Raw genomic sequence first — 55010 nt, 5'->3', positions numbered from 1 at the left:
CCATAACCCGGCCCATCGTTTAAAGTGTGGGTTAAAGTCTTTAATGGCTTTCCCTGTATTTGGATTCTTTTTTTCGGTGGATTCTTCTTTGCCAAACTCAAGTCGAAATCTCATCCTAGCTGTACTCAATCCTTTAGCCATACTTTCACCTCCAACTTGTTTTTACGCAGAGTGACGCTGATTTGTAAAATTACTTATTCGTTAATGGTTTTCGTCGTCTATACGTAAGAGTCAAGTTTTATTCAGTAGTATTGTTTTGTTTCTCTAACTGATATCGGTAGTCATCTTTCATGGAATTAATTAAAGAATATAAAGCCATCGGCACTTCATATGTCTGTTGCTCAGATACAGCGTCCCGATGGTTATATAGGTGTGTTACTTCCAAGATAACGGCAGCATCAAATACATCGTTATTATCAAAGAACCCCTTTATTTGTTCTCCAACCTGGCTCTTAATATCCTTTTGAGCCGCACGAATAAGTGATGTTACCAAATTATCATCTTCGTCATCATCTAACCGAAGTGACAATTTTACTTTTTCTAATAAGGGATAAGTAGGATCCTTTTCATCCATTAACTATCCCTCCTTGCTATTTAATCAGTGCTAATAAATCGTCTTTCTTAGCATTAGCATTGTATGTAATACCGTGTTTATCTAAGTAAGACTTGATTTCATCAATTGTATTAGCACTGGTTGGCTTTGTGTCACTAGCTACTGAGTTTGCGCTACCAGCTGAACTTGCTTGATTTGCTGGTGCTGATGGTGTTGCCGAAGCAGGCGTCGTTGCTTGTGAAGCGCTAGACGCTGGTGTTGACGGCTTATCAGCAGCAGAAGTTGGCTTGTTACCAGCTGATGAGCTAGGCTTTACGCCCGCTCCGCTGTCGGGCGGTGTTATTTTGACGCTGCAACGTCAGCGATCCGAAAGGCATTAGCCAACTTGATTTGGTGATCCATCCATGCAGTAACAACAAAGTAGTTAATACCAGTCTTAACGTCCTTATCTTGGTCGTAAAGAGTGTTGATATCGTAGTTGTATTGACTGTATGAGAAGTCACCAACGATTGGCTTTACAGCAGCATCAGTAAATACTACTGGTTTACCAAGAACTTCTGATGGTTGTGCACCGTAAAGGGTAGCAGAACCATTAGCAAGGGTCCGAATAATCTTCAAGTAATCCTTGTAGCTCATAACAACAGTGGCGTTTTCACGGTAGGCTTCATGTAGGTCAGCAATAGCGTTGGTAATTGCTTCGTAAAGGTCAGCGCCAGTAACAGTCTTAATGTTGTTAGAAGGATCGTAGAATGACATGTGCTTTTCAGCTTCCTTAGTTGGAGCTGGGTTAAAGGCAACAGAACGTTCCTTAACAGTTACACCGTTTTGCAATCCTTGATTTACGTAAGAAGTTAAACTTGCGTCAGAGCCAAGTAAAACGGTTTCGGACATACCAACCATGACCTTGAACTTATTCCGTGAGAAAGCAACAGTGTCACCCTTAGCTTCAATTTCCTTAGCAGTATCCTTGTCTTGGATAAAGCCATCATCGTCTAAAGTAAATGAAAGGCGAGGAATTTCAAGGTTAGGAATTTGAGTAACAGTGGAAATATCCCGAAGCGGATTGCTTTCTGCTGGTGCAGTAATGATGTTAGTTGAAACAGTCTTTGGTAAGAACTTGTTGCCACCTGTAGTATCATCGTCACCTAAAGCTTGGTAAATGTCGTTGCTTACTGCTTCCTTAGCCATAGTCTTACGTACTAATTCAGCAAAAGCCTTGTCCTTCTTTTGTTCAGGCGTCATTTGTACAGCGTTCTTATCTGGCTTTAAGTTAGCCTTTTCTTCGGCTTCAGCCTTATCCATTTGCTTCTTAGCAACGTTGTAACGTTCTTGAGCAGAGTCTACTACCTTTTGTTGAGCGGTAATGTCTGCTGTTTCAACTTGTGGATTGGCAAGCATTTCATTAAGCTTTTCGTTTGCCTGTCGTAATTCATCGCCCATATCCATGGCGTTCTTCTTAATTTGATAGAAATTCATCTCGGATATCCTCCTTCATATTTGTTAAATCGAGATTGATTGCTTTAAGGTTTGTCTTTGTGCGTTCCAAAAGTTTTTGACGTTGGTCGTCTGTTAGTTTGTTAGCACTTTCGTCATGACTTTTGACTTGTTCAATGAGTTGTTCAGGCACATGACGGTACCGTTGAGCAAACTGTTTACTAATAGAAGCAGCGGATTTATTAGCGCTAATAACTTCATCGGCAAGCCCGTAATCAACAGCTTCTTGTGCTGTTAGCCAGGTTTCATCGTCCATCAGTTGCTTCAAGGTGTCCTTATCCAGCTTGTCGCCAGCCTTAGCTAAGTAAGTCTGAACACTCGACTCTGTAATTCGATCTAAATCGTCAGCTTGCTTACGCAGTTCACTCGCATTACCGACAGCCATCGTCCAAGGATTGTGAATCATCATCATGGCGTTTGAAGGCATAAAAATAGCGTCACCGCTCATTGCGATAACGCTCGAAATAGATGCCGCTAAGCCATCGACATATACATTAATGTGGGCTGAATTTTGCTTCAGCATGTTATAAATAGCAATTCCTTCAAAAACTGAACCGCCTGGTGAATTAATATGAAGATTAATCGTTTTAATGTCACCTAGTGATTTCAGCGCATCACGAAAGCCTGCTGCTGAAGTATCCGAGTCTTCCCATTCGTCAGTAACAATTTCCCCATCAATATACAGTGAAGCCTTGCTTTGGTTTGCTTCTTGCTTAATTGTTAGATACTTTGGCATTGTTTGGGTCGTCTGAGCCACTATTTCCACCCCCTTTCGTTGTGTTGTCACCATCTGAATTGTCAGACGCTAAATTGGATAACGCTTTTTTCTGGCGGTCTTGAATATCTAAATCCATAGGGTAAAGATCACCAGTAATCCATAATTGATCAGCGTTCTTGTTGTCTGTTGGCGGTAGTTCTTCTAATTTCCGTAAGTCATTAGAAGTTGCGATACCATTCCGAATCATCATTTGATAGAACTCGGTTCGCGCTGCGGTATCACCACGAAGCAGACCGTTAACGTTGAATTTAAAGTAAAAGCCCCTAGCACGTTGAGAACGTGTTAAGAGCTTACGATTAAATTCAGATTCATACTGTTTTACGATTGGTAACAACGTCATTTCAACAAACTGTGCCATTATCTGCTCATTTGACTTACCATTTCCTTGTTCTACCGTTTCACTTAAGAAAGATAGCGGCACATTAAACGCTGTTGCTACTCGTGACCGTGTAATTGAATTGGTTGTTGATAAATCGCCCGGTTGGAATCGACTTTCAAAGCGGTCAAATTGGAAACCTTTTTCTTGGACGACCGCCCCACCGTTTTCACTAACCATTCGTCGGAAGTCATTAATCATTGCTTCACGATTTTCTGGACTTACGGAACGGTCATATTGAATGATGTAGGAATCTTTTTTATCCATTTCATTGAGTGAAAAATCCTCAACCGCTTTTTGAAACTTAAGTGGATCTCGTAATACATCTAATGGTGAAATTCCAAGAATACCAGTTAGCGGTGTAATGTGCTTAACGTGAATAATCTCGGTATTAAATACTAAAAAGTGGTATTCATCGCTATTTACCTCATACCAGATAGAATTATCGTCAATATTACGCTTTACGATAACTGTTCCTGGATCAATTGGCCATAAATGAATTGGCAAACCGTTATTGTCGCGTTCAATCCATGCGTAGGCATTACCATCAACATTACGTGACACTTCTAATTGATTAATTAGTTGGAATGCTGACATTGATGGATTTGATTCACCAGTCAATAACTCAGATACTTCATCGCTGGTTTCTGAATAATTTTGATATTCATGGATTGGCAAACTAGACAGCGTATTAGCTAACCGACTAATGACACCAAAGATTTCTTCATTGGTACGCAACACTTGAGAATGATTACCCCAGAAGTTGTTATCAGCCCAATTAGAGAAATGAAAACCATGCCCGTCCCACGAATTAGCGTTAGTATTGGCTTCTTGCTTCACATCACCGGTAAAAACCGACTTAATGTTTTGCCATAGTCCCATTTCTTCACCCCCTTTCCGTTAGTTAAATGAAATAAAGGTTGAAGTTGGCCCTTTCTGTTCCGGTTCAACCAGTTGGTCGATCACAGACACATGAGCATCAAGAGCAGCTGCAAAGCCATCAATTTTACGGTTACGCGAAGTCTTAGTTGGTAGCCAATTATCATTGCGATCCTTTCGCAAATGAACGTTGCTAAGGTACCATTTGAACATCGACTGATTGTTGAAGACAACTTTGCCGTCTAATAACAGTTCTTTGAAATTCTGTAATGGACCTCCAAGCGTGAAAAATCCTTGTCGTACCATTTCAGTGCTAAATCCGGCATTCTCCATTTCCTTATTAAGACGAATAGCCTTAGCTGGGTCATATCGAACCTCTAAGATGTTATATTTCTTTGCTTGCTCCTGGAACCAATCAAGTACATATGAGTAATCAACATAGTCACCAGGAATGACTTCAAGTTCGCCTTGACGTTCCCAGTCAGCCATTCTTTCTTGGTTCTTATCAATCTCAACCCGGTGCCTTGGTACCCACGATTTTTCCAAAATAAAAACTCCACCATCATCAAGTGGAAATTCTAAACATGCTGACGTGAAGTCCTCTGTATCAGATAAATCATAGCCACCAACACAATCACGGCCTTCTAGCTCTGAAATATCAATAGTTTTACTGTTCTTTAGGATAGTTTCTGGTGTAACGAAGCTCATTTCATCAACTTCAGAGAAAATGTTGAACTGCTTCGTTAACCAGTCGGCAAGTTCCTTAGGGCTTCGTCGGTCAGACTTAAAGTCATTAATCATATCTGACAATGACATCAAGCCAATATTAGGATTTGCCTTAACCCACATTGAAGGATCATTTATTTCCTTTTTGTTATCAAGCGAAGCCAAATAATAGAAAGTTCGTTCGTTGATTCCGTCATCATAGTTTTCAAGCGTGTCGTGTCCTTGATCGATAAAATCCATCAAGGGACCATCCAAAACGTAACCAGCAGTTGTAATATAGACGATTAACGGCTGTTTTCGTGTCCCACGAGACCGTTTCATAACGTTAATAAGGGTGTAGTCTTCATATTCGTGGATTTCATCAAACACCCCGAAGTGAAGGTTCTCTCCATCCTTGTTATTTTTTTCAGCAGACATTGCGACAATCTTGCCATTATCCTTAGGAAAACGAATTTCGTTTCGGTTAGGAACATAACGTTCTCTTAACCAAGGCGAAGCGGTGATCATGTTACGTGCTTCTTCATAAAGAATACTTGCCTGTTTTTGTGAGTTAGCGAGAAAGTAAACGTTTGGTCCATTTTCCCCGTCATAGCCAACCATATAATCGGCTAAACCTGACTCAAGGGTAGTCTTACCATTTTTCCGACCTAAGAAAATAAGACTTTCACGAAACCTGCGTTTACCACTTGCCTTGCTTACCCAGCCAAACATACAGCCAACAATAAAGTGTTGCCATGGTTGCATAACTAACTTGTTGAAGTCACCTTTGGATGGCTTACATTTCGACTCGACAAAGCGAATTGGTCGCCACGCCTTGTATTCATCGAACTTCCAAGGATAGTTTGAGTCTTCTTCAGACCGCTTTAAGTCTTTTAAGTGTCGTTCGCATGCTAATTTAACGTACTTGCCAGCAACGATAGACCCTTCAACAACCATCTGAGCATACATTGTAGTCAAAAGAACTGGAGATGGCTTCTTTAGTACGTGCCCCAGCTTTTCTTCGTTTTTAATATAGTTCTGTGCCCATTCAACGGTTCCGGCATAGTCCATATCTAGTGGGTTCTGCTTATTCAAAGTCGTCATCACCTGCCTTAGATTCTTCCTTATTGATTGCTAAGGAAGCCCGAGCAGTTGGTGTTAAGCCTAAACTTCGAGCATATTTATCAATCTTTTCGCCTAATTGCATCTTTAATCGCAAATCTGGGTTAGGTTTGCCATCAAGTGAACGACCATTCTTCTTCAAACGGGTATTACATGCTTTATATTCTGAAATCGTATCGGCATACAATGCAAGTTCAGCAATATCCGCTTCGTTCAAAACAGTTGTACCTTTGAATAGATCAACTATGCGCTTAAATTCTTTTTTCGCACCTATGCTTAACCAAGCTGGAGCATCCATATTTTTAGCAGAAACAGCCATTTCTTGCTCGTTTTTAAGCCGTTTGTGAAGCTCTTTTTTTGTTTTATTGTTAGGATTACCTTCTATGAGGTGCAACATTGCACTTTGCGCAGTTCTCGGCATTTTTAACACCTCCCTTTCGCTAAAAAATGACTTGCTTTTAGTCTCAAAACATGAGATTATGATGTTGAAAATTAAACACACATACAAATGCTTTAATGACAGTCTTTGAGGGCTGTCTTTTTTTATACTAAAAATTTTGAAAAGCGATTTTTTTGTACACGAAGGCTCATGCACCGCTCCCGGGGAATTTTAATTTTTATTTTTAACCCCAGGGGGGCTAGTTGATTCGGTGGTGTGCTTACGTTTCAGGCACTTTTTGAAGCTTTTTGCACCTTGCAAGTGTGTTTTATATCGCTTCACCTAAAACAGTTCAGGATTACGATCAAAGTAATATACATCATTACTTCTTTTCGCTTTTACCTTTTTGAATTTGTTTTTAGCGTTCCGCTCGTGCTTCTTGTTATGACAGCTTGAACATATTGTCTCAAGATTGCTCATGTCTAACCGTTTAGACCAGTCAACTCGCAATGGCACAATGTGATCTACTGTGTTCCCTGTCTTAATTAGTCCGTTACGCTTACACGTTTGGCAGAGGTAGTGGTCACGTTCTAATACTGTACGCCGTACCGCTTTCCATTCCCTACTGTGGTAAAAGTCATAATAGTTATGTTTGAATCTAGCCATGTATCAGCACCTGTGTTGGGTTTATGTATACTTATTTACCCTTTAAACGTCAAAACGGCTTACACGTTCGCTTATAACGCATAAACCGCTTAACTCTATTTGTTTTCATTTTATATATTATCATCATTCGCCACTTGATTTGTTCGCGATTTGTTCGCAATTTAAAACGAAAAAAAGCAGTCAACCTTTTCAAAGTCAACTGCTTGTAGTTCAATCGCTTTCTATTTGTGTTCGCCGTTCATCAATCAGCTTTTGCAATTTCTTTAAGTCGTCATATGACATTACAGTTAACCCCTCTTTATCTTTCACTGTAACAACATAATAGCAATTAAACCGCCCGACACTTCTAATCATTAGAAAGTTCTTTCAGTCGTTCATCAATCAACCCGCGCAATTCTTCCAGTTCCTCCCGTGTAGCGTCCTTCTTAATAAAGCCCCGCGCCCGGCTTTTCTTTTGGTTGCGGTAGGCTTCTTTTTTATGTGTGCGGTTGTATTCTTTATTGCGTTCTAGCTGTCGCTTGTAGGCTTCTTCTTCAGTTAGTTTTTTAGTTCTTGGCATTTTCTTGCTTCCTATTTTCTATTTATTTGCTTTCTTATTTTGTTAGCTTCTTTCAAGTCGTGGCAACCGGCTTTAATTAGTCGATAACTTACATACAAAGCAAGCATTAAAATTACTACATTAAATAGAATTTTTAGCATTTCTAAAACCTTTCTATTTTATTAGTTCCATAGTATAATTATATACGTAAAAGGGAACCGCGCCACGATTCCCTATAATGTAAAACTATTGTTTGTTATTAGCCTTGTTCAAGCGTTTCGCCCGCTTTTTTAAGGCTTTTTCTTTTAGGTGTTGTCCTTGCCAATAATCCTTATAGCCTTTACAGGCTAACCGATAGGCGCTGGCAATTCCTAAAAGGGCGCTTACTGCTGTAAACATAGCCCCGAAACTCCTTTCAACTAGTATTTGAAATTTAGGACTGCTTAAGCTAGTAATTAGCTTACAACTATATAATACCACTCATTTATATATTGTCAACGTATTTAATGAATGAATTTAATTTTTTCTTTCTATTATATGGTTAAACCGAAGAACGACAATAGGAAGAAGGTTGTTAGACTATTTTTTTAATAAATCACGATGGTATACAGGCGGAAAATCGTATATTTAAAAAACATGCTTTTTAAATAATAAACATTTTATGTCTCCATTATACTTAAAGCATGTTTTTTGTATACTTTTTGCTTATTTTAAACGCATTTACTTGATTAAAGATTCTGCTTATTCCATTTTATCCATAGTTAATTGAATCATCTCCATCATAAAGTCTTGCATTTGATCCATTGTTTTCATAAAGTCTTGTAACTTTTTCTTAGAGTATAATTTAAGCATTTCATTCATTTGATCGCGTGAAACAGCCGAAGCTATATCATGAGCCATTGTTTCAACTTCATGGCTTAGAGAATGATCTAGCAAATTTACATAATCTAAAAACTCTTGTTCTTTATGTTGTTCAACATTTCTCACTAATACGCTGGTAGTAGCAAAGTGAGCCACTATTAGATGAATTTCATCTATCAACACATTACACGAAGAAATTATCTCCCGAGAAGATGCAGATCCATTTTCATACTTTGTAATGGTATTAATAATCACATTGCAATCACTTGCCGCTTTAGTATATGGAATACTTCTTCTCTCAAACTCTCTTAATAAAAATTGTAGCTTATAGGCCCGCCCTTGAACCTTATAATTATTATCTTTTGTGAGTTCTAACTCCCGCAAGGTGTTGTCCCAAGCTTTCTTGGCTTTCCTCTTACTGGATACATTCGCTAATAGCCATGCAATAATGGCTGTTAGATACGGAGCTAAGTAGCTATATATTGTTACAAATTGCATGTTTTATTCCTCCAAGCATATTTTGATTAAACAAACTATAACACCTGTAATCGTTTGTAATTCACTTTGACCATGAACATGGATTTAATTGAAGTGCCCTACAATTGTTAGACAAGAAATCTAATGATTGTAGGGCATTTTTAGTCGTAGCTTATTTATTACATACGTTTTTGAGTGATTGATAGAATTGTATTAAGTATAGTAGAATATTAAAACCGGATAAGAGAATAAATAAGGCGATTTTTGAGGTAAAAAATTGTTTTTACACGTGGAAAAGTTGATATTTAAAAACATGCTTTTTAAACTACATAGAAATTTCATTAAAAAAGAAGATCTGAATTACTTTTTTCAGTTTCTTAATCTTCTTTTTCAGTGACTTTTCTTTAATTTAAAAAGCATGTTTATTGTTTATTCTACTAAAATTTACATATTTCTAAACTAATACATCTTTGGATTACCCTTTCAAGTTTTATTAACTTTTTGAGTTACTTATTTAATAAAACTGTATTTGAATAGATTTGGCATAATATGGGTATGATAATAAGTCTTAATCAGACCACGCATCGTAGTTAAATCGCTATGCAATTGCAAATAATCCCATACTTTTCTATCTTTGCCATTTTTTGTAGGTACTTTATGATATGTGTCCAATTCATCCTTTATTTGATAAATTCCATAATTTAATCTAGAATCATATTTTTCTGTATTTTTAGCTTCATTTAATATTCTAAGCCAAAGCTCATACATCTTAGTTTCTTCTTGATCTAATTTTTGGAAAAATTTTGATAGACGTTCACTTGCTAGAGTAGTTGGCTCTGATTTGTCATATGGATCATAAACTTTACCTTTGTTATTATCAAGGCAAAGCTCATTATAGTACCATCGACCATCCGATCCGTGCAATGATCTAATTTTATTATAGTTTTCTAAGCATGTATAAAATAGAACCTCGTTTAACCAACGTTCAAGCTCTCCATTTTTTACATCACTTTCAAATTTGACTTTGCCATCCCCGGATCGGTAATATACACCTATTTCCCACCAATCAGGACGATATGCTTTCCACCAATTAGCAGCAAACATTGGTAGTTTAATCAAGTAATTAGAGTCACGCAAATGGAATCCGTGGGCATTATGTTCGGTATTACGTGTTAAATGAGCATTAGAGCTGTCATTTTCAAAAGTAGAGCCACCAGCTTTTAAATATCCTATAATGTTCTCATTATACTTTGCATTTGAAGATATAGTCTTATCACGAGCCTCAGTGCCGTCAAACGCAGACCAAATTGCTTTGGGATGTAAAGGGTAATGTTTTTCCCTTTTCTGGATAATATCATTTGGATCATCAATCTCATCGTAGTAAGCACTTGAAAAACTATTATGGATGCGCCGAGCTGTAACAGTTTGATTTATCGGTTCAATAGTCCCTGTATCATAATTAGGAGCATCAGCGTTTTTAATCTCATACGGGACGAGAATTAAAGTTTCTTTACCATTTTCACCGGATTTTGCCGGTTCATTGAGCCATAACACGCAACTATTAACCATCTGTCTAACTGCATGAAAATATTTACGATTAAACGCAAAGGCCTTATCGGCTCTAAAATTAAACCAATCTTCACCTAATTTCCAATATTTTAAGGGTGAAAAAATAATCGCTGAATCGGTTGATTGACGTAAATAATAATGAAAAGCAGACCAAATAAATACATTAGACATGTCATTGGAACGAGCACCAGTTAATTCTTGCTTCGCTTGAACAGTAACATAATTATTTTTCCATATTGAAGAATTTTTTCCACTACGTCGCTTTTGATGTTCAATAGAATTTGTTTCAGCAAACGGTGGATTTTCATAAACAATAATAGTGCAATTAGGATCATCTACATATCTTGCAATAATTGGATTGTTGACAAATCCATAACTCAAAGCATCAGATCCTTGGACTGTCCCATCAGTAAATTCAGCAGCTGGTGGAATCAAGTAACGAACTTTAGATCCTAATCGTTGCTTCAGTACTTTATATTCAAAATATTCATATGTACTAATAATACAATGGCTTAAAATGTCTTTATCATATATATCACTAGGGACATTATCATTCAAGCTGTTTTCAAGATTACCCGTTCCAGCACAACGATCAATAATTATATAATCCTTATTACCTGATTTTTGAAATCTTCTAATAGCTTCATAAACTAGTTCATTGGATTTTTCAGCATATGGTAATGGAGTGTAAAACGCTCCTAAATCAGCTCTTTCAACGTAATCATTAAGCTTGTCCATAATATACTTAAACGCTGCGTTATCAGTACCTGTATATGGTAAAATTCGCCCTTTTAATTTTCGAGGTTGCCGAATCTCACCAATAATTGTATCGTCACCGATAAAATCAGCTTTTCGAGCATATTTATTTTCACGATAATATGTCGACGCCCAGCCAATTACATCATCAGAATCAATATGAACTGGAAGCCATTCTTGATTACCATCCTGCTGACGATTATACGCTTCCTTCATTAATTTTAGCATATTAGCCTCATCCAATTGACTATCATTAAAATGCCAAACGTTAACTGGTGCGCCCGCAACAAATTTACCGCTTACTAGCTTACTAGCTGACCGTGTATAAACTTTTTCAATAGAGTCTAAGTAAGGTTTCGATTTGTAATAATAAGCAGTTTTATTATTATAAGAAATCAGAAGAAGATTATTAGGGACGGCTTGCCCGTTAATACGAAATCTGGATAAATACTTAATAGCTTGAAAAAGTACAGCATTTAGATCAGAAATTATAGGTTTAAATTCTAAAAGCAAATCACCGATTAAGCCATCTGTTGATCTGACACGTACATCATCCGCTGTCAATGACGAGTTGATGAGGGGCAAGTACTTATCGTAGAACTCTACTTGTTCAGGAAGTTCGTAATCATAGTTATTCATTTAGGCCACCACCTTCTTCAGAGGCAGGAGCCACGTTAATTTTTTAACAATCAGGGACGGGCTTTTACCCCCCCCATTAATTTATTTATATTTTCATGGTACTTCATATTATGTGCCTCATTTCTCGTAAATTTTCTTTTCAACATTCTATATTTTATTAGATTTTGTAACTTGTTCAAGTTCTATTTTACTCAAAATTATTTCTAAACAAAAAGCTCACACTCCCTTCTTAATGTAGCCTATCACCACAAGTTGCGATTTACGACTACTAAAAGGTGGTGAGCTTCATGTCATCATTCACACTTTTATTATTTAAAGCATCAAGTCTAATGAGTATTGTACGATGTTGTATCCAATTTTTCTCATTAAATTAACTACTTTAAGCTGTCGTTATGGAATTCTTTAACATTTCCAACGGCTTGATTATTTACTACACTAGCTTTGAAACTCAATTTATCTCCAGGTCGTAATAAATTAGCGCTGTTGTAATCGTTAGTATCAACTGTATAAACAATATTACTTCCTTGTAGCGTGAACATTACTTTGTTCTTGCTTGATATAACTGCAACACGATCAACCATCCCACTAACTTGCTTGTTCTTAGCTCCTGGAGTGTTATTTGCAGTCTCACCATCACTTACTAACGCTTGGCGGAACGAATCTAACGCACTAGTTGGGTTATTACCACTACCAAAAATCGATTGGTCTTGAGCATCTAAGTAATAGTAGCCACGAATTGCGTGAGAACTATCTAAGATTGTCATTACCCACGTTGGACTACCATTGATGTTATAAAGAACTGGCATCTTAGCTTTCCATTGTTGAGCTTTGTAATTTTGGTTAGCATTTTCTTTTGCTCCCGTGCTATCCATAATTCCGTTCGCCCTGTAGTAAGTAAGTTTACCTGTACGAGCATTAATCATTGAATAGCCCATAGCTGAATCTGCCTTACTATTTGGATTAGTAAAGTCGGTAAAGTAACTGATTGAACCATCTCGATTAAAGATTGATGTTACACCATCTTCTGGCCCATTATTAGTTGGCTTAATTACTCCCGTTCGACTAAAGTTCCAGAAACCATTCTTGTATTTTCCAAATACTTTGTTCATAGATGACGCAGCATCACTCGTAATCCCCTCATCAACGAATTTAGGTAAGTTGTTTAAAGAATAAGTGTTTTGCTTACCAGTTTGAGCGTTCATCACTACCACGTGTAACTTCTTGTAGTTAGGACGATGGCTCATGAGTTCGGATTTATAAACTGTCTGTACCCAATATGGAGTTCCATTGTCGTCAATTTCTAATTGTGGATTACTCATAGTCAACCATTCCGGATTGTGACGATAAATGTTTCGATCAACATCATGGTTGAAATAAGCACTTTGCGCGTACTTATATGGCTTATGAACAAACTTGGGTTCTGCATTCTGATTAGTAGCACTTACAATGAAATATCCCGGAATTTCTTTTGCCCGATTCATTGCAAAGAAGCCATCATACTGTAACGGAATAATATATACCGGTTTTCCTTTATAGTACTGTGCTTGTACTGTATCAGGAGTATCAAAATACTGACTGTTGGGGATGTCAGACATTGCTTTACGTACTCGATTTAATACTGTGTTTGGCGCCAATGCTACTGGAGTTTCATTACGTTTAAAGGTTGGTGCTTCTGTAGATTTACTATACTTTTTCGAAATAGAATTCCAGACTGGTTTAACTGACATTGTTGAATGGATTTCTCCAGCCCAACCAATTAGTAACATTATCAAAAATGCACCTGTGAGCATCTTAGCTACCCGCCCTGCTTTTTCATCGCTATTTATAAACAAGCCAAGCGCAATTACTTCATATACCAATCCCCAAAATCCAAATCCGCACATAACACTTAATAGATTTCGTGAAGGCAACATGAAGTAAGTTTTTACATAAGTAAGAACTGCAAACACAGCAAATAAACAAAGGTTTGTTAGCAAGGCCTTCTTATTACCTATAGTAATAAGAATATTTATTAAGAAACAAATGAACGGTCCAAGCAAATAGATAAATGTCATCGCAAGCATGTTTTAATCCTCCTCAGGTTCTTTAAGTAAATCAATAAAGGTTGATGCAGTTACTTCATCGGGACTCAAATTAAAAATCTCTGGTGCACTATAATCAAGATGAATGTATGTATACATATTGCCTTTTGTTGAGATTTCTGTGTTATAACGATCCTTACCAGTCAGCAATTTACACAATTCGTTTGTATTACTAATAACGTGACCTCCTAGTAAATTAATTAATTGCCGTAGCATTAATGTGTTTTCTGCCTGGTTCTTCATTACTTTAATCAGCTGTTTGGTAGTATTATTTACCCCTGGAACATGTACGTTGCCGAAGCTAACAGCCGTATAAACGACATCGCACCCACCGTCATTAGCTGGAATGACAATAGCTAGCGTCTTACTACGATCCTTGTGGCTATCAAGCTTATCGTGTAATAAGACTGAGTCAGCATCAATTTGCGTGGCAACACCTTGCTTTAGTTCAGCATCAATCGGTACTCCTGTTGAAAAGATGTCAAACTTAATAGCATCATCCATAGAGAAATAATGATTAGCAGTGATGATTAACGGCTCACTTAACATTGCTGGATTGATTTCAAAAAACTCGGCAGCATATCCATAGCGGTTTAGATTCGTCATATCTCCGGAGAACATAATTCCACTATCTAAGAAAGACCCATTCCAGCCAACGTGACGACCATCAAGTGTCATTGCATGCAAATCTAAATCACCTTGTTGTTCCCACGCAATTCCAATTGATAGCTTCTTTCCTTTAAAATGATACTTACTCATATAAGGCAAAGAACCTACAAAGTCTTTAGCAGAGGTTGGCACAGCATAATCAATACCTTCAGGAATATAGAAGACTTTGTTACTCCACGAGCCCAAGCGTTCTTTGATTTCTTTTAGAATAATTTCTGCAACCACATTACCTTTAGTGAGTCGAACATCATTATTGCTCTTGTTTTCAATTTTCAAAAAGCTTTTACCGTTACGGATCTTAAAGTAGCGAGCACCTACATTCTTGCTACAAACGGATGCATTAAACACCTTTACTAGCTTATAGATTGGAGCATGTTTAACAGCTTGTTCGATATCTTCAATGTTTGCATCCATAACATGTTCTAGCGGTGATTGCTTACGCGGTACGTATAGCTTCTTGGATAACTTAAGAGCCTTATTAAGGTCTTTTTTATTGATTAAATGCTTACGAATTAGCAGATATAGTTTTCGATAGCGAGTAATATTCTTAGCTACTTGTTCGATTCCAAAGGTATTAACGTACTGGTTAAAAGCATGTTGAAGTTCAACAGAATTAAGGCCATCCATTGCTAATTGGTTGTACGTTGTCTTTGACTTAATTAACAAAGTGCTACCAGTAACAAGGTAAATCATGTATCGGGTAAATTCATCAAAGTCTTGTGGCAATAATCCCAACTTCTTACATAGTCGACACATAAATTCTCGGTTGCTAATCCGATCCACGTAGTCGATTTTCAATTTCAAATCTTCAATCATCATCAGTAAACGAACTTGCGTCAACTCACTTAAGGCAATCCCACTAGTAAGCATGTTTTTAACTTTTTCAACTAATTGTTCCTTAGTAATGGCATCAATATAAGTAAGCTGATGTTTAACATCTAAGTCAATATCACGTAAGAACTCTGGCTCGTAGATTTGACCATTTGTTCCCTCATAGCCATTGTCGTAGGTACTAATGTAATGCAGTAATTGTTCTGTCCGTAGTTGTAATTCACTTCGATTCTCAACATCAGAGAAGCGCTTATAGAAGGTTGAGTTTAACTTGTTTGCGTTAATGCCACATTTACCAATAATGTAATCAACAAGTTTTTTAAGATTGTGGTCATCCTGACCGATAAAACATTCTGGATTAATCAAGACACCGTGTTGTAATGCTTTTTGTAAGATATCAAGGTTGGTTTCAGAACTACGCTTCTTATCATCACTAATTAAAACGGCTTTAAATTCATCAACAATTGCTTCTTGTAGTTGTAGATTCATTTTCTGTTCTCCTTTGCAAAATAAAAAAGCGCCCTAGCTAAAGGCGCTCTTATAAAATAGACAGAATGTAAATTAACAAATTTAGGGTTTGTGCATCAAATAGGAACATTCTTTTGTCTATACAGATTATGGCGAGACGTAAATTGCTCATTATTATTGTCCACTGTAATAGGAACGCCCTTTTGCCATTAACTGCATTTAATTTTACGTTACTATTTGTCCAATTTGTGTCCACTATTTGTCCAATTACAAAAAAGACGATAGCTATTGCTATCACCTTAGTTAGTCATTTAATCTTTCATCAATCATTTTGCGCAGTTCTTTGAGGTCGTCCTCATTGGCAACCTCTCTTACAAATTTTCGCGCATATGACCGATAACGATAAATACGGTTCTTATCCTTATTCTTATCGTCCCATTTCTTCTTAGCTCTTTGCTGTGCTTCACTAACCATAATATCGACCTTCTAACATTAATATGGTATACTGTATATGCAAAGAGCCAAGAGGTACCAGCTCTTGACTCCTTGCGTTCCGGAAATTGAGTTTACCAGCTAGTCGCTACTTGCGATTAGCTTTTTTTATTATCGCGTAAGCCTGAGCGAAGTTAATCGCAGCTACCGACAATAACCAGATTGCCAGTGCGATAACAGGGTTCCCTCGCTTTCCGGGATTTCTTTGTTTCCATCGGTATCATCCCCTTTCCGGATTCAGGGAATCACTTCCGGAACGCTGTAGCTTATTGATAAGGTCGCGACTCCTTATCTCATCTACACTTATTATTATACCTTATTAACATAGAGAAAACAATATAATCTTGAATAAATTCTATTTATTTTTACGTAAATTAAAAGCTGGCAAGCGTTGACCTGTCAGCTTTTTCTTTTGCTTCATATGTCTATCGGCTCGGCATAGCATCATGTACTCTTGTTTGCTCGAATCGTTTAGTCTGGAACATTACAACGACCTCACAAACTTATGAAAATCATCACGCGCTTTTTTTCTTTTATCGATTGAGCTTTGAAGAGCTTCTTTAACTTCTTGTTCTTCTCTTTTTTGGCTTGCTTGTACCGCTAAGTCGTGAAACGCCTTGGCTAGTGCTATAACACCTTTATTGAATTCTTCTTGGTTCATGTGTGTTCCTCCAAATAAAAAAGCCAGCCGTTAAGCTGACTTGTTTTTTAGCTCTTCCATTTGTTGATTAAAATATTTTCTTGTAGTCTCAATAAGCTTTTGCAGTAATTCAATATCAACGCCATCTTTTTCGTTTGTATTCTTTGCTAACTCACTAACTACATCAAGGATTCTTTTTTCATAAATATTATCTTCGTGAAAAAGATAAAGGCGAATCATTGTAGCTTCTTCAGTTAATTCAGAAAGAAGTTCGTTTAATTTTTGTACGTTATCGTTTATCTTTTCTGACAATTCACCTAATTTACTATTATCTAAGTCCGACTTTGAAAGCTCACTACGTATGCTTCCTATATTTTTAACAATAATATTAAACCGAAAATTACCGCTAATGAATTTAGCAATTAATCTTCTCGTTTCATTAGCCCATTGCAGTTGACTTTCATAGAAAAGTTTTTGGTTCTTTTGCATTTCAGCAATTTCCTTTTGCATTTTAATTGCCTCCTCGCCGTTCTTTGATTGAACAACCGATGTTATAACATATCCTATTATCGCAACTATCCCTGAAATAACAGCCGCGATTAAGCCACTAAACACAGGACTGCTTGTATAGTTACTTGCTAAAAGTATCATTTTATTTTCACCTCATGATACATATTACAAGCAAAATAAAAGCCCGGTCAATCAGACTAGGCTGAGGTAAAAATAAAATATTCGTAGTTTAACGTCATTGCGGACGAAGCTATATAACACATACAGGATTTGAACCTGTGACCTCTTAGCATTTTGCTAAGCGCTCTACCAAACTGAGCTAATGTGTTTACCTTTGTCGAGGGAGACTCATTTCAAGACCCCGACATCGGTCGGTTGAACGACTACTTACTAGCTGAGGGGTGTATACTACCCTTTCATCGTCTTCCGTACCTGGTTGCTAACCCCACTTATGTACTTACCGCATAAGTGAATATTGTACCTGTCTTTTATTATCTGGAGAAGACCGCGATTGAGACTCCAAACATTCTTATTATTTAAATCCGCTATTTAAGGCTAGTTGGGACTACAAATAAGTGATAGGTAGCCATCCTATCCAAGGAGCTGTCTTTTTTATATCCTGGGTGAGGTGGTCGTGCCAGGAACCATACAAAGTCGTACACTTTTGCCCGCGATGAACTAGGCCACCTTTTCCCCGAATCTCACTCCACTACTATTAATTCGTGCATTCAAAATCCGAGGTGTTTAGTTTGTTCGCTCACCCCTACAGTTATCAACTGCCTAGGTCACGCCATTATAAAATCCTGATTTTATTGAGCTGTTCAGTTCAGCTGTAGCCTATAATTAGGCACGTCTCAGAATATTCACCCAGAAACGCAGACGGTGAACCGATAAGTTAAAGGTTTGTTCCCTTTGCTAAGTTAAGAGATATTGCCCTTAGAGCTTACGTCTTTTGATGGAGAGTTCTTAGCACTTTCTCCTCGATTACCAATTACAACACTCATCAATAAATAGTGAAGCGCCGTGGATTTTGGCATATATTAATGGGTTGAATCCCATTAAAGCCAAGAGGCGGAATCAAACCTCACTTCATGCGTGAATAGTGCGTGGTTAATTTAGCTAAATTATGGTAAAGACACCATCCATGCCCTCATCAGAGGACGTTGGCTTACAGAGAAAATATTCCCTGAATGCTAAGAGCCGGAATCGAACCAGCTTCATGCGCAGGATTCATTGAATCGTAGTGGAATTCCACCTGTGCTCTCACCAGAGAACGTTAGCTTAGAATAGAAGCGCTGTTAATATCAAGAAAAGGGGTCAGGTCCATCTCCTTGTAATTTGTTTACGCTTCTATTTGGAAGACATAAGACGAATGAGGTGCTAGATTCACCTCCATATAAGTTTTGTCTTCCAATGTGAACGTTGGGACTCGAACCCGACCAGGTGGTGCTTCGACGTTAAGCCACACTCTTTTACAACGTCACCTGTTGCTTCACCATGAACATTCACATAATTCAGAATAAATTAATCTCCGCACCCGGTCGTAGTTTTCCGCCTACTCCTGTAACGGTATTAATGTTCTGAAAATTTACAACTTCTAAGCCGCTGAAGTTAGTTGTAAACTTCTTCAGTTGATTACAACTCGGTGTGCCTAAGATTAGCAGAATGACACTTTTTATATGTAATGGAAAACTCGTAGTAATTAACGCTAATCTTTTATGTGGATTATGGGATTTGAACCCATCTACAGCCTACGATTACTCGCCTTCTGTTCCACGCCAATCTATGTGTTTATTAGAATTGGTAAAGTAGTTATACGCTTGCTTAGGCGTGAATCTTATCATGGTGGAACCATGAAATCTTCTTATCAAAGAATGCAATCATATCATTACTTAGATATAAAATATATGTCACAAAGAGGACCCAATTCGTGTCTCCTTGAGCAGCTGTAATACCCCAAAGAATTACACTCATAATTCCTTGAATGGTCCAGCAATAGTAACTTTCGCTAAAACGAAGTGTGGTTAACAGTGAACCAGTAATTCCAATTGTTGCGGCAATACTATCTGTCCATGGACGTGGACTAATAAACCAATGAGTATCGGAATAATAAAGAATTGCTAACACAACGCAGAAGAAAACGATGGTTAATAGCCAATTGCGAAGTCCTTTTCCGTGTTCATGTAAGAAACGAACCTTCTTATCAACATCCTTGGCCCAACTTGGCATTAACAGTACCGGCAAATCCAGCGTCAGGATGTATACCGTTTGTAGTAGAACGTCATTAAAGTTCTTAGCGTGGATAGCAACCGCAATGTAAATCAGGGCTGAAACTAATCCAAGCACTCCATTTAACGGTTTAGCGTTAGTGATTGAAATCGTACACGTAAAGCCAAGCATTCCTGCCAGTAATGTAAGAATAGAAATACCGTTAATTGGTCCAGCTACTGTCATTCCAAAAATGATTCCTAATCCAGTTAGCAATAACATGTAACTTCGTGTAGACCAGCCTTTCATCTGATCTACGTACCACTTAGGCTCAAAGATGCTATACCATGCAATATCACTATTTTGTTTTCCCATCATCATTCTCCTTTATTTTGTTAGGTTCGCGTTTCCGCGCCTTGTCCGTCTTTATAAGACATCAATGTTTAACTTCTTTGCTAACTTAAATAAAAAGTCGTTCAACAATTGGTAACCCTTGGTGTAAGATACCGGAACATCACCTTCATTAACTAACGTACGAATAGTTGCGTTGTTATAGTTATGAAAGTAAAGCTTGTTAATAATTTCTGTAGTGATTTCTCCCGATTCATCCAAGCAGTCATCAATTGCCATCTGTTCTTGTTTCAACCAATTTAATCGTCGATCGTCATCAATTGTCAAAACCAGTCGTTCAACTGGATTTGAAATCTTGTTAAGTGCTCGTCCGCCACCAATGTTGTCGTCTTTATCAGGTGTTGGGTGATGTAATTCCTCTTCGCGTAATTTTATGTATTTTGGTAGTTCAGGGTAATCGCGAAGAATATCTTCAAGCATTCGCTTAGTTGAGGTGCGCATTTGTTTCTTATCAGACATCTACACGCCTCCCTATTTACGGTACAATCCTGTAATGTACCAAAATAGGACTACCAGAAAAGCTACTACTTCAATTACCAAATATATCAACATTGGAGTAAAAGCTAATAACCAACTAATATGAATAAATCCAAGCATCTTAGCAACGATCAGGGCAACAGATAGCCCTGCTAAAAAAGCACTCATATGCCCTCCTAACAAAAAGACCGATTCAAGAACGAATCGACTTTTATAAAATTGAATTGAAAAGCCTAGTAACGAATGATTCATAACGTCACTAGGCTTATTTTATTACTACCGTTGTCCAATTTGTGTCCACTATTTGTCCAATTATAAGAACCTTTCGGCCAATTCTAGAAGTGATTCATTTTCCATATTGTAATAATGACTATGGCTAATCATCATTTTACGCATCATTGTTTTAACTGATTGTTGTTTCAAATAGCGCTCTTCAATGACTTTACGATGAGCATCAGTACACTTACTAAGATTCTTTGACAGGCTCAATAATTTTGTAAACACTCGTCGTTGTTCTGCTGACACAACTATTGCATCGCTAAAATTATCTTTAATCAAATCACGATAACTGATATTGACCTCTAGCAACCACTCAGGAACCTCTTCTTTAAGAATCTTACGCATTTCGGTTACTCGTTTCTCAACCATGCTATTCCCTCCGTGATTTAATTTTTAAATATTCTTCCGTCGATAAATGCCCCAGTTCAACTAACCGTTCTTCAATGTCATCTAACACAATATTCCTATCGTCTCGATTACCGATGAAGTCGTACTTATCCCCGTTAACGACCAACAAATCTGACTGATCGTAGTTATCACGCCAATCTGCATAATATCGAAGAAGTTTCTTGTAGTACTGTTCCAACGAAGGGTCAACCTCAACTTGTTCAAACTTTCTACCCCGCTTCTTGATACGATTAATCATCGTTTGATAACTAACATCAATCATTACCATCAAATCTGGTCGCTTCTTGTGCGCTGCATATGGTAATTCTTCCATCATATTATCTAATAGTGATTCGTAAACGTTCCATTCAATTGGTGTTGCATTACCCTCATCCGCATTCATCTTCATAAAGATTGCATCCTCATAAATTGAACGGTCAAGAACATTGTTATCGTCCTGCATTGCCTTCTTTATCATTGCGAATCGCTTATTCAAAAAGTAAATCTGGAGTAAGAAAGCATATGGGTTAGTGGCATCCTTATTACCTTCCTTACGTTTTCGTGCTGCAATTTCGTTTCCTTTGTAGAATAACGGCAATACTGGGTTATCCTTTACAGGCTCAAAGTATGGTGTTGAGCCTAGTTCTTTGGCTAATATCTCGGTCAGGCTAGATTTCCCCGCCCCAATTATTCCGGCCATTGTAATTAAGATTTCAATCATTCCTTCCTACCAGTGGCAACTAAATAACCGTTGATGTTATCTAAAACATTGCCAAGGGTATAATGTGTTTTACTGCTGTTATACGCTTTAAGTACCGGTACAAATCGCCCATAGAACTCTTTTGAACTTAATCTATATAAGTATCTAAGGTGCTCGTAACTTACACCACTACTTTTCAAAATAATCATTTGTTTCTCTGTTGGTTCTTCGCTTAAATACAGTTCAATATACTGTTTAACCTTACCGAGATAATCACTCTCACTAATGTTGTGACGAGTTAACAATCCCCGTTTCTCAAAGAAATAATGTTGTTGCCCTGTCACCCGCATAATCCGATCCAAACTAATATTTTGCATTCTCATTAGTCGACAGATGTTAATTGATCTGGTGGTTTTATTACCCTTCATTTGTGAGAAACGTTTCTTCCAATAACGAATTGCACTATCTTCTGGATTGGGGCTAAGAACCTCCCGATCTTCTTCTCTTAATGAGTTTCGGAATTCTCTATAAATTGCATCGGTATCTGGTGGCCCAAATTTCCGTAAATACTCATCTAAAAATTTAGAGTGTGGGGCAGTTGGTCGTTCTCGATATCGTTCATATTCAGTTGCCAGCAATATTGCTTGTGGAATTTCCACAGTATCACCTCACATTCCTATATAGTCTGTAATGTCATAATCAATGTTTGTCATTCGGTAAACGTCGAAACTTGTAGTTAATCCGATAACTGTCATCTTAAAACAGTGGGTCAGGTTAGTTACTATTTCCACGGGTACGTGGTATCGCTTCTCAAAGAGCTTAAACCGCAGTTTTGCTGGTCCTTGTATATAGTTAGAGTTGATTGAAGTTTTATAGTCATAAACGTGTTTAATTGAACCGTCATGATTAAGAACTACAAAATCTGGTTTATAGCCAATTGAGCGAACGTTATACCCACCAAGCGCAAAGGTGTCAATGACCCGATAGTTTGGATGTAGCTTAATCTGGTAGCTAGAATTTTCTAAATAGCGTTTGTAGAACTCTAACTCACCATCACTGTCGAATTTTTCACCTTTGTAGACGTGCTTACGATTAAAATAAGTGCTTTTTCCTCGTCTTTGCATTACAAAATATCAACTCCACAGTACAACAAACATTCCGGCTATTAACGTTGCACCAATAATATCACCGCTTGATTTTGTTACTATTTCTGCTATTAAAATGGCTGTAAGACACATCAAAGGAATGTAATTAGCTATCTTCTTCATATTCATCCTCATAAAACTCATAAACTTTTTTCAGATTTATAACGATCTGATCATCAAACACTATCCAGTTGTCTTTTTCGCTATCGTTTGCTTTCTTAATTATTTCTTTTACGGATACACCAGAAACAAATTGATTCATTCCACCGTCAAAATAAAACCTAACGCCTTTCATTCACTCTCACACTTTCTAACTAAGTTTTCTTCCACATTTCGGACAAAAGCTTATCTGAGTTGGGAAATTGGCAATTGTATTGCAGTCAGGCGGATAGCCTGTCCCAATTAGTTCAAAATGCAATCCGTTATCATCACGGTATTTAGTTATCTGCCAATCTGCTTCATCCCAATAACCGGCTGCCCAATGCTTAAATGGGGAATGGCAGTATGGGCACTCTTTTTGATTTAGTTTTGTACTTCTATCCTTCATCAATTTTTCGTTGCGCCTCCTCAATTACTGTCATTCCTGATTCAAGCGTCCGTTTTACTTCCTTAAACGCTTTTACTAGTTCATCCCAAGCGTTATCAGTAAACCGATAGTTAGCATATGGGCTAGTCATCTTCTGACAAGCCACGTTCATCTTTTCTATGCTCTTCAAAGCTTTATTAGCCGTCTTAACCTTTCGTTGCTTAATCATTAGTCGAAGAGCGCTATTAATCGCAGATTTAACTTCTGGATTTGTCGGATTACTGATGTTTATATCGTCATGTTCATTCTCAGAGTAAACAGTAACTATAACCCGTTGCTTAGTATCGACAATCAGGACAACGTCATTTAAGCGGTACTTTTCACGATGGTTTTCTTGTGTCTCAATATACGTGCTTTGAGATAATAACCGTGTCATCCAAGTGTCTAACTCGCTTTTAGTGATGTTAAAACGGCTTTGTATTCTTTCCTTTGCATGCTCTGTTACCTTATACAAAGCATAGTTCTTCACTCCCAACAATCATTCCTCCTTATCCCTCTCATGCGTATCGTCGACCTTAATCGTTGTTACTACTCCCAGCACAAAGCCAACCACTCCAGCCCCGATTGCCGCGATTGCTAGTAGGTCATATATGCTCATTTGTCATACCTCATTAACAAAACTGTAAGAATAGCAATTGTGATAAACGGCAGTGACTTAAATAGCGCTCGCCACTTTTTATCCTTAAATTTAATTTCAACGCCAGCCCAATACATCGCATAACCGTCACCTACTAGAGCAAATATTCCCGTTAGTAGAACTGACATTAATAAACTGTTTAGCAATACTTTCATCAGTCGCACCTCTCGTAAGTACGGTGGAATATATCATCTGGAATAGTCCAATACTTGCCGTCATTGCCAATAATCCAGTCGCCTTTATCTATCTCCATAGTTCCCTTAACGGTAAAAAGGTCAAACCAAGTAAGACCGTCCATTCTGTGATCACGAATGTCATATTTTCTTATCATTTCATCAGACCCATCGAACTGTTCAGCTTGAATGGTTGCTGTCTTTCTATATGTGTGTAGCATTAGATAATCACCGTTTCCTCTGGATAATTATTAGGATCAATTGGCCCGTTGACTACAAAATCGCTAGATTTATATAAAATAGCGGTCTGAGTCGTATTGAGCATATTTGCAACTAATCTTTTTGCATTTTCTTCATTCTTAGCAACTACTAAATGACTGCCAAAATGTAATCCTTCACTTCTCGTTACTTCGTAAATGTTCATTTATTCCACCTCAAAGCACTTATTTTCTTTCTTGTCATAAACATCTAAGTAAAGTTGTTTCTTATCACCGTTATACGTAACTTCGTAATAATGCTGATCATCCTTAATTGGAGTAGCTAACAAAGCCTTATAGTTCTGTAGTACTTTCGTATACCACACAATGAACACTTCATTATCACTAATTAATCCTTGCTCAGGCTTAAGAACATTTTCGTTAGTGTGTTTAGCTACAACATGCTTTGCTTTATTAATAAATTCTCCGTTTGTCATTACTCCTCCTCGTTTAGTGGACGACCGCATTCAGGACAATAGTTGATTGGCTTTAAAGAGGCAACATAAGTAAGCCTTAGAGAAGTCCATATATGCCAACCATCATTACGAAGCATTAGCCCCAATCCGGAGCCTGGAATGTCCTGAATCATCTTGATGTGATGTTCGGCACCTTTTTCATGGCAATACGGGCAATTCTTTTGCTTTTCAGTTAGTTTCATTTTTTATAAACACGCTCCATTTCGTTTTGCTTCTCATATCACCTAAAATTGGCTGCTGACCAAAGGCTTCAAAAACTTTCTTAACTGGTATTTGATCTTCATTCCACTTAAAAAGCATAGTTCCGGTTGGCTTTAACACTCGCATGATTTCCTGAAAGGCCTCATGGAATTCATGTGGCCACCCCATTAAATCAAGGGTTCCGTATTTTTTAGCAAGCCACGAGGTCTTACCTGCACGAATTAAGTGCGGCGGGTCAAAGACCACCAAGTCGAAAGTACAATCATCAAAGGGAATATGTTTCCAGTCAGCCTGAATATCAGGTGTAATTTCAATTTTTCGTTCTTTTCCTCTATCCGTTGCTGTATATGCCACCTTGCGAATATCCATGTAGGTTGTATGTTCTTCATGCTTGTCGTACCAGAACATACGGGAGCCACAACATACATCAAGGATTTTCATCGTTATCCACCCTTTCATATCCCCAATCAATATGGTCAAATGCTACTTGTCGTGCTTGTTTTTCTAATTCATCATCAGAAATATTATCAGGAACTTCCATGATGTCAGATTCATTAAAAGATGCATTATCTGGTGATTGAATCCAAACTTTAATTTTCATTTACATACTTCTCCAATCGTGGTGCTAACCATTCGTAGGCTTCCATAGGTGAATCAAAACTAGCATTTAATTCCTCAATCCAATCCTCCGTTTTAGGTGGATAAACATACGTTGACCAGGTTACTAAAGGGATATCACCAAACCTATTATTACGCTGACTAGGAATTGGCAATCCTGTTTCCTCATCAGTCCACCATGTTCCATTACCTATTTGATCAATTCGTTCTAATTCAATTCGCCAACCATGTTTGGCTAATTCTTGAAACAAATTAAAATGTTTTTCCAATGATCTATTTGACCAATTAAAATTATTCATTAGTTGTCCTCCACCGGTTCCTTCATCGCATCAATCAGATCTACTTTCTCTGGGTAGCACTTTTTGAGTTCTTCGATGTCTGATTCAGTAAAGAACGAGTCATTATACTTTTGCGTTGAAAGTCTCCAGAGACCATTGCTAACACATAAATAGTTCTTGTAACCACTATCATCTGGTAATAACGCAAGGCGGTACTTCTTTTCCAGAAAACGCTCCTTGATTGGAGTTCTAAGAAATTCATCTACCAGCTCTAAGACTTTGCCTAATGTGTTAGGCCTTACGCCATCCAAGCAGCACCAATCAAAAACAACCTCATCCCATGAGCCAGCACCAAAATCAAGTTCTAGAAAATAGCCATACTTATTACGTGTTGATGGATAAATATATATAATATCTTTTGTTATTCCTTTACTAGCTTTCAAGCCTTTTAGGCCATTAATCGAGCTTACCAATTCATCAATCTTCATCTTCGCTGACCTCCCGTGCGTAAAGTTCAATAACCTTACCGTTCTCATACCTCACTTAAATCTTTAATGTTTACGTCTATCTCATTGATTTTTGTGCCAACATACCCAACCATGTGATCGCTCAACATACAAGTGTTGTTTAAGCTATTGACGTACCAGATATACCATTTCTTGTTGTTGTGCATCACTTGGTTATCGTTCTCCATTGCTTTCTTTGCTTCTTCTAAGGTCATTTGAGTTACACCATCGCTAATAAATCAATATCTCCGGTTGAAAGCATTTCTTTCTTCGCTTTCTCACACATTTGGCGTTCAACCTCAAAGCCATAAGCGTTACGGTTCAATTCGGCTGCTGCTCGTAATGTCGAACCACTACCGACACACGGATCAATTACCACATCACCCGGATCAGTGAAGATCTCAATCAGGCGCTTCAAAACTGGAATTGGTTTTTGAGTTGGGTGAATCTTTGGATAAGCATTATCCACTTCCCAAGGAAACCAGTTTTTAATCATCTGACCGTCATTATTAAACTTTGGTAACTTGTCCCGGTAAAACACTGTTGCATACTCGCAAGCACCAACAATTCGCATATTAGCTTTCAATACCTGTGAACTTGTCTTCTTCACAAAAACTAATGGGTACGAATGCTTGAAGCCAACCTTCTTGGCTGTTTCTTCAAGGGCGTGTGCTTGCTCATAAGCATGAAAGACAATCATCGCTGGTGACTGTGACTTACCACGACCAGTATTGCCTTTGGGTTCCTTTTTCAGCATCCGATGACCAAACTTCATGAAGTTAACCACGTTGAACCCTTCGTCACGGTTAAAAAACGTTGAATTAGCTTTATTGCTTTCACCGTTCTTAATATCACCATTCCTATACCATTCCACGCTCGAACCATATGCATCCTTTCCTACGTTATACGGTATGTCCGCAATGATTAACTGACCTTTGGGGATGTCGTAGCGTTTGAAGTTTTCAAAATTATCACAATATAATTCACACTTTAAATTTCGTTCACGCCACTGTCGAATTTGTTCTTTAGTAGGCTTTGCCATTCACATCACCACCTCTAATTTCCTGAAAGCTAACCGAAAGGTGTAATCATCAAACACCTCTGGTTCGCTCTTATCTACAAATTTCCTTGTTACAATCCAACTACCAAGTGGAACACGTTCGCCATTCAGGTAAAAGCCAATTCCGTTTTGATCTTTCTTAGTTGCAAGATTGTATTTCTTTACCAGTTCTTTTTGGCCTTCAAACCTATCTGCTTCATATGGAGCATAGTAATACATCACATCGCTCCTTTGACTTTGATATCACCATTACGAATCATTGCTAGCACAACAGCTTCGTTCACTTTATGAACGCCTGTTCCGCCACAAACGATGCATGGCATATCGTTATATATTTTTGTACCGTCACAAGCCGGACATGTTATTTGCATTTTTCACCTCAAATATTGCTTTGTTGACGCATATCTTCCATGTTGTTGAACGCAAGTCGATGCTCCGGTTTAAGAGTAATTAATCGGCTAATTGTTCTTGAACCGTAAATTGCATCTAGTTCATCCTGAACGTTGTTAGTTGTTACAATCGTGCTTCTTACCGGGTGTGGTAGTTTTCGTCCTTCTTTTAACGCTCTCTTTTGGTCTTCCCTAGTTCCTTCAAAACGAGAACGAGCAATGCTATAAATCAACCGTTGAAAACTAGGACTAATCCGGTTGCCATTCTCGAAGTTTCCGGCTTCAGCTCCCAAGTCATCAAGAATCAGCACGTCCGCATCGTTGATAAAGTTAAGCCGATCCTTCAGTTTCAACTTCAGTTCTGGGTAATCATACTGGTCAGTACTTAAGTCTCTTAATTCATTTGCCGAAACAAACATTACAGTCTTATCGTGCTTCTGGAGAATACCCGCCATCATCATTGCTAATGATGTTTTGCCAACCCCAGCATCCCCAGTCATTAACACGTTGAACGGTTTATTAATCATTTGGCGAGCTAGTAACACTGCTTTGTTCCCTAACGATTTTGCTTGCTCTACATCTTTTCGCTTATCTGGTTGCCAATCGCTAATTGCAAATTCCAGTGGTGCACCTTCCCAGAGTGATTTATCTCGGTACAGCTTGATGCGATTCTTAACAGCATCTCGGTTATACTTAGCCTCCATATCTTTATTACGTTGAACGTATTTATCGGCTAGGCTAGGGTCGTTGACATTAATATGCTCTTTGAAGATGCTTAACGGTAAATGAAAGTCTGCTTTCTCAAGTGACATAGCAATCGCTCCTTACCAGTAATGTCGTTCCTTTTTAGCGGGAATCCTTCCCGATTTCTCGTTCAAATAGCCATCAAACTTAGAGCCAAACAAGGTCTCTGGGCGTAAATACTTAACCATCTTGGCATCATTAGCCCAATCGCTATACTTGTTATCAATCACTCGCTTAAAGTCATCTAACTTGTATCCTTCATTCAAGCGAGCGTTAATGACCGTCTTATTCTTGGAAGCATTAGGCTTGTACTTAGTACCAAGTTTCTGGTTAAGGTAATCAACAATTTCTCTGCGAAGTTGGGAGTGGTCGTCAGGCCTTGCCTGACTATTACTTCTCTTGATGTGATCTTCTTTTGATGTGATCTTATATTGATGTGATCTTTGTGTGCCGATATCCTGCATAGAATTATCCTGTGTACGGTTTTTCCACATAGGTTTTTCATGCAAAACCCATTTAGAAGAACCAACTCTACCTTTGCTATCACGTTCACGCTTTCTATCAAGATATCCGGCATCTTCAAGCTCCTTAAGACCGCTTCTTAGAGCATCGCGGCCATCAGTCGAATGCTTTGCCACTTCAACTTCATTGAAATCCCAGTTTTCCGATTGAGACCAGAGATAGGCAAATATTCCTCTAGCTTTCCACGATAGCTGACTATCACGAACCAACTCTTGGTCAAGAATTGTTATATGATTTGAACGATCGCGTTTAATTCTCACCATATGTTTTGTGCTCCTAATCTTCTACCATTTATATTTAGCATCCGCTGATTTACTACCGCTATAAGCTTTTAAAACGCTGGACAAAGGAATCCATAAATCTTTTTCTCGGTCCAATACTAAAAACGTTTTACCCGCTACATTAACGGTAAGTAGCTGATTAAGTGTTGATACACCATTAACTTTGTATTTCATGTAATGAGGCTCATCGTAAGAGAATAAGCTCGTGTCGCGCGAAACGTTCTTTACTTGGTTAGTTACGATTGTTAAATAAGTATCATTTTCCATAAATTTCTTGTACCCCTCATTTTTTACATTTCAACTCTTACCTTTGCCTTAACTTTCTTTAATTGACGGTTAACGGATTTCTCCAGTTTATCTTGGAGCGCTTCATCGTCAATCGGAAAATCCATTTTAGCAACGGCTAATTTAATTTGTTTTTCTGCTTTTTCACGGATTATTTTTCTTGCATAGCCTTCTTTACGGTCGTAATAAGGATCTTCTGTTCGGAAAGCAGAAGTAAGTTCTTGTTTAATCACTGTCTTGGCTTTCTTTTCAATGTAGTCTTTTATTTCTTCTTTATGTGTTTCTACATAGTTAGTCAGTTCTTTGTCGTTAATCAGACTTTCCATAATGTCCTTGTACTCCTATTCTTTTAAGTGTTTCTGCATCAACTTTGATTCCAATATTCGTTAAATGGTGGATTTGGCAGAACTTTTGCGTACCGATTTTATGACGTTCGGAATGGTGAACACGACACAGAGCCGCTAGTCTAAATTTTGTATGATCCATATGAGTTCGATTGCGACCAGCTCCTAATTCATCAATATGATCTATATCCGCATGTTGACCGCACACTAAACATTGCCGATGTTTAATGCATTCATATTGAAAGTAGTTTTCGTTTCGAGGGAGTAATACGTATCCTTCTTTGACTGGAACGCCAAACTCGAACACAAAATCGACCACATCGTCAATGAGCTTTACTGCATCAGAGACGGTGTTTTTCGTATCATCAGCTAGGCTTATTTCATTACCTGCCGTTTTAATGGTGTATCTCGTGTAGAAATACTCCTTCAGCCATTCGGTTGGTTCACCAGACCAGTTATGAATATCACCAAGCAAGGCGAAGAAAAGAGCACGTTGACGAGGGCGTGCTTTTCTTCTGTCCTCCATGTCATAAACAACTGGTACACCATCAATCTGTCCACCGTTTAATGTTTCAATATGTTCTAAATTTGGTTGTCTATCAGGAATGATTATCCAACGATCATTCCGCCAATAAGCTTTACCTGATTCCATTGATTAGAACGGTAATTCGCTATCATCAATATTGACTGATTGTCCATTATCATATTGTTGTTGGTTGTTCTGATAGCCATTGTTATTTTGGCTCTGGTAGCCCTGTGAGCCGTTATTTCCTTGTTGCTGATAATTGCCTTGATTACCATTAAATTTGCCCTGAGCTTGGTTGTTTTGACTTTGAGGAGCATATCCTTGCTGACTGTCTTGACGGGAATCTAATAGAGCAAAGCTATCAACAATAATTTCTGTGACAAACACCCGGTTGCCTTGCTGATTTTCGTAACTCCGAGTTTGAATCCGCCCGTCTACACCAATCTTGGAACCCTTGTGAGTGAAGTTGGCGAAGTTTTCTGCTGACTTACGCCAAATAACACAGTCGATAAAATCCGCTTCTCGTTCACCGTTTTGATTCTTAAATTGACGGTCTACTGCTAAAGTAAATTGCACAACAGCTGTACCGCTTTGGGTGTAGCGTAATTCGGGGTCTTTAGTAATTCGTCCTGTTAATACTGCGCGATTAATCATTTGTTTGTCCTCCTAACATGCTTTTAGCCACGCTAATTGCTTTTTTCTGCTTATCTGTTGCGTTCATGTTTTGATACTCTTTATTAGCGTTCAATGTTTTACCGATTGCTTCTCTTACATTTGCTACTGGTGAGCCACTGTTAACTGCAATCTTATTAACTAATTTTTCAAATTCGCTTGATGCTGTTGATTTAGTTTGTTGACGTGGTGGCATTGGTTGTTGAGGTTGATTTCTGTAATTTTGTTGTCTCTGGTTAATGTTTCGTCGGTTAGCGTTTGACGCTTCATTCCCGTCATCATCTAATTCAGAACTAATTCCAAACATAGCTGCTAACTGATAACGCTTTTCATAAGTCAAAGCTGAGCCATATCCTTGGGGATCTTTTTTCTGTGGCGTTAAAGTTAACGGACCACTCTTTAACGATTCCCCACTGTCATGCAGGATGATTGTTTGTACCGCCTTATCGTTAGAATTGCCATAATCAAACACCTGTTGGACGTATGTAAGTCCCGTTCCTTTACAGGCCTCATCGATTGCCTTTTGTACCCCTTCAAGAGTTACATAATTATTCTTTAGAAAAGGGTTCTTACCATTTTTCGTTGGTTGCTTAAGGTGCTCATGAAACTTAGCAAGTGCAGCAAATATCTTTTGCTTGTCTTTACCTTTATTAGATGTTTCTTTAATTTTTTCTTCGTTCATTCACATTCTCCTAATCAGTTTTCGTCAGTAGTTTTAACGATTACTTTTAGATTTTGCTTAGCAGTGACGCCATCGACAATTTCACCGTTCTCGTCAACAACAGTTCCGTTGCCAGTGGTTTGAAGCGTCTTCTTGTAGTCTCCCCATTTAAGTGACTTCTTAATGAACTTTTCAGGGACGGTAGAAAGCAACTTCTTATCATCGTGCACATAAGAGGTGCTTTCTCGTTTTGACACGCTACCGTTACGAGACTTAAATCGATAATATGGATTCTTTTCGTACTGGCGCATGTAGAAGTCATCAATTAACGCTTCTACTTCATCAATTCGGTTTTTGCGCGCTTGCTTGGATGGCTGATACCAAGCTTCTGATTCATCAATTTCCTTTTGGTAACGTTCATCCTCACGAGTTTGTTCCTCATTAAGTTTCCGCAACCGGTATAGTTGCTTACTTAATTCTTCTTCGTTTTGAATTGGTGTTGGTTCGTTACTCATCCTCAGTCTTCCTCCATATCTGCTTTAACCATTGCATCATAGGCATCCTTACTGTAATAGTTGCCGTCTTCAACGACTACTTCATCTAAATGAAGTGTGCTGTCATCGGGGGCAAGGTGTTTCTTTTCTGCTTTTTCTAATTCTTTTTTGTTATTCGTCAAGCCCATTCCATTTCCTTTTGGTATTCATCTTCAAATCGTTCTACATCATGCTTATAGAAGCGATACATTAAAACTTGGTCATCAATTGAGCCAACATAAAGCAAATCCGCAAGATGTTTGGCTACTTCCACACGTTTAAACGCTTCTTGCTGTTCTTTAGTTGCTGTTACTTTTCCAATCATTTAAGCCACCCCGCTTCCTTAAAAAGGTCATAAACATTATGAGTAATTCGTTTCTCGCTCTTATCGGACTGGTCTTTAATAGTAGAGTTCAGCGATTCGCTTAACCGATTGGTTCGCGTACTAATGGTTGAAGCCAACTTAAACCCAACTGTTTCAGCAACTCGATTCATAAACTTATCCGAACGAGTGAGTTGTTGAGTAATGGCGCTAGCCAACTGGTACGAGAACTTATCGTTCAACTCACTAACAATTTGCTTTGATAAAGATTTATTATCAATAGGATTTACCGATGATCGATTAACTGTGGGGGTCGATCCATTACCACCATCTACATCCAAATCAACAATCAGCCTATCTTTCTCTAGCTTTATGTTCTTTTCTGGTATAGCGGTTGACTTTTGAAATGCTTTGGGAGGTTTTAAATTACTTCTCATTGCATAAGTGAAAATGATTTGATCTCTACCGCTTGCTTTTGTTACCTGAGCTTTAGAATACGTACCATTACCAAAACCAAAGTTAATGATGAACTTGTTGTCTTTAAGTGAGGGCTGGTAGAAAATTAGACCAGATGGAATCCGATACTTCAAAAGTTCTTTGAAGCACGCAGCGTCTGAAAAAATTACTAACGGCAATCGTTTGGTCGTCTTCGACTGACTTACCCATTTTCGGGTAGTAATCAATTTTTTCTCTTTCATGTGTTATAATTCTCCTGTGATATATTTATTTACTCTGTGCATCAGTATTTGCGGTACTGGTGCCTTTTTTTATTGCCCATCTATGGAATGTGTTAGCTAACGTGTAGAAAATGTACATGAACGAAATAAACATTCCTAATTCATCACCCCAGCTATAGCAGTAGCTAAAGAATCCGGTTGCTAACACTAAAACCAGTTGTTTCATTCTTTTACCCTCCCTTCAGTGTTTCTTTCTGTACTTCTTCAAAATTGGTCGTCCAGTAACCAAGTGCCTTATTAGTGCAGTCAACATGATTACTGAAATAATCAATGGTGGTGTTGCAATTTCAATAGTCAACATGCTATTAACTCCTAGGGCATTGGTTTGTTCCAGTCAATTTGACTTATATGTTCTTCGATCCATTTTCTAGCAGCTGGCAAATTAACTTTAATGGGTCGTCCCTTACCGGGATATGGATTTGTTGACCACTTTCTTGTTTCTGGGTAAGCTTTAAGAATATATAACTGAATCCATGCTTTAGCCTTCTTATCCGGAGTATATGGTCGTAGTTCTTCAATGCCTACCCACTGTTCGATTATTGGTTCTTTTTCTTCTACCATTAAGTATGGTTTCAGATATTCTGCAACTGCCTTTCTGTCTTCCGGTGGGGTCTCTTTAACAAGTTCAAGTAATGCGCTCATCAGATCAGCTCCTTCCTAACTAAATGTCTTTTGCAACATTTGATACAGCTCTTCAGCAATATTACGATAACGTTCTTGAGCTTCTCGACGACGATTAATTGGAATGCCTGTGTTTGACTTAGCATTAAATCCAATCAGGACTAGATCTCGAACATGATCCAATAACCGCCATGCTCCAAAGTTAAGTGTTTCGCCCTTTGGCCCGCGGATTTCATAGCCACTTTGGGTGAATAAGCTTAGAATCTTACTCTTATATTCACTACGTACTTGTGAAAATAAACGGTTGGTGTTATATGCCGGCGAATCAATATCGGCTGTATCAACAATCTGGTTAACTGAGTTCTCTAACCGTTCGTGACGATCTTTTTCGATCGCTTCTTTAATCATTTGGGCTACTTCTTCTTTAGTTAGTTCCAACTTCTTCACTTCCTCTGAGAAATTTATTGATAAAGTATTGCTGACCTTTGCCAGTAACTTTCGTAGTAATGGTTACCCGAATCGAACCATCAGGATTATTGACAGTCCGTTCTTTTACCTCAAACAGTCCAAGATTCATTGCTTTCTGCGTTGGCTTGTTATAGCTATCGCCACGCTTACCCAAGAAGCCATGTGTACGCATCCACTTGAATAACCGATTTTGTCCCATATCAACACCATTCTGCTTCATGATTTTGGCAAGCTGACCAATCAAGATAGATGTGTCACTTGTTGCCACAGCATCGGCAAACAGTGCTTTAGGTTTCATAACTTCGTTCTCAGCTTGTAGTTGTTTGCGATGTTGTTGTTCTTCCTTTAATTGAGTGGCTAAGCTGATGATAGTATCTGGATTAAGCAAAGCTTTCTCAATCGTTTGTGGCGTCATGTAGGCACCGTGCTTACGGATTGATGGAAGGACTTCGCCGGTGACCCAGTGCCGAAATTTTCGAGCGTTATCACGGACTGCTTCGCTCTTACTCTGCCGGCTTGCGTCAAAAATCAAATCGTACAATCCAGATTCATTAATAACTGTCATACTCTGCTTTCCACCAGGGGTCGATAACCTGTAGACCCCTTTGTCTTCTGGTTGAATATGATTACGAATTGCATCGGCAGGTTGACGATATTTCAAAGTAGTAGCAGCATCCTTGCCAACGAAATATAGTTCGCCATTAATAGTTACTGTTCGGACTGGTTGTCCTTCAAAGTTAAATAATTGTGGTTCCGTTGTTCTCACTTCTTTCTGGTAAAATTAAATTGATAAATTGCTAAGTAGGTGGATGTTATGGAACTAGATAAAATTGTGTTAAATAGAAAAGAACGAAAATTGTTGAATAAAATCAACTTTTTAACTGATTATGGAAAAAAGAGACTTATAAAGGCTGAAGACATTACCAGTCAGCCAGAGTTTGATCTACCAACTACGAAATTACGGATTAGTTGAAACACACCATTATCCGGAGCCAGAGGATAGCTATCGTTACCGCCCTGATAACGGAATTGCATCTACAGAAAAAGGTCTCCATTACAATGATTGGCATTGTGAACATCTGAGGCAGTTTTTATATAGAAGTGTCACCGTTCCAATAATCGTTTCCATAATCGCCAATTTAGCAATTCTAGTGGTAAAACATTTTTATAAATAGCAATGTAGTTAAAGCACTGACGAGCGCTGGAACTAAGATAGATTTGGTTAAACACCAAATTACTTTCTTCTTTTGGCTCAAATTGGTCATCTCCTTTTGAGGTGGCTTTTTTCGTTTGGAACAAACGACTTACCAATAAACACAATCGATGTGCAGTTAAGATAAATCTTTTTTAATTTATTTTTCGTCTCATTATTTCTTTTCATACTTACTTCCAACTTTCTGGTAAAATTTATCTAGTTCAAAATAAAGGTGGTGAAGATATCGTGGAAGAATTAAAATTTGCTAAGTACTTTGATTACTCACTTCATTTGTCTCATGAACTGGTAAAGGAGAAGATAGATAATCCAAAAGAATATCAAGTTGTTTGGAAAATTAATAATAATTTTGTAACAGCTAGTGCTTTTCGTTATCGCAAAGATATGCCATTTGAAACAGTTATTGATAAAGAATGGCAGGTTGATGAACAACCTATTTACAGCGATAAGAATTCATTTCCTTTGAATGTTCGTGAGAAGTTCTTCAAGTACTTTGGGATTGGTAAAACATTCAACAGCTTTGGTTCTCTATATTCCAACGATGCCGAGCTATTTAATCAACTCTTAAAATTCGTAAAGTCGTCTAGGCTTATTGGTGCTATCAATGATGACCAGCTCTTATACAACGTTAAAATTATGAATAGTAACATTGAGTTGCCGTTCATCGAGATTTCAGACAAAGACAAAATTAGACCTGTTTCACTTATTGAAGTTTCAGAAAATTAGATTCAAATCTGATTTTGTTATAAGCGTATTGAAGGCTTGCATATGCTTGGTCATATGTAATACCTTCTTTTTTCATTACTTGGACTAATTGTTCTCCAACAATTTTCGATTTTTCTCCAAATATCCCTATAACTGGATTTTGTCGTTCAAATTGTTTAAGGTATTCATTTTTGTTCAAATCAATCTATCTCCTTTCATACTTGATTCCAAAATTCTTAATCAAAGTGATGATGAACTTGTTCGCAGCAGGATTTGTTTTCCGTCCAGATAAATAATCAGATACATCCTGCTTGTTCATACCGTACATAGTTGCAAGTTGAGCCTGAGAAATATTGTTCTCAGCCAAGTAATTAAGAATGCGTTGTCGACCTTTTAATGTTTCTGGCATTGCGTTGCCTCCTTTCTGATAAAATTAAAAACAGGTCAATATAAAGGTGGTGAAAATATTATGGTAAAAATCACGCTTATAAATGGCGACATTATATATCAAATCAACAACTGAAGTTCATGCTTACAAAGCACTTGATGCAAAATTAGGTAGTCAACCATATTACTTAAAACAAGTTTTCAATGGCACTATTACCGATGGTAAAGAGCTAGATGTTACAAATCCCGCAATTTCAATTAGTGGATTAGTAGCATCGACTGACTTCATCGAAATAAATGATAGTGGTTATAAGTTTATTAAGACTTCGGCAGTAGCTAATGTTCAACTTACTGATTAAGTGCAAGCTGTTCTAAATTTCGTATCAAATTATCAATAAGTTCGTGTGTTTGAGAATTGCTGTAAAAAGCAAGTTGTTCTCGCAAAAACATACGAGCTTTTTTATTACTGCCAAACGTAAGCAGGAGACTATCGGTGTAATCGTTAATCATTTTCGAGTAATCATTGGTGAGCTTTTTAAACTGTTCCTTAGCGTCCATATAATTAACCTTCCTTTCTTATTTATTCCTCCGACCCGCCCAGCGTAAGTGAAAATGTAAGTATTTATTATAGAAATCAATTGACTGCCTCTATAATAAAGTGTAGACTTTGAGTATAGTTAAATAAGCGAGCAACACCATATGACACGTGCAAAATAGCGGCTTTACATAGCACGGGCCTCATATTTGCTGCTTGCGCTTTTGCTTACAAAATAACTTACAAGGATAGTGTATTAAACTTTAATATAGATGTCAACATTATTCTATCATAAAGTTTAAATTCATTTTCCATTTAATTAGGAGAACGTAGATATGACAGTGTTTGATAGAGTTAAAAAACTTGCGGAAAAGCAAGGAATATCCATTGTTGAATTAGAAGAAAAACTCGATTTCGGTAGAAATTCTCTATATTCGTGGAAAAAGAAAACTCCAAATGGTGATCGTTTGAAGAAGGTTGCTGATTTTTTTAACGTTACAACCGATTATTTATTAGGGAGAACACCCACCCCCACCTTCACTCGCAGAGATGAACGTGATGTCCAAAAAACATTAGAAGGCATGATTGAAGGACTTAGTGATAAAAATGCCCTCTCATACATGAAGAACGGTGATGAAGAGATAACTGAGGAAGATGCTGAACTCCTTCGTGCTTCATTAGAAAATGCAGTTCGCACTTCTAAGATTCTTGCTAAGAAGAAGTTCACTCCAAAGAAGTACCGCAAGAATAATGATTAGTGAGGTGGTATGAATGCGTACTGCTGATTGGATAAAGAAAAAGGCCCACGAAGTTGTATACAACGCAGGCACAAATAATCCAATGAAGATTTGCGAAGAAAATGGTATTTATGTTTGTCACCAGAATCTTGGCCGTGCCTTCCTTGGACACTATACGAACATCAAACGTATTCCTTTAATTACCCTCTCTGCGCAAAACAACGAATTTGAGGACAATTATGCTTGTGGTCACGAACTCGGTCACCACTACTGCCATCACGGGAATAATACTGAATGGCTTTCTCGAAATAACTTGAAGTTTAATACCATAGGTTCTGAATACGAAGCGAATCTATTCATGGTAAATATAATGCTTGAAGGAGTTGATGTATCTGAATTTGAAACCAAAGAGCAATTATTCAAAGCTTGCGGTATTCCACTGTGGGCAGAGAGATACGTAAAGTTATAACACCACGTCCAATATACTGATCGACGTTAAAAGCTGACTGGGAGGAAATTTTATTATGCCACACTGGTTATGGATACTTTGTTTTTGGTTAGCAATTGTTCTCATTGTTATGTTCCTTGCATTGCCTTTTACTGTAGAAGGAAGAGAAAGAATAAAATACAACAAAACTAAGTATGCATTTGCTCTATTGGTATGGTTTGGTATAGCTTGCTATATTTATCAAGATCAATTTCATCACACGAATTCAGAACCGCAAACTGAGCAAGTCACTAATTCAATAGGAAGCAAAATTGATAAGTCCGAAGCAAAGGAAGAAGCTGATGGTGCTTATTACGTAGATAAAGATGACGATAACCTTAGATACTTTATCAATAACGATAACAAGATTACTGCCATTAAATACGTTTATGGTGCTAACCCCAATAATGTTACAGATGTTATGAATAAGCTGTCTACTGATATATTCCAAGACTCTGATTTGAAATATACAAAGGACAAAACCGATAGCAATGACTTCTTGCCAGAAGGAAACTCGTTCAACGTTTACTCACCTAAGAGCAAGAAATGGTATCACGTTTCTATGCAACGAGTTTCTAATGATAAAGATGCTAAAGTATCATCATTTAGTGTATGGTCTGGCAAAGACGATAACGTTGACGATTATTAATTACGAATTAAATTAGAATATTTTGGAGATGAAATAATTGAAAAAAATAGGTTTAATTTGTGCTGTTGCACTAGTGGGGATGAGCTTAGCAGCATGTAGCAACCAGTCATATAACTTAAAAAGGCTTAGAGCCGAACATGCTCGTCTTCTTAAACAGTCAAAAACACACAAAAACCATCGCAAAACACATAAATATAAAAAGCAAACTGCTAGTTTAAAAAAGGAAAATAATTCTAAGAGTGCCAAAGGTTCTAACAAGGGTAACACTGATAATAATCGCAACCCTTCTAATCAAAATAAAAAAACTAGCCAAAACGGCAATCAAACGGCTTCAAATAATAGTCAACAACAAAATTACTCTGGTTCACATTTAGATGCTGCACAACAAGCAAATGTTAATAAAGGTCTTTATCCAGACGGAACAAGAAAGCCTGATTCATTTTCTAACAGTGCTGACTATCAACGATACAATGCTTGGTATCAAGGTTATAATTACGATCCCTCAACTGGTAGCCTAACCAGAATGAACGATCAACAATTAAACGATATGAGACAACAAATGAACGCCAACGGTGGTCAGAATTTCCAATAGGAGCTAATAAAACATGAAAAAAGGATTAATAAGTACGCTTGCTGTTGTTGCCTGCCTAGGTCTTGCTGGATGCGGAATAACCAACAGCAAGCAATCTAAAGAAAACAGTGAGGCTTCTAGCTTAAAGAAAGATAATGCTAGACTAAAATCAAGCATCAATAAGAGAAAACAAAAAGAAAAGGAACAGAGCTCTTCAAGTAATTCTGCCTCTCAAAAAAACACTAATAACCAACAAAAGAATCAATCTCAACAGCAAAATAGCCAGTCAAATACAAGTCATGCTTCACAACAAGCAAATGGTATTAATAACGCACAAGACGCGTTAAATGCTGCTAAAGCAAAATATGGTGACGGTAACGGTAACTATCATTGGACGATTATGTATGACGCTGGCACTGGTCAACCTATCAGAAATGCTGATGGCTCATACTTTGTAAAAGCAATTGACCCTACACAAGGAACTATGACAGGAACAGCTCAAAGCGTCAATGTTTATCCTGATGGTTCTATGACTAATAACTAAAACATCCCACCCGAAGGGGTGGGACGAAAGGATGTGTATAGATATGAACCAAGGGCCAAATTATGATTGGATGACTATTTGGTCGTCATTACCTCAACAAGCTCAACAAAATTTAATAAATCCTCCGACCAAAGCCATCGGTGATGGATTGGGTGGAATTTTTACGTGGGTGTTCCATAAGCCTATTGAATATTTAGCTGTTGAACAAGCAAAAGTCGAAAGCTTAAAACACATGACTGCTGAAAAGCTTTCTAAAATTTCAAAAGATAAAATGAGCCTAGATAAACGAGGCTTAATGATCAAAGAGTTAGAAGATTCTAAATACTCATTGGATAGCGATTTGATGAGAGAATATTTTTCAACGTTAATTGCTAAGACAGCAAACACGGATACTTCAAATAATATTTTACCTTATTTTTCAACTTTACTTAGTAATCTATCACCTAAAGAAGCAAAATTTCTTCTTCTTTTCAAAGGAAAGAATAGCTTAATTGGAGATTATATCAAAGACAGCATTGCCTTAGCTAACATAAAATTCTACGATTCGACTATGAGCAATCATACCACTTTTAGTGTCGATAACATTTTATTGAAATATGATGATCAAAATAAAATTAAATCCTTCTCACAAGAAATTGATATTTTAAATTCCTTGGGTGTAGTGCAAAGAAACATTGGGAGCTTCCATGAAGAACTAAGGAACGACCTAGAAGAAATAAAAAGGCTATCAAATCTCCCAAAACTTAAGAAGGGATTAGATAGAAGATTTGATGTCAACATCGATCACCCTGGAGAAACCCCTATTTTCATTAGTAAACATCCATATAACAAAGTCGTTTTTGAATATGGTGAATTAAGATTAACTAATCTTGGGAATTCATTTGTTAGCACTATTCTGCTTTAATTTTTTGTAAATGCCTAGCTTTTGATCAAAACGATTTTCAGTTTGTGCTAAGAAACGAGTAAAGAAATTACTCATGATGTGCATAGCAAATATAGTTGTTAGTGAGCTAAGCGCAACACTGATAAGAACCGAAATAATAATAGTTTTTAACATGTTTTCACACCTCGAACATTAGTTTTCTTGATTATAACAAGAATTGTCGTTTTAAAAAAGCCCTGCTAGTGCTGGCACACTAACGAGACAGAGAAAAATGAATATGACTTCACCTAACTAAAAAAGCCCACCCGAAGCGGTGGGACGAAAGGATGTGTAAAGATATGAATAACAACCCCAATTCAAAAGGGAAAATACCCGAAAGAACTCGGGTTATTAAAGGCATCAAAAGATCGTTTCAAGCTAAGACGACAAAACATAAACTGCCATCAACGGATAAAATAAATCAACCACCAAAAAAGTAATTACTTTTCTTGGATGATCAAAGCAATAAACTGCTGCTTAAAATCCACAAACTGTCTAGTGCTATATTTTTGGCAAAACTCATTGTCCTGGACTTTTTTCATCATTTCATTATACGTATCCTGTAATTCTGGGTTTTGATAATTAAACGGTTGTAGCGAAGCCGAATAGTTTGAACTGTCGTCATTGGAAGATTTATCAACATAGCCGAATCCAAGGGGCTGATGGTCAAATGAATAGAAGTAAGCCATGATAGGCTCATTGTTATCACTCATGATATGATGCCAAACAGTCCCTGAATCAATTCCAGGTTTATTAGATACGTGTAGGACTGAATTATATAAAAAATATACAAGTTTCTTTAACAACGGAGAGATTATAATTGCTACTAAGAAAGAAACTACTATGGTTAATATCATAGTTGCAACTAAAAGCCAATCACCTTTTAAATACTTGCCTACACAGTTAAGAATTATCAAATAGATTGCAAAATCAACAATAGACCACATTGCAGAATAGGCAATAGCAGTAGTCTTATCTTCTTTATGAATATCAACTGTGCCTAATTGAGTTGCAACTATAAGGTTAATATAGCCCATGCCACCAACAGTCAATAAGGTGGCGATTATTTTATTAATCATTATCTCAATCTCACCTCGAACATTAGTTTTCTTAATTATAACAAGGATTATCGTTTTAAAAAAGCCCTGCTAGTGCGGCAACACTAACAGGACCAGGGTTGAATTATATGGATAACACATTCAACCCTTCTATTTTAACATATAGGAGGAATTATTATGGCTTCATATAGCAAGAAAAATGGTAAATGGCAAGTGCGAATCTCCTGGATGGATAGCTCAGGAGTAAGACATCGTAAAACAAAAAATTCCTTTTCAACTAAAGCTGAGGCTAGAAAATGGGCAGTCGATGCATCTGCAAATGTTACTAAAGGCATTAAGGTAGACGAAAGTATTACATTCTTTGACTACTACAAGGACTGGTTTAAAAAATATAAAGAGCCAAAGTTGACTCCAGGACCTAGTACAGCCTGGTATGCAAACGTTCAGGATCGAATTGAAACAAATTTTAAGAATGAAAAATTGAATAAAATTAATCGTTCCCAATACCAAGGTTTTATTAATAAATATTCAAAGGATCATTCTCCAGCGAGCGTTCGCAAAACTAACAATATTATTCGTCAATGTGTAAGGTCAGCAATTCTTGATGGAATTATAATTCGTGATTTTACACAAAATATAACCCTTACTGGTAATAAAGATAAAGAATTACATGTTGACTACCTTAACATGAAAGAAATTAAGAAACTTCTACATGAAGCTAAGAAAACATCGGGTCATCAATTATATACATCACGTTATATGATTGTTACAGCAATTTACACAGGCATGCGACTCGGCGAAATTCAAGCCCTTACTTGGAAAGACGTTGATTTCTTGCATAAGACTATCGACATTAATAAATCTTGGGACTCTAGAAGAAAGTGCTTCAAGCAAACAAAAACAAAAAGTTCAAATCGTAAAATAAAAATAAACGATGATTTAGCAAACGTTCTTATGGAACTAAGACAAAGAAGTAAAAGCTCAAAAATGGTATTTTTGAATTTCTTAGGAACAGTACCCACTACAGACGCTGTTAACAATTGTTTACATAGTATGATGAAAAAATTGAATATCAATAGACATAACTTTCACTTTCACAGTTTACGACATAGCCAGGTTGCTATTCTTTTAGCGAATGGGGTAGACATATATGCTATAAGTAAACGATTAGGGCATAGTAACATTTCTACCACCACCAAGATATATGCCTACTTAATTGATGAATATAAGAAGAAAAACGATAAGAAAATTGTTGAAGCTCTGGAAAAATTAAACGTTTCTTGAGTAATAAAATTAGTGCCCATAGCAGTGCCCATTCTTTAAAATTTATCGTTATTTATCACAGTTTTTAAAAATAGTAAAAAGGCTAGAAATCCTATTATATTAATAGTTCTAGCCTTTTTGCTATTCTTAAAGATTATTAAAATTCGCTTTTACGGGGCAAAAGACCCTGTATGTGACACCGCATAAGCTCGATGATTAGAGGACATTTCCGTTATTTTTTCTACTATTAGTAAAACCCGACACCTCAAATGAAGTGCCGGGTATTTTGTACACATATATTACGTTGCTGTGTAATCAGTATAACCATATTATTATCACAGCTTAGCACTGATACCTTTATTGCAAGAACACACAAGCAAATAAGCGAGTTAATTCTTATTATATGGCTTCCCTGAGGACTGGTATAAATTTTCAACATTACCACAATGATTACCCATATATAAAAGGATGAGGCCGGAAAAACATTTTGTTTTTTCCCGGCCTCATCCTTTTATATTATTAATTTTCTAATCCATAAACTGAATTTCTGCTCCAATTACTTTATCTGGACCAGGAGTTTCCTTGGTCTTCATGTAAAGAGATTCAAACGGGAAAGATGCCCGATAAATTGCGGTTCCTCGTGGTTGTGGAATTTCCACACTAGCAAGATTAAAGTTTTCATCACTAACAACTTGACCCAATAATGCTGGTAAGTTAATTCCGAGTGACTTTGAAAGAAAAGCAACTTCTGGAAGACTAACTGATTGGACAGTGAGTGCCTTATATTCCATCCCCTGTTTTTCAAAGACTACTTGGTAAAATCCTGGATTAACTTGTTGCTCAATAACATCCTGGGCCTTATTTTGCAACTGCGTTAATTCATCATTTGATATTTCAGCTGGCAACCGTAAATTAACCATTTCGTAATCAAGGTTAATAGCAGACTGCAAAGCAGCTGTTGAAGTGAGGAACTTAGCAGTGTTACCGTCCCAAAGATAGTCAAGAGTTAATAACTGGTTTGACTTTGGCTTAAGGTTACCTAACCGATCATCGGGTAAAGTAATAACTTTACTTTGCAAATCATACTTCTTCAGTGTCTCTAACAAGTTTGTATAACTAGCAGGAATAAAAACTAACTGTGGTTGGTCAATTTCCACGACCGAGAGCACGTTTTCTGCCGAAGCAGGTTCAATATACCGCTTATCAGCAATTAGAGTATTGAGGGTGACCGAACTTGGATTACAATTCATGATAATCGTGTGATAATTTTGCCGGTGAAGTTGCATCATCATGGACGCAACGAAGAAATCTCCAGCATTACTCAAGCCAAGTCGTAAGCCTCCAGTCCCAATAAATAAAGCACTCGGCTGTGGCAGGGTCAAGGCTTCATTTTCATCCTCATATGCTGAATAGAAGGTCTGAGTATGTTGATCAAACTCGCCAGCAGATGGCTCAACTTCCTTATACTTTACGGTAAGGTTATGATCCTGCATCATTTGGTAAACCTGTTTGGGGGTTGTTTCCCAGAGTTTCGCGATTAATTGGTTACTGAGGCCGTTATGCTTGGCATTAACCAGTACCGGTTCTTTTCCAGGATGCTCAATTAATTCTCCAATCAATTCCTTCATCTTTGAAAGTTGATCAAAGTAAAATGGGTCAATCTTGGTCATTTCGACTAACTCGTAGGCAGTGTATCCCCGACGCATTGCTTCTAGAAGGGAAAATAGCCGGCCGGCATGTGGATGAACTAAACGATCAATTAACTCGTCTTCGGAAAGTTTTGCCTGTGTTTTAAGATGGAAATCTGTCGGTTCATGGTAACGGGATTCGATCGCCTTAAATAGGGCTTCTGCTGGGTTCCTCCCAATCCCAAAGACCGTCCCTACGGATTTCTTTTCTGTTCCTAATAATTGTTTTTGTGATTGTTCAGGACTAAATCCCCAAACTGGTACCCGGGCGGCAATATGATCCATTACGGGTTCGACTAATGCAGCATGTTTAGCAAAACCAGGACCAAGATCAATTTCTCGCAAGGTCCTACCTAAATAAAGCTGCGCACTAACCATTGCTATCGGGTAACCTGTCGACTGGGCTACAAAGGAAACCATCCGGTCAAAGTACGGGCTACTCTTAATGACATAGAAGTAATCACTAACAGGGTCTAAAGCAAACTGAATATGGTTAATCCCAACAATCCGGAGTTTCCGGGTAATTGCAAATGCAACATCCCGCATATCTTGAATTTGCCGATCGAGAAGTGTCTGAGCCGGATTAAAGGCAATTGAATCCCCCGCATGGATTCCAATTGGATCCATGTCTTCAACCATTCCCAGCATCATCATGGTTCCTGACTTATCTCGCTGAACAACCACTTCAATTTCCTTATAGCCAGCCAGACTTTGTTGAACATAGACTTGCCCTGCCCGTGATTGACTCAGGCACTTACTAACAGCAGTTGCAAGTTCACTTTGGTCATGGACAATCTGACGAGTACTCGTAATCTTTGGTAAAACAGAGCGAATAATGACAGGGTAACCAAGTTTATTGGCTTCTTCTAGCGCATCTGGATAATTATTTACAGTTGAAATCTTTTTCATTGGTGCATCCATTCGACGCAAAGTTCGCTCAAGAAGAATTGGGTTATTAACTTGACGAACAGTCGCTTCTGGAATACCAAGAAGTTTAATTTCCTTTTCCCGCAGGATCCCCTTCTCCATTAATTCCTGAGTAAGGAGAAAAGCCTGACGGTTACCCAATGTCGGCAAGATTGCTTGAGGATGATACTGATCAATTAACGCGATTAGGTGATCAACCGTCAGCGGACCAATTGAAGAATAATCAATCACGGAAGAATCATTCAAACTATAAGAAAAAGGATTATTATCTGCCAAAATGGTAGTAACTCCTGCACGGTGGAGGTAGGTTGCAACCTGGTAAGTTGCTGAATCAACTTCATCCCCATGCTGGATGTTATTAGGGCCGGCACCGATAATTAAAATTGATTGTTGCTTTCTCACTATCGCCGTTCCTCCTTCCGCTTCATAGTATCGATAAATTCATCAAACAGGCCGTCTGTTTCATCAGGACCAGGTGCCCCATCTGGGAAAAATTGGACGGAAAATGCTGGGTATTGACGATGACGCAATCCCTGGACACTACTATCAATCATGTCAGTGTAAGTAACGAATAACTTTGAACGATCAACTGTACTCCAGGCAACTGTGTACCCTTCTGACTGATTAGCATAAACAATGTGATCGGTAATAATTTCTTTAATTGGGTGGTTCATCCCATGATGCTCTACGCCTAGGGGAATCACCTGTGCACCGTTAGCTAGGGCAAACAGTTCGTGACCTAGGCCGATTCCAAACAGCGGAACTTGCTCCTGGACTTTGCGGATCATTTCAAGGACTGATGACTTTACATAGTGGGGATCCCCCGGGCCGCTCGAAAGGACTACTCCATCAGGATCAAGGCGCAAAATTTCATCAGCTGATGCGTTATACGGCAATACAGTTACATTGCATTTTCGCCGACTTAGTTCCCGTAAGATCCCGTTTTTTAACCCAAAGTCAACTACAACGACACTCATCCCCACACCAGGATTGGGATATGGCTTAGGAGTAGAAACCTGTGCTACCTGCTGGTTAGTTAAAACGGTAGCGTGAAGCTGATCAAATGCGTGATCATCGGGAACCGGAACAATACTTCCCTTAAGTGGTTTGCCCGCATCACGAAGTTTATGGGTAATTGCCCTAGTATCGATATTAGTAATTCCTGGAATATTCATTTGTTTCAAATATTGATCAAGGGTTAGTCGTCGAATATTATCTGTCGCAACATTCGATAGTGAACGAACAATTACACCCTTAATCGTAGGAACAATTGATTCATAAATATTTCGTTGAATCCCATAACCACCAATATTGGGCTGAGTAAAAGTTACAATTTGATTATCATAAATCTGGTTAGTAATAATTTCCTGGTAACCCGTCATGCTTGTATTAAAAACTACTTCACCAAAGGTTATCGCTGGTGAGCCAAAGCCATCTCCAGCAAAGGTGGTTCCATCTTCAAAAATTAGGTAGCGTGCTGCCACAGCGCTCACTCCTTTTCACCGCATCTATTTCCCTCACTATTATATAAATGATCGGAAGCGTTTCAAAGCGATATTAATTAAAAAAGCTTAGTAATTTTATTTAAAGTAACTTACTAAGCTTTTTTAATTAATATTATGATGGCCGATCAGTTTTTTCTAAGTGATCAATCATTTTTTGAAAATAATCTGGAAGTTCTGAAGTAAAAGTCATTTGTTCTCCAGTCCGGGGATGCTTAAAGCCAAGAAGACGTGCATGCAGGTACTGACCATTACCTGGAAGGGTCTTTCGTGGCCCATATAACGGATCGCCTGCCAAGGGATGTCCGATGTATTTCATATGAACCCGGATCTGGTGGGTTCGACCGGTTTCTAATTGGCAACTAACAAGCGTGTAGTGTGCAAACCGTTCCAAAACCTTAAAGTGAGTTACAGCATGGCGGCCGTCTTCAACAACTGCCTGTCTTTTGCGGTCTTTCTTTGACCGTCCTAAAGGAGCATCAATTGTCCCCCGATCTTCCTTGATCACACCATGGACAAGAGCTACATACTCCCGCTGGTTTGTCTTGGCCTTTAACTGGGCCGCAAGTGAGCGGTGAGCTCGATCGTTTTTAGCAACCATTAAAAGTCCCGATGTATCCTTATCAATCCGGTGAACAATTCCGGGACGAAACTCACCATTAATTGTTGATAATGGTGAATGGTAAAGCAAGGCATTAACTAAGGTGTGGTTGGGATGACCAGGCGCCGGGTGAACGACCATCCCCTGGGGCTTATTCACAACGATCACATCATCATCCTCATAAACGATGTCTAAGGGGATATCCTCTGGCTCAAGATCGATCTTTTGTGGTTTTTCAGGCTGAACAATCACTTCATCACCAACAGCTAATTTGTACTTTGGCTTGACTGTAGCGCCGTTAACCGTAACATTACCATCCTCAATCCACTTTTGTAATTGGGAACGGGAAATGTCAGTCAAGTGATGAGCTAACTCCTTATCGATCCGTCCAGTCATCGATGAATCAATCGTTAAATTTAATTTGTCTGTCACTTTTCTTCATCCTCACGCAGTACAATAATAATTAGCAAAATTACACCAATAGTTAAACACATATCAGCCACGTTAAATACTGGAAAATTAACTGGTAAGAACTCAAACATATCAACCACATATCCCTGAAGTAGACGGTCGATGAAGTTACCAATTGCTCCAGCAAGAATTAGGCTTAAGCATAGTAAGATTTCGTGGCGGTTACGGAAACTCCAGAAACAATAACCAACTCCCCCAATAACGACAATGGTAACAATGCCAAAGAAAAGTTGCTGACCCTGAAACATACTCCAAGCAGCGCCATAATTGTGGAGGTTCGTTAAGTCCATTATTCTGGGAATAAAATGCTTGCTATGGGCTAACGCAATATTAGTGGTAACCCAAATCTTCAACCACTGATCTAGGCAAATCAGTACTAGTACCAATAGAAGGTAGCCAAACATAAACACGCCTACCCCTCCTTTAAGCGATCTAGTGCCAATTTGAGCCGCCGAATTGCCTTTGAAGAGAATGCAAAATTAAAAACTTCCCCATTGACGGTAAATGAAACCGTATGCTTTGTAAACCGGGGCTGACGAATATCAACTAATGGAATCACCAGGTAGTCTTTTTGCAAGATCCGACTAAAAACCATTTTGCTAGGAGTGATTACAACGGTTCGCCGAAAAATTCCTAAAAGCGTTACAATAATAAATAACAAAAAGAAAAGCGCCGTTAACCATTGGAAATGGGTAATCTCAAGCCAGATAACTAGCCCAGCGATAAAAATTAAAAAAGTCCAACACCAGCTAATAATGGTAGTAGTTAAATTGGGTTGGTAAAAGTAACGAGTTTCTTCTTCCATAACATTATTCCTTTCAAAATGAGGTGAATCATTCGATGATTAAAATCTATACTGATGCTGCTACTAAGGGGAATCCTGGGCCAACTGGACTTGGGATCCTGATTGTTGATCAGCACCACCAGCAACAATTGTCGCAAACACTTGAAGCTGCCACTAATCATGAAGGCGAGTTTGCGGCCGCAATCGCTGGTTTTCAATACTTAGTTAAACACTATAACCATAACGAAACAGTTTTATTCTATACCGATAGTCGATTGTTGAGCGACGCGATTGGTAAAAATTATACAAAACATTATCAATCACAATTAACAACGCTTAATCAATTGCTCAGTCAGTTTTCAACTGTCGTTACACAATGGGTCAGTGAACGAGATAATCATGGTGCCCACAACCTAGCTAACCAAGCTTTACAAAAGCTTGAGTGAATCGCCCACTATTATAGCAAATTTTAAGTTAAGGTGCTGTTCAATTCAGCTAAAAGCAAAGTTAGGTTATAATATCAAAGTATATGCTAAAACAATTTAGTAAAGGATCGGTGAATTTATGTCAACAATAAAGCGTCTTTACGAAAAGTTTCAACCTTCTCATTACGATATCTTCCTTGATATCAACCGGGAAAAGAAGACCATTACTGGTAAGACAACCATCACAGGAAACGCCAGCGAACAGCAAATTAGTGTTAATCAAAAGTTCTTAAATGTTTCATCTGTTAAAGTTGCGGGAAAGGATGTCCCATTCACTGTTAATAATGATGAAGAAACGATTAACATCACGGTACCAGAAACCGGTGAAAACACATTAACAATTAACTACTCCGCCCCACTTACTGATACCATGATGGGAATTTACCCGTCATACTACAAGGTAAATGGCGAAAAGAAACAAATCATCGGTACCCAATTTGAAACTACCTTTGCTCGCCAAGCCTTTCCGTCCGTTGATGAACCTGAAGCAAAAGCTACCTTTAGCCTTGCCATTAAGTTCGATGAACATCCAGGAGAAACGATTATCGCTAATATGCCAGAAGATCACGTTTCAGCTGGAGTACACTACTTCCAACCAACAGTTCGGATGTCAACTTACTTAGTTGCCTTTGCCCTTGGCGATCTTCAATCCAAGAAAATAACTACTGAAAGTGGGGTTGAAGTTGGTGTCTTTGCTACTAAGGCCCATCAGCCAAAAGAATTAGATTTTGCCCTTGAGATTGCAAAGCGGGCAATTGAATTCTACGAAAAGTTCTATCAAACTTCTTACCCGCTCCCCCACTCATGGCAACTAGCACTCCCTGACTTTTCTGCCGGAGCAATGGAAAACTGGGGCTTAGTAACCTACCGTGAAGCATACCTCCTGCTTGATCCAGATAATACTTCACTAGACATGAAGCGTCTGGTTGCTACCGTAATCACCCACGAATTAGCTCACCAATGGTTTGGCGATCTAGTCACAATGAAGTGGTGGGACGATCTTTGGCTTAACGAAAGTTTTGCTAACATGATGGAATATGTTGCGGTGGACGCAATCCATCCTGAATGGAAGATCTGGGAACTATTCCAAACCTCTGAAGCACCAATGGCTCTCCAGCGTGACGCTACTGACGGTGTTCAATCAGTTCATGTTCAGGTTAATAACCCTGCTGAGATTGATGCTTTATTTGATGGTGCGATTGTCTATGCTAAGGGTGCCAGAATGTTAGTAATGGTCCGGTCACTAATCGGTGATGATGCTTTACGTAAGGGACTAAAGAACTACTTTGAAGCTCATCAATACCATAACGCAACTGGTGCTGATCTCTGGGATGCCCTTGGTAAAGCTTCCCACCTTGATATCGGTGCCATTATGGAATCGTGGCTTGAGCAACCGGGTTACCCAGTTGTTGAAGCAAAATTAGTTGACGGCCAGCTCCAATTAAGCCAACAGCAGTTCTTTATTGGTGATGGTCATGGTACTGGTCGGTTATGGCAAATTCCGTTAAACACCAACTATAAGGCAGTCCCACAAATCATGAAAGAAAAATCCCTTAACCTTGGTGACTATCAAGAATTACGCCAGCAAGAAGGAAAGCCATTCAGGCTCAATGTTGGCAACAATTCACACTTTATTGTTAAGTACGACCAAACTTTGATGAATGACATTCTTGATCATCTCGATGAGTTAACCGCGATTGATCAACGACAACTACTTCAAGATTTCCGGCTCTTAGCCGATGGTCAACAATTATCCTACGCGGACATCATTCCGCTCCTGCCGCGCTTTGCTGATAGTCATTCCGAAATCGTTAATACCGCGCTTTATGCAATTGTGAATAAGTTAAAGCAATTCGTAACTCCCGGTAGCGCAGAGGAAAGTGCCCTAAAGAAATTTGTGAACCAATTAAGTGCCAAGCAGGTTAGTCGACTTGGCTGGAAGCCACAAAGCAATGAATCAAATGATGATCAATTAACTCGGCCAATCGTCTTAGGAGCTGCACTCTATGCAGAAAATCCAGAAGTAATTAAGGCTGCTCATGAAATCTTCACTAACAACTATCAGCGGTTAGAAAAGCTCCCTGCTGATATTCGACCATTAGTATTGCGGAATGAAGTTAAGCATTACGGAAGCAAGGAACTCTTCAACGAATTGCTTGAAGATTACCGGGAGACAACCGATGCTAGTTATAAAGGTGACTTAAACGGTGCAATTACTAGCACTCCAGATAATTCATTAATCACCGAACTAATTAATGAATTTGAAAACGCTGATACAATTAAGCCCCAAGACCTTCGTGGCTGGTACCGCAACGTTCTTGCAAACAATGCCGGTCAACAAGCAGCTTGGGATTGGATCAGCAATGATTGGGATTGGCTTGAGAAGACTGTCGGTGGTGATATGGAATTTGCAACCTACATTACTGTAACCGCGAATGTATTCCATACTTCAGCCCGTCTAGCAGAATTCAAGCAGTTCTTTGAACCAAAGATTGATACCCCAGGATTAACCCGTGAAATCAATATGGACATTAATGTGATCGAAAGTAAGGTTAACCTGATTCAAGCCGAAAAGGATGCCGTTGTTAAGGCTCTTCAATCGGTCACTCGTTAATAAACTAAGATCATTTAAAAAAGAAAGGGACTGTGACATAAGTCCCTAATAATAAGCGGAGTTAGATGAAATCTTCGGATTTCATTTAACTCCGTTTTCCTTTAAAATATGTATTAGTAAAAGAAAAAGACACCGACCAACCCGTCGATGTCTGACGTGTACCCATAAAGTTGGAAGTTGAATATTTCAACTGAAAAACTGAATAATAATTTCTTAGGCAACTAAGCTTTGCTCATACTGGAGTGGAGTTTGGTTGCCTAATTTTGTTTGGATGCGTCTTTCATTGTAGAAGTGGATCCACTTTTCGATGGCCTGGATTAATTCTAATTGGTTACGATAACTTGTGTCAGGGGCAATTTCCGCTTTTAACTTACTAAAAACTGTTTCACAGGCTGCATTATCAAGGCAAGTAGCTCGGTGTGACATGCTTTGTCGGATGTGACCTTTCCGTAATAAACGGCGCCAAGCCTTGTGTTGATACTGCCAACCCTGATCGGTATGAAGGGTTAATTGATAACCAGTATGTGGTAGCTGCATAAGCAGCTGTTTTAATGGAGCCAGTGAGAAATGGAGATTGGGATGCAGGCCAAGGGACCAAGTTAAAATCTGGTTGGTTGCCAAATCTTTAATGATTTCTAGATACACGGGTTCCTGATTCTGAGCCTTAAATTCCGTGACATCACAGACTATTTTTTGATACTTACGATCGCTCATAAAACGACGACGAAGTTTATTTTTGGCCTTTTTACCATTCGGGCCTTTAGAAGAATCATACTTGCGAACTCGGCGATTATACTTCGTACACTTCAGTCCCATTTCATGCATCAAGCGCTGAACGCGCTTATGGTTGGGCATTTGCTTGCCAATCAAGCGGTAATACTCGCGGACTTGAGCACTCGGCCGACGAACCCCATATTCAGCTTCAAAGTGCTCGAAGAACCCTTTGATGACCTCTTTCAGTTCTTCTTCATCCTCATCCGGATGTTGGAAGCGGTTTTGCCAGTATTGGTAAGTTAACATTGAAATGAGGAGCGCCTCAATCAGGTCCTTTAATAGGTACTTCGCCTTGAGCTCATAGATTACTTGCGCGATTTCTTTGTTGGATGCTTTCTCAAGGCTTGTAATTTTTTTGAGGCGTCGAGTTGTATCTTTAATAATAAGTTTTCTCTTTGTAGAGTTTGATTCTGCTTTTGGAGTTGATGCAGTTTGTTGGATTGATGTTCGTCGTGACGATTGACCATTTTTCGCTTTTCTTCCTGAGCGCAATCGCAGTAAGGCTTGTGGTCCTTGCTTATTGTAAAGACATTCCCATTGATATACGGAACCAGGAGAACGATAAGCAAAGTGAATGCATGTCTCGGCAATTAACGCCAGATTAGTTTGTTTCCACTTTACCAAATTCACTCGAAAATCCCCAGTTACAACTGGCGGATGAAGTAGTACTTCCTTACCAAATCGTGCATAAATTCCCACTAAAATTTGAAAATCAAATCTGGCAATCCCGTATTTCTTAGCTACAGACATTAAACTATCTATGCCTTTCGCGTACTCTTGAATCGCCTTAATCTTAGTATTGATACTGATTTTTGTTATAAAAATACCCCCAGAGTTGATTTCCAACTCTAGGGTACACGTCAGTCTTCAAAATACGGGTATACACTTTTTGGTATTGATGAAAAATCAATGCTAGTTTTTTGTGACGAATTTACAATTGAAATGTAACACAAAGTAAAAAAAATAAACCCATACCGGGTAGAATATGTTTAACGACCAAATCAAACAATTCGAGGTACCCGGTATCAACTATAAACATCTTACTATAAAAGAACGTGAAATGCTTATGTTTTTACGAGCTAAGGGTTTATCTATCCGGGCTGTTG

The 55010-nt window shown here is 38.2% G+C and carries 75 protein-coding genes and 1 pseudogene (1 of these 76 running past the window's edge); 13 read left to right on the top strand and 63 right to left on the bottom strand.

The genetic code is table 11. From position 1 onward, the window contains the following. From NFR46_RS07560 to NFR46_RS07295, 53 genes and pseudogenes are all read right to left on the bottom strand, one after another. Window positions 1-141, bottom strand: partial view of a phage head closure protein gene (locus NFR46_RS07560; protein WP_251576149.1) — the 5' portion only. The gene continues 216 nt to the left of window position 1, outside the view; only the first 141 of its 357 coding nucleotides appear in the window; its start codon is at window positions 139-141; its stop codon lies off the left edge, out of view. 97 nt (window positions 142-238) lie between these two features. Beyond that, the gene (locus tag NFR46_RS07555) at window positions 239-574 is read right to left on the bottom strand and encodes a head-tail connector protein (protein WP_251576147.1); all 336 of its coding nucleotides are present in this window, start codon (window positions 572-574) and stop codon (window positions 239-241) included. 16 nt (window positions 575-590) lie between these two features. Next, window positions 591-671 (bottom strand): HeH/LEM domain-containing protein, encoded by an 81-nt coding sequence (locus NFR46_RS07550; RefSeq protein ID WP_277612862.1) that lies wholly within the window; start codon window positions 669-671, stop codon window positions 591-593. Window positions 672-892: 221 nt separating this feature from the next. After that, entirely contained in the window at window positions 893-2029 is a 1137-nt protein-coding gene (locus tag NFR46_RS07545; RefSeq protein WP_251576145.1) for a phage major capsid protein, read from the bottom strand. After that, on the bottom strand, window positions 2010-2783 hold the full coding sequence (locus NFR46_RS07540; RefSeq protein WP_251576173.1) for a head maturation protease, ClpP-related: 774 nt from the start codon (window positions 2781-2783) through the stop codon (window positions 2010-2012). The genes NFR46_RS07545 and NFR46_RS07540 overlap by 20 nt, the downstream gene beginning before the upstream one ends. Further along, window positions 2761-4083 carry a phage portal protein gene (locus NFR46_RS07535; RefSeq protein ID WP_251576143.1) on the bottom strand — a complete coding sequence of 441 codons (1323 nt, stop codon included), beginning with the start codon at window positions 4081-4083 and terminating at the stop codon, window positions 2761-2763. The genes NFR46_RS07540 and NFR46_RS07535 overlap by 23 nt, the downstream gene beginning before the upstream one ends. Before the next feature lie 18 nt (window positions 4084-4101). After that, a complete protein-coding gene (locus NFR46_RS07530) occupies window positions 4102-5889 on the bottom strand; it encodes a terminase large subunit (protein WP_251576141.1) in 1788 nt (595 codons plus the stop codon). Further along, window positions 5873-6328 carry a phage terminase small subunit P27 family gene (locus NFR46_RS07525; RefSeq protein WP_251576139.1) on the bottom strand — a complete coding sequence of 152 codons (456 nt, stop codon included), beginning with the start codon at window positions 6326-6328 and terminating at the stop codon, window positions 5873-5875. Before NFR46_RS07525 ends, NFR46_RS07530 begins: the two co-directional genes overlap by 17 nt. 300 nt (window positions 6329-6628) lie before the next feature. Then, window positions 6629-6952, bottom strand: coding sequence for an HNH endonuclease (locus NFR46_RS07520; RefSeq protein WP_251576137.1), 324 nt, complete (start codon window positions 6950-6952; stop codon window positions 6629-6631). 346 nt (window positions 6953-7298) lie between these two features. Then, a complete protein-coding gene (locus tag NFR46_RS07515) occupies window positions 7299-7511 on the bottom strand; it encodes a hypothetical protein (protein ID WP_251576135.1) in 213 nt (70 codons plus the stop codon). Window positions 7512-7736: 225 nt separating this feature from the next. Then, window positions 7737-7889 (bottom strand): hypothetical protein, encoded by a 153-nt coding sequence (locus NFR46_RS07510; RefSeq protein ID WP_251576133.1) that lies wholly within the window; start codon window positions 7887-7889, stop codon window positions 7737-7739. A 342-nt stretch (window positions 7890-8231) separates the two neighbouring features. Further along, the gene (locus NFR46_RS07505) at window positions 8232-8849 is read right to left on the bottom strand and encodes a hypothetical protein (protein WP_251576131.1); all 618 of its coding nucleotides are present in this window, start codon (window positions 8847-8849) and stop codon (window positions 8232-8234) included. Window positions 8850-9338: 489 nt separating this feature from the next. Next, entirely contained in the window at window positions 9339-11792 is a 2454-nt protein-coding gene (locus NFR46_RS07500; RefSeq protein ID WP_251576129.1) for a hypothetical protein, read from the bottom strand. A 374-nt stretch (window positions 11793-12166) separates the two neighbouring features. Continuing rightward, on the bottom strand, window positions 12167-13855 hold the full coding sequence (locus NFR46_RS07495) for a hypothetical protein (protein ID WP_251576127.1): 1689 nt from the start codon (window positions 13853-13855) through the stop codon (window positions 12167-12169). Between the two features lie 3 nt (window positions 13856-13858). Then, window positions 13859-15862 (bottom strand): hypothetical protein, encoded by a 2004-nt coding sequence (locus NFR46_RS07490; protein ID WP_251576125.1) that lies wholly within the window; start codon window positions 15860-15862, stop codon window positions 13859-13861. A gap of 282 nt (window positions 15863-16144) precedes the next feature. After that, window positions 16145-16315 carry a hypothetical protein gene (locus NFR46_RS07485; RefSeq protein WP_251576124.1) on the bottom strand — a complete coding sequence of 57 codons (171 nt, stop codon included), beginning with the start codon at window positions 16313-16315 and terminating at the stop codon, window positions 16145-16147. 502 nt (window positions 16316-16817) lie between these two features. Then, window positions 16818-16994 (bottom strand): hypothetical protein, encoded by a 177-nt coding sequence (locus tag NFR46_RS07480; RefSeq protein ID WP_251576122.1) that lies wholly within the window; start codon window positions 16992-16994, stop codon window positions 16818-16820. Between the two features lie 30 nt (window positions 16995-17024). Then, the gene (locus NFR46_RS07475) at window positions 17025-17624 is read right to left on the bottom strand and encodes a hypothetical protein (protein ID WP_251576120.1); all 600 of its coding nucleotides are present in this window, start codon (window positions 17622-17624) and stop codon (window positions 17025-17027) included. A gap of 114 nt (window positions 17625-17738) precedes the next feature. Further along, window positions 17739-17812 (bottom strand): annotated as a pseudogene (locus tag NFR46_RS07470). A gap of 1495 nt (window positions 17813-19307) precedes the next feature. Continuing rightward, the gene (gene pnuC, locus NFR46_RS07465) at window positions 19308-20069 is read right to left on the bottom strand and encodes a nicotinamide riboside transporter PnuC (protein ID WP_420908595.1); all 762 of its coding nucleotides are present in this window, start codon (window positions 20067-20069) and stop codon (window positions 19308-19310) included. 48 nt (window positions 20070-20117) lie between these two features. After that, the gene (locus NFR46_RS07460) at window positions 20118-20561 is read right to left on the bottom strand and encodes a transcriptional regulator (protein WP_251576116.1); all 444 of its coding nucleotides are present in this window, start codon (window positions 20559-20561) and stop codon (window positions 20118-20120) included. A gap of 12 nt (window positions 20562-20573) precedes the next feature. Then, complete coding sequence (locus tag NFR46_RS07455; RefSeq protein ID WP_251576114.1) at window positions 20574-20747, bottom strand: hypothetical protein; 174 nt, start codon at window positions 20745-20747, stop codon at window positions 20574-20576. A 144-nt stretch (window positions 20748-20891) separates the two neighbouring features. Beyond that, on the bottom strand, window positions 20892-21227 hold the full coding sequence (locus NFR46_RS07450; protein ID WP_251576112.1) for a hypothetical protein: 336 nt from the start codon (window positions 21225-21227) through the stop codon (window positions 20892-20894). A gap of 1 nt (window position 21228) precedes the next feature. After that, window positions 21229-21966 carry a deoxynucleoside kinase gene (locus NFR46_RS07445; RefSeq protein WP_251576110.1) on the bottom strand — a complete coding sequence of 246 codons (738 nt, stop codon included), beginning with the start codon at window positions 21964-21966 and terminating at the stop codon, window positions 21229-21231. Then, window positions 21963-22604, bottom strand: coding sequence for a hypothetical protein (locus NFR46_RS07440; protein ID WP_251576108.1), 642 nt, complete (start codon window positions 22602-22604; stop codon window positions 21963-21965). Before NFR46_RS07440 ends, NFR46_RS07445 begins: the two co-directional genes overlap by 4 nt. 9 nt (window positions 22605-22613) lie before the next feature. Beyond that, entirely contained in the window at window positions 22614-23069 is a 456-nt protein-coding gene (locus tag NFR46_RS07435) for a DUF1064 domain-containing protein (protein ID WP_251576106.1), read from the bottom strand. Window positions 23070-23196: 127 nt separating this feature from the next. Further along, a complete protein-coding gene (locus tag NFR46_RS07430) occupies window positions 23197-23385 on the bottom strand; it encodes a hypothetical protein (RefSeq protein WP_251576104.1) in 189 nt (62 codons plus the stop codon). Between the two features lie 241 nt (window positions 23386-23626). Further along, the gene (locus NFR46_RS07425) at window positions 23627-24145 is read right to left on the bottom strand and encodes a hypothetical protein (RefSeq protein WP_251576171.1); all 519 of its coding nucleotides are present in this window, start codon (window positions 24143-24145) and stop codon (window positions 23627-23629) included. 561 nt (window positions 24146-24706) lie between these two features. Further along, window positions 24707-24910: a hypothetical protein gene (locus tag NFR46_RS07415; RefSeq protein WP_251576102.1), complete on the bottom strand. Its 204-nt coding sequence runs from the start codon at window positions 24908-24910 to the stop codon at window positions 24707-24709. Further along, a complete protein-coding gene (locus tag NFR46_RS07410; RefSeq protein WP_251576101.1) occupies window positions 24911-25180 on the bottom strand; it encodes a DUF6275 family protein in 270 nt (89 codons plus the stop codon). Next, window positions 25180-25401, bottom strand: a complete 222-nt coding sequence (locus tag NFR46_RS07405; protein WP_251576100.1) for a hypothetical protein — start codon at window positions 25399-25401, stop codon at window positions 25180-25182. The genes NFR46_RS07410 and NFR46_RS07405 overlap by 1 nt, the downstream gene beginning before the upstream one ends. Beyond that, complete coding sequence (locus tag NFR46_RS07400; protein ID WP_251576099.1) at window positions 25388-25861, bottom strand: class I SAM-dependent methyltransferase; 474 nt, start codon at window positions 25859-25861, stop codon at window positions 25388-25390. Before NFR46_RS07400 ends, NFR46_RS07405 begins: the two co-directional genes overlap by 14 nt. Next, on the bottom strand, window positions 25848-26021 hold the full coding sequence (locus NFR46_RS07395) for a hypothetical protein (protein ID WP_251576097.1): 174 nt from the start codon (window positions 26019-26021) through the stop codon (window positions 25848-25850). The genes NFR46_RS07400 and NFR46_RS07395 overlap by 14 nt, the downstream gene beginning before the upstream one ends. Continuing rightward, the gene (locus tag NFR46_RS07390) at window positions 26011-26337 is read right to left on the bottom strand and encodes a hypothetical protein (protein ID WP_251576095.1); all 327 of its coding nucleotides are present in this window, start codon (window positions 26335-26337) and stop codon (window positions 26011-26013) included. The genes NFR46_RS07395 and NFR46_RS07390 overlap by 11 nt, the downstream gene beginning before the upstream one ends. Further along, on the bottom strand, window positions 26337-26804 hold the full coding sequence (locus tag NFR46_RS07385; protein ID WP_251576093.1) for a hypothetical protein: 468 nt from the start codon (window positions 26802-26804) through the stop codon (window positions 26337-26339). The genes NFR46_RS07390 and NFR46_RS07385 overlap by 1 nt, the downstream gene beginning before the upstream one ends. A 44-nt stretch (window positions 26805-26848) precedes the next feature. Beyond that, window positions 26849-27037, bottom strand: coding sequence for a hypothetical protein (locus NFR46_RS07380; protein ID WP_251576091.1), 189 nt, complete (start codon window positions 27035-27037; stop codon window positions 26849-26851). A gap of 5 nt (window positions 27038-27042) precedes the next feature. After that, a complete protein-coding gene (locus tag NFR46_RS07375; protein WP_251576089.1) occupies window positions 27043-27864 on the bottom strand; it encodes a DNA-methyltransferase in 822 nt (273 codons plus the stop codon). After that, window positions 27865-28101: a hypothetical protein gene (locus NFR46_RS07370; protein WP_251576087.1), complete on the bottom strand. Its 237-nt coding sequence runs from the start codon at window positions 28099-28101 to the stop codon at window positions 27865-27867. Window positions 28102-28261: 160 nt separating this feature from the next. Next, window positions 28262-29083, bottom strand: a complete 822-nt coding sequence (locus tag NFR46_RS07365) for an ATP-binding protein (protein WP_251576085.1) — start codon at window positions 29081-29083, stop codon at window positions 28262-28264. Window positions 29084-29095: 12 nt separating this feature from the next. Continuing rightward, complete coding sequence (locus NFR46_RS07360; protein ID WP_251576083.1) at window positions 29096-29800, bottom strand: conserved phage C-terminal domain-containing protein; 705 nt, start codon at window positions 29798-29800, stop codon at window positions 29096-29098. Between the two features lie 21 nt (window positions 29801-29821). Next, window positions 29822-30085, bottom strand: coding sequence for a hypothetical protein (locus NFR46_RS07355; RefSeq protein ID WP_251576081.1), 264 nt, complete (start codon window positions 30083-30085; stop codon window positions 29822-29824). Between the two features lie 23 nt (window positions 30086-30108). Next, window positions 30109-30429, bottom strand: a complete 321-nt coding sequence (locus tag NFR46_RS07350) for a hypothetical protein (RefSeq protein ID WP_251576079.1) — start codon at window positions 30427-30429, stop codon at window positions 30109-30111. Further along, window positions 30413-31099, bottom strand: a complete 687-nt coding sequence (locus tag NFR46_RS07345; RefSeq protein ID WP_251576076.1) for a putative HNHc nuclease — start codon at window positions 31097-31099, stop codon at window positions 30413-30415. Before NFR46_RS07345 ends, NFR46_RS07350 begins: the two co-directional genes overlap by 17 nt. 3 nt (window positions 31100-31102) lie before the next feature. Then, window positions 31103-31627, bottom strand: a complete 525-nt coding sequence (gene ssb / locus NFR46_RS07340) for a single-stranded DNA-binding protein (RefSeq protein WP_251576074.1) — start codon at window positions 31625-31627, stop codon at window positions 31103-31105. Continuing rightward, entirely contained in the window at window positions 31620-32327 is a 708-nt protein-coding gene (locus tag NFR46_RS07335; RefSeq protein ID WP_251576072.1) for an ERF family protein, read from the bottom strand. The genes ssb and NFR46_RS07335 overlap by 8 nt, the downstream gene beginning before the upstream one ends. A gap of 14 nt (window positions 32328-32341) precedes the next feature. Further along, complete coding sequence (locus NFR46_RS07330) at window positions 32342-32821, bottom strand: host-nuclease inhibitor Gam family protein (protein WP_251576070.1); 480 nt, start codon at window positions 32819-32821, stop codon at window positions 32342-32344. 2 nt (window positions 32822-32823) lie between these two features. Next, on the bottom strand, window positions 32824-32982 hold the full coding sequence (locus NFR46_RS07325) for a hypothetical protein (RefSeq protein WP_251576068.1): 159 nt from the start codon (window positions 32980-32982) through the stop codon (window positions 32824-32826). Further along, on the bottom strand, window positions 32979-33164 hold the full coding sequence (locus NFR46_RS07320) for a hypothetical protein (RefSeq protein WP_251576066.1): 186 nt from the start codon (window positions 33162-33164) through the stop codon (window positions 32979-32981). Before NFR46_RS07320 ends, NFR46_RS07325 begins: the two co-directional genes overlap by 4 nt. Further along, on the bottom strand, window positions 33161-33859 hold the full coding sequence (locus NFR46_RS07315) for a hypothetical protein (RefSeq protein WP_251576063.1): 699 nt from the start codon (window positions 33857-33859) through the stop codon (window positions 33161-33163). Before NFR46_RS07315 ends, NFR46_RS07320 begins: the two co-directional genes overlap by 4 nt. 25 nt (window positions 33860-33884) lie before the next feature. Then, window positions 33885-34064, bottom strand: a complete 180-nt coding sequence (locus NFR46_RS07310) for a hypothetical protein (protein WP_251576062.1) — start codon at window positions 34062-34064, stop codon at window positions 33885-33887. Between the two features lie 146 nt (window positions 34065-34210). Continuing rightward, window positions 34211-34540, bottom strand: coding sequence for a hypothetical protein (locus tag NFR46_RS07305; RefSeq protein WP_251576060.1), 330 nt, complete (start codon window positions 34538-34540; stop codon window positions 34211-34213). 15 nt (window positions 34541-34555) lie between these two features. Then, on the bottom strand, window positions 34556-34957 hold the full coding sequence (locus NFR46_RS07300) for a hypothetical protein (RefSeq protein ID WP_251576058.1): 402 nt from the start codon (window positions 34955-34957) through the stop codon (window positions 34556-34558). Continuing rightward, window positions 34944-35753, bottom strand: a complete 810-nt coding sequence (locus NFR46_RS07295; RefSeq protein WP_251576056.1) for a phage antirepressor KilAC domain-containing protein — start codon at window positions 35751-35753, stop codon at window positions 34944-34946. The genes NFR46_RS07300 and NFR46_RS07295 overlap by 14 nt, the downstream gene beginning before the upstream one ends. Window positions 35754-35801: 48 nt before the next feature. On the opposite strand from NFR46_RS07295, the gene NFR46_RS07290 reads away from it, so the two are divergent. Both NFR46_RS07290 and NFR46_RS07285 read left to right on the top strand, forming a co-directional pair. After that, window positions 35802-35960, top strand: a complete 159-nt coding sequence (locus tag NFR46_RS07290) for a hypothetical protein (protein WP_251576054.1) — start codon at window positions 35802-35804, stop codon at window positions 35958-35960. 468 nt (window positions 35961-36428) lie between these two features. Beyond that, complete coding sequence (locus NFR46_RS07285; RefSeq protein WP_251576052.1) at window positions 36429-36926, top strand: hypothetical protein; 498 nt, start codon at window positions 36429-36431, stop codon at window positions 36924-36926. On the opposite strand, the gene NFR46_RS07280 is transcribed toward NFR46_RS07285, so the two are convergent. Further along, window positions 36904-37104 carry a hypothetical protein gene (locus NFR46_RS07280; protein ID WP_251576050.1) on the bottom strand — a complete coding sequence of 67 codons (201 nt, stop codon included), beginning with the start codon at window positions 37102-37104 and terminating at the stop codon, window positions 36904-36906. The genes NFR46_RS07285 and NFR46_RS07280 overlap by 23 nt on opposite strands. 6 nt (window positions 37105-37110) lie before the next feature. Beyond that, the gene (locus NFR46_RS07275; protein ID WP_251576048.1) at window positions 37111-37314 is read right to left on the bottom strand and encodes a helix-turn-helix domain-containing protein; all 204 of its coding nucleotides are present in this window, start codon (window positions 37312-37314) and stop codon (window positions 37111-37113) included. An 82-nt stretch (window positions 37315-37396) separates the two neighbouring features. Between NFR46_RS07275 and NFR46_RS07270 the strand changes: the two genes are divergently transcribed. After that, entirely contained in the window at window positions 37397-37651 is a 255-nt protein-coding gene (locus NFR46_RS07270; protein ID WP_251576046.1) for a hypothetical protein, read from the top strand. Here NFR46_RS07270 and NFR46_RS07265 read toward each other — a convergent pair. Next, a complete protein-coding gene (locus tag NFR46_RS07265; RefSeq protein ID WP_251576044.1) occupies window positions 37641-37850 on the bottom strand; it encodes a hypothetical protein in 210 nt (69 codons plus the stop codon). The genes NFR46_RS07270 and NFR46_RS07265 overlap by 11 nt on opposite strands. 312 nt (window positions 37851-38162) lie before the next feature. Between NFR46_RS07265 and NFR46_RS07260 the strand changes: the two genes are divergently transcribed. Genes NFR46_RS07260 through NFR46_RS07235 form a run of 6 tightly spaced genes read left to right on the top strand, consistent with a single transcriptional unit; the run spans window position 38163 to window position 41719 of the window. Then, the gene (locus tag NFR46_RS07260; protein WP_251576042.1) at window positions 38163-38585 is read left to right on the top strand and encodes a helix-turn-helix domain-containing protein; all 423 of its coding nucleotides are present in this window, start codon (window positions 38163-38165) and stop codon (window positions 38583-38585) included. A gap of 13 nt (window positions 38586-38598) precedes the next feature. Next, window positions 38599-39033 (top strand): ImmA/IrrE family metallo-endopeptidase, encoded by a 435-nt coding sequence (locus NFR46_RS07255; protein ID WP_251576040.1) that lies wholly within the window; start codon window positions 38599-38601, stop codon window positions 39031-39033. A gap of 55 nt (window positions 39034-39088) precedes the next feature. Then, window positions 39089-39700, top strand: a complete 612-nt coding sequence (locus tag NFR46_RS07250; RefSeq protein ID WP_251576038.1) for a hypothetical protein — start codon at window positions 39089-39091, stop codon at window positions 39698-39700. Between the two features lie 37 nt (window positions 39701-39737). Continuing rightward, window positions 39738-40292, top strand: a complete 555-nt coding sequence (locus tag NFR46_RS07245) for a hypothetical protein (protein ID WP_251576036.1) — start codon at window positions 39738-39740, stop codon at window positions 40290-40292. 13 nt (window positions 40293-40305) lie between these two features. After that, window positions 40306-40815 carry a hypothetical protein gene (locus NFR46_RS07240; RefSeq protein WP_251576034.1) on the top strand — a complete coding sequence of 170 codons (510 nt, stop codon included), beginning with the start codon at window positions 40306-40308 and terminating at the stop codon, window positions 40813-40815. 43 nt (window positions 40816-40858) lie between these two features. Continuing rightward, the gene (locus NFR46_RS07235; RefSeq protein ID WP_251576032.1) at window positions 40859-41719 is read left to right on the top strand and encodes an Abi-alpha family protein; all 861 of its coding nucleotides are present in this window, start codon (window positions 40859-40861) and stop codon (window positions 41717-41719) included. A gap of 458 nt (window positions 41720-42177) precedes the next feature. On the opposite strand, the gene NFR46_RS07230 is transcribed toward NFR46_RS07235, so the two are convergent. Beyond that, window positions 42178-42816: a hypothetical protein gene (locus tag NFR46_RS07230; RefSeq protein ID WP_251576030.1), complete on the bottom strand. Its 639-nt coding sequence runs from the start codon at window positions 42814-42816 to the stop codon at window positions 42178-42180. A gap of 156 nt (window positions 42817-42972) precedes the next feature. On the opposite strand from NFR46_RS07230, the gene NFR46_RS07225 reads away from it, so the two are divergent. After that, window positions 42973-44079: a tyrosine-type recombinase/integrase gene (locus tag NFR46_RS07225; protein WP_251576028.1), complete on the top strand. Its 1107-nt coding sequence runs from the start codon at window positions 42973-42975 to the stop codon at window positions 44077-44079. 506 nt (window positions 44080-44585) lie between these two features. On the opposite strand, the gene NFR46_RS07220 is transcribed toward NFR46_RS07225, so the two are convergent. The 5 genes from NFR46_RS07220 to NFR46_RS07200 all read right to left on the bottom strand — a co-directional run bounded on the left by NFR46_RS07220 (window position 44586) and on the right by NFR46_RS07200 (window position 50052). Then, on the bottom strand, window positions 44586-47078 hold the full coding sequence (locus NFR46_RS07220; RefSeq protein ID WP_338146930.1) for an ATP-binding protein: 2493 nt from the start codon (window positions 47076-47078) through the stop codon (window positions 44586-44588). Beyond that, window positions 47075-48157, bottom strand: a complete 1083-nt coding sequence (locus NFR46_RS07215) for a carbamoyl phosphate synthase small subunit (RefSeq protein ID WP_251576024.1) — start codon at window positions 48155-48157, stop codon at window positions 47075-47077. The genes NFR46_RS07220 and NFR46_RS07215 overlap by 4 nt, the downstream gene beginning before the upstream one ends. Window positions 48158-48290: 133 nt before the next feature. After that, entirely contained in the window at window positions 48291-49172 is an 882-nt protein-coding gene (locus NFR46_RS07210) for an RluA family pseudouridine synthase (protein WP_420908594.1), read from the bottom strand. A 32-nt stretch (window positions 49173-49204) separates the two neighbouring features. Then, a complete protein-coding gene (gene lspA / locus NFR46_RS07205) occupies window positions 49205-49651 on the bottom strand; it encodes a signal peptidase II (protein ID WP_251576169.1) in 447 nt (148 codons plus the stop codon). Between the two features lie 8 nt (window positions 49652-49659). After that, window positions 49660-50052 carry an EbsA family protein gene (locus NFR46_RS07200; protein ID WP_251576020.1) on the bottom strand — a complete coding sequence of 131 codons (393 nt, stop codon included), beginning with the start codon at window positions 50050-50052 and terminating at the stop codon, window positions 49660-49662. A 35-nt stretch (window positions 50053-50087) separates the two neighbouring features. Between NFR46_RS07200 and NFR46_RS07195 the strand changes: the two genes are divergently transcribed. After that, window positions 50088-50477 (top strand): ribonuclease HI family protein, encoded by a 390-nt coding sequence (locus tag NFR46_RS07195; RefSeq protein WP_251576018.1) that lies wholly within the window; start codon window positions 50088-50090, stop codon window positions 50475-50477. 118 nt (window positions 50478-50595) lie between these two features. Then, a complete protein-coding gene (locus NFR46_RS07190; protein WP_251576016.1) occupies window positions 50596-53130 on the top strand; it encodes a M1 family metallopeptidase in 2535 nt (844 codons plus the stop codon). Between the two features lie 213 nt (window positions 53131-53343). Here NFR46_RS07190 and NFR46_RS07185 read toward each other — a convergent pair whose 3' ends face one another. After that, a complete protein-coding gene (locus tag NFR46_RS07185; RefSeq protein ID WP_338146929.1) occupies window positions 53344-54723 on the bottom strand; it encodes an IS3 family transposase in 1380 nt (459 codons plus the stop codon). A gap of 205 nt (window positions 54724-54928) precedes the next feature. Here NFR46_RS07185 and NFR46_RS07180 point away from each other — a divergent pair. Then, on the top strand, window positions 54929-55010 hold an 82-nt coding region (locus NFR46_RS07180; protein WP_251576167.1), incomplete at its 3' end, for a helix-turn-helix domain-containing protein.

It is taken from the genome of Limosilactobacillus agrestimuris (assembly GCF_943193105.1).
GTDB classification, from domain to species: Bacteria; Bacillota; Bacilli; order Lactobacillales; family Lactobacillaceae; genus Limosilactobacillus; species Limosilactobacillus agrestimuris.
Note: the sequence above shows the minus strand (reverse complement) of the source record. Positions and strands in the feature narration are given on the sequence as shown.

Excerpts from the sequence above, each read along its gene's own strand:
- NFR46_RS07320 (WP_251576066.1), bottom strand. The coding sequence starts at position 33,164 with ATGATTGGAAAAGTAACAGCAACTAAAGAACAGCAAGAAGCGTTTAAA.
- NFR46_RS07530 (WP_251576141.1), bottom strand. The coding sequence starts at position 5,889 with ATGACGACTTTGAATAAGCAGAACCCACTAGATATGGACTATGCCGGA.
- NFR46_RS07265 (WP_251576044.1), bottom strand. The coding sequence starts at position 37,850 with ATGGACGCTAAGGAACAGTTTAAAAAGCTCACCAATGATTACTCGAAA.
- NFR46_RS07305 (WP_251576060.1), bottom strand. The coding sequence starts at position 34,540 with ATGAGCGCATTACTTGAACTTGTTAAAGAGACCCCACCGGAAGACAGA.
- NFR46_RS07355 (WP_251576081.1), bottom strand. The coding sequence starts at position 30,085 with ATGGAAAATGATACTTATTTAACAATCGTAACTAACCAAGTAAAGAAC.
- NFR46_RS07235 (WP_251576032.1), top strand. The coding sequence starts at position 40,859 with ATGAACCAAGGGCCAAATTATGATTGGATGACTATTTGGTCGTCATTA.
- NFR46_RS07455 (WP_251576114.1), bottom strand. The coding sequence starts at position 20,747 with ATGAGTGCTTTTTTAGCAGGGCTATCTGTTGCCCTGATCGTTGCTAAG.
- NFR46_RS07460 (WP_251576116.1), bottom strand. The coding sequence starts at position 20,561 with ATGTCTGATAAGAAACAAATGCGCACCTCAACTAAGCGAATGCTTGAA.
- NFR46_RS07485 (WP_251576124.1), bottom strand. The coding sequence starts at position 16,315 with ATGGTTAGTGAAGCACAGCAAAGAGCTAAGAAGAAATGGGACGATAAG.
- NFR46_RS07375 (WP_251576089.1), bottom strand. The coding sequence starts at position 27,864 with ATGGCAAAGCCTACTAAAGAACAAATTCGACAGTGGCGTGAACGAAAT.
- NFR46_RS07210 (WP_420908594.1), bottom strand. The coding sequence starts at position 49,172 with ATGACTGGACGGATCGATAAGGAGTTAGCTCATCACTTGACTGACATT.
- NFR46_RS07345 (WP_251576076.1), bottom strand. The coding sequence starts at position 31,099 with ATGGAATCAGGTAAAGCTTATTGGCGGAATGATCGTTGGATAATCATT.
- NFR46_RS07545 (WP_251576145.1), bottom strand. The coding sequence starts at position 2,029 with ATGAATTTCTATCAAATTAAGAAGAACGCCATGGATATGGGCGATGAA.
- NFR46_RS07380 (WP_251576091.1), bottom strand. The coding sequence starts at position 27,037 with ATGACCTTAGAAGAAGCAAAGAAAGCAATGGAGAACGATAACCAAGTG.
- NFR46_RS07525 (WP_251576139.1), bottom strand. The coding sequence starts at position 6,328 with ATGCCGAGAACTGCGCAAAGTGCAATGTTGCACCTCATAGAAGGTAAT.
- NFR46_RS07475 (WP_251576120.1), bottom strand. The coding sequence starts at position 17,624 with ATGATACTTTTAGCAAGTAACTATACAAGCAGTCCTGTGTTTAGTGGC.
- NFR46_RS07535 (WP_251576143.1), bottom strand. The coding sequence starts at position 4,083 with ATGGGACTATGGCAAAACATTAAGTCGGTTTTTACCGGTGATGTGAAG.
- ssb (WP_251576074.1), bottom strand. The coding sequence starts at position 31,627 with ATGATTAATCGCGCAGTATTAACAGGACGAATTACTAAAGACCCCGAA.
- NFR46_RS07390 (WP_251576095.1), bottom strand. The coding sequence starts at position 26,337 with ATGAATAATTTTAATTGGTCAAATAGATCATTGGAAAAACATTTTAAT.
- NFR46_RS07435 (WP_251576106.1), bottom strand. The coding sequence starts at position 23,069 with ATGCAAAGACGAGGAAAAAGCACTTATTTTAATCGTAAGCACGTCTAC.
- NFR46_RS07275 (WP_251576048.1), bottom strand. The coding sequence starts at position 37,314 with ATGCCAGAAACATTAAAAGGTCGACAACGCATTCTTAATTACTTGGCT.
- NFR46_RS07310 (WP_251576062.1), bottom strand. The coding sequence starts at position 34,064 with ATGAAACAACTGGTTTTAGTGTTAGCAACCGGATTCTTTAGCTACTGC.
- NFR46_RS07290 (WP_251576054.1), top strand. The coding sequence starts at position 35,802 with ATGGAACTAGATAAAATTGTGTTAAATAGAAAAGAACGAAAATTGTTG.
- NFR46_RS07395 (WP_251576097.1), bottom strand. The coding sequence starts at position 26,021 with ATGAAAATTAAAGTTTGGATTCAATCACCAGATAATGCATCTTTTAAT.
- NFR46_RS07415 (WP_251576102.1), bottom strand. The coding sequence starts at position 24,910 with ATGAACATTTACGAAGTAACGAGAAGTGAAGGATTACATTTTGGCAGT.
- NFR46_RS07330 (WP_251576070.1), bottom strand. The coding sequence starts at position 32,821 with ATGAGTAACGAACCAACACCAATTCAAAACGAAGAAGAATTAAGTAAG.
- NFR46_RS07495 (WP_251576127.1), bottom strand. The coding sequence starts at position 13,855 with ATGCTTGCGATGACATTTATCTATTTGCTTGGACCGTTCATTTGTTTC.
- NFR46_RS07480 (WP_251576122.1), bottom strand. The coding sequence starts at position 16,994 with ATGAACCAAGAAGAATTCAATAAAGGTGTTATAGCACTAGCCAAGGCG.
- NFR46_RS07500 (WP_251576129.1), bottom strand. The coding sequence starts at position 11,792 with ATGAATAACTATGATTACGAACTTCCTGAACAAGTAGAGTTCTACGAT.
- NFR46_RS07515 (WP_251576135.1), bottom strand. The coding sequence starts at position 7,511 with ATGCCAAGAACTAAAAAACTAACTGAAGAAGAAGCCTACAAGCGACAG.
- NFR46_RS07200 (WP_251576020.1), bottom strand. The coding sequence starts at position 50,052 with ATGGAAGAAGAAACTCGTTACTTTTACCAACCCAATTTAACTACTACC.
- NFR46_RS07335 (WP_251576072.1), bottom strand. The coding sequence starts at position 32,327 with ATGAACGAAGAAAAAATTAAAGAAACATCTAATAAAGGTAAAGACAAG.
- NFR46_RS07250 (WP_251576038.1), top strand. The coding sequence starts at position 39,089 with ATGCCACACTGGTTATGGATACTTTGTTTTTGGTTAGCAATTGTTCTC.
- NFR46_RS07400 (WP_251576099.1), bottom strand. The coding sequence starts at position 25,861 with ATGAAAATCCTTGATGTATGTTGTGGCTCCCGTATGTTCTGGTACGAC.
- lspA (WP_251576169.1), bottom strand. The coding sequence starts at position 49,651 with ATGTTTGGCTACCTTCTATTGGTACTAGTACTGATTTGCCTAGATCAG.
- NFR46_RS07365 (WP_251576085.1), bottom strand. The coding sequence starts at position 29,083 with ATGTCACTTGAGAAAGCAGACTTTCATTTACCGTTAAGCATCTTCAAA.
- NFR46_RS07540 (WP_251576173.1), bottom strand. The coding sequence starts at position 2,783 with ATGCCAAAGTATCTAACAATTAAGCAAGAAGCAAACCAAAGCAAGGCT.
- NFR46_RS07430 (WP_251576104.1), bottom strand. The coding sequence starts at position 23,385 with ATGAAAGGCGTTAGGTTTTATTTTGACGGTGGAATGAATCAATTTGTT.
- NFR46_RS07520 (WP_251576137.1), bottom strand. The coding sequence starts at position 6,952 with ATGGCTAGATTCAAACATAACTATTATGACTTTTACCACAGTAGGGAA.
- NFR46_RS07445 (WP_251576110.1), bottom strand. The coding sequence starts at position 21,966 with ATGATTGAAATCTTAATTACAATGGCCGGAATAATTGGGGCGGGGAAA.
- NFR46_RS07350 (WP_251576079.1), bottom strand. The coding sequence starts at position 30,429 with ATGGAAAGTCTGATTAACGACAAAGAACTGACTAACTATGTAGAAACA.
- NFR46_RS07260 (WP_251576042.1), top strand. The coding sequence starts at position 38,163 with ATGACAGTGTTTGATAGAGTTAAAAAACTTGCGGAAAAGCAAGGAATA.
- NFR46_RS07555 (WP_251576147.1), bottom strand. The coding sequence starts at position 574 with ATGGATGAAAAGGATCCTACTTATCCCTTATTAGAAAAAGTAAAATTG.
- pnuC (WP_420908595.1), bottom strand. The coding sequence starts at position 20,069 with ATGATGGGAAAACAAAATAGTGATATTGCATGGTATAGCATCTTTGAG.
- NFR46_RS07315 (WP_251576063.1), bottom strand. The coding sequence starts at position 33,859 with ATGAAAGAGAAAAAATTGATTACTACCCGAAAATGGGTAAGTCAGTCG.
- NFR46_RS07190 (WP_251576016.1), top strand. The coding sequence starts at position 50,596 with ATGTCAACAATAAAGCGTCTTTACGAAAAGTTTCAACCTTCTCATTAC.
- NFR46_RS07405 (WP_251576100.1), bottom strand. The coding sequence starts at position 25,401 with ATGAAACTAACTGAAAAGCAAAAGAATTGCCCGTATTGCCATGAAAAA.
- NFR46_RS07385 (WP_251576093.1), bottom strand. The coding sequence starts at position 26,804 with ATGAAGATTGATGAATTGGTAAGCTCGATTAATGGCCTAAAAGGCTTG.
- NFR46_RS07505 (WP_251576131.1), bottom strand. The coding sequence starts at position 8,849 with ATGCAATTTGTAACAATATATAGCTACTTAGCTCCGTATCTAACAGCC.
- NFR46_RS07360 (WP_251576083.1), bottom strand. The coding sequence starts at position 29,800 with ATGGTGAGAATTAAACGCGATCGTTCAAATCATATAACAATTCTTGAC.
- NFR46_RS07195 (WP_251576018.1), top strand. The coding sequence starts at position 50,088 with ATGATTAAAATCTATACTGATGCTGCTACTAAGGGGAATCCTGGGCCA.
- NFR46_RS07255 (WP_251576040.1), top strand. The coding sequence starts at position 38,599 with ATGCGTACTGCTGATTGGATAAAGAAAAAGGCCCACGAAGTTGTATAC.
- NFR46_RS07240 (WP_251576034.1), top strand. The coding sequence starts at position 40,306 with ATGAAAAAAGGATTAATAAGTACGCTTGCTGTTGTTGCCTGCCTAGGT.
- NFR46_RS07410 (WP_251576101.1), bottom strand. The coding sequence starts at position 25,180 with ATGACAAACGGAGAATTTATTAATAAAGCAAAGCATGTTGTAGCTAAA.
- NFR46_RS07450 (WP_251576112.1), bottom strand. The coding sequence starts at position 21,227 with ATGGTTGAGAAACGAGTAACCGAAATGCGTAAGATTCTTAAAGAAGAG.
- NFR46_RS07225 (WP_251576028.1), top strand. The coding sequence starts at position 42,973 with ATGGCTTCATATAGCAAGAAAAATGGTAAATGGCAAGTGCGAATCTCC.
- NFR46_RS07230 (WP_251576030.1), bottom strand. The coding sequence starts at position 42,816 with ATGATTAATAAAATAATCGCCACCTTATTGACTGTTGGTGGCATGGGC.
- NFR46_RS07510 (WP_251576133.1), bottom strand. The coding sequence starts at position 7,889 with ATGTTTACAGCAGTAAGCGCCCTTTTAGGAATTGCCAGCGCCTATCGG.
- NFR46_RS07270 (WP_251576046.1), top strand. The coding sequence starts at position 37,397 with ATGGCGACATTATATATCAAATCAACAACTGAAGTTCATGCTTACAAA.
- NFR46_RS07370 (WP_251576087.1), bottom strand. The coding sequence starts at position 28,101 with ATGTATTACTATGCTCCATATGAAGCAGATAGGTTTGAAGGCCAAAAA.
- NFR46_RS07490 (WP_251576125.1), bottom strand. The coding sequence starts at position 15,862 with ATGAATCTACAACTACAAGAAGCAATTGTTGATGAATTTAAAGCCGTT.